The sequence below is a fragment of the Agrobacterium sp. D14 genome, from assembly GCF_001526505.1.
GTDB lineage: Bacteria > Pseudomonadota > Alphaproteobacteria > Rhizobiales > Rhizobiaceae > Agrobacterium > Agrobacterium leguminum.
The window spans coordinates 230,253-287,923 of record NZ_ASXX01000068.1 but is presented as its reverse complement, the minus strand read 5'-3'; the positions used below and the strand labels follow the sequence as shown (position 1 = coordinate 287,923).

The 57,671-nt window shown below is 59.7% G+C and carries 51 protein-coding genes and 1 pseudogene (2 of these 52 cut by a window edge); 27 read left to right on the top strand and 25 right to left on the bottom strand.

Features of this window, described 5'->3' with window-relative positions; translation table 11 throughout:
* The 10 genes from L901_RS25740 to L901_RS25695 form a co-directional block, all read right to left on the bottom strand.
* Nucleotides 1–1,090, bottom strand: partial view of an ABC transporter ATP-binding protein gene (locus L901_RS25740; protein ID WP_059761224.1) — the 5' portion only. 629 nt of this gene lie to the left of the window's left edge; 1,090 of the gene's 1,719 nt are visible here — the first part of the coding sequence; its start codon is at nt 1,088–1,090; the stop codon falls past the left edge of the window.
* The gene (locus L901_RS25735) at nt 1,069–1,914 is read right to left on the bottom strand and encodes an ABC transporter permease (protein ID WP_059761222.1); all 846 of its coding nucleotides are present in this window, start codon (nt 1,912–1,914) and stop codon (nt 1,069–1,071) included. The genes L901_RS25740 and L901_RS25735 overlap by 22 nt, the downstream gene beginning before the upstream one ends.
* Entirely contained in the window at nt 1,911–2,921 is a 1,011-nt protein-coding gene (locus L901_RS25730; RefSeq protein ID WP_059761220.1) for an ABC transporter permease, read from the bottom strand. Before L901_RS25730 ends, L901_RS25735 begins: the two co-directional genes overlap by 4 nt.
* 38 nt (nt 2,922–2,959) lie before the next feature.
* A complete protein-coding gene (locus L901_RS25725) occupies nt 2,960–4,615 on the bottom strand; it encodes an ABC transporter substrate-binding protein (RefSeq protein WP_059761218.1) in 1,656 nt (551 codons plus the stop codon).
* A 336-nt stretch (nt 4,616–4,951) separates the two neighbouring features.
* A complete protein-coding gene (locus L901_RS25720; protein WP_059761216.1) occupies nt 4,952–7,357 on the bottom strand; it encodes a molybdopterin guanine dinucleotide-containing S/N-oxide reductase in 2,406 nt (801 codons plus the stop codon).
* Between the two features lie 38 nt (nt 7,358–7,395).
* Nucleotides 7,396–8,772 carry an FAD-binding oxidoreductase gene (locus L901_RS25715; protein ID WP_035262724.1) on the bottom strand — a complete coding sequence of 459 codons (1,377 nt, stop codon included), beginning with the start codon at nt 8,770–8,772 and terminating at the stop codon, nt 7,396–7,398.
* A gap of 114 nt (nt 8,773–8,886) precedes the next feature.
* The gene (locus L901_RS25710) at nt 8,887–9,489 is read right to left on the bottom strand and encodes a 2-hydroxychromene-2-carboxylate isomerase (RefSeq protein WP_020812386.1); all 603 of its coding nucleotides are present in this window, start codon (nt 9,487–9,489) and stop codon (nt 8,887–8,889) included.
* A gap of 12 nt (nt 9,490–9,501) precedes the next feature.
* A complete protein-coding gene (locus L901_RS25705) occupies nt 9,502–10,071 on the bottom strand; it encodes a TetR/AcrR family transcriptional regulator (RefSeq protein ID WP_020812385.1) in 570 nt (189 codons plus the stop codon).
* Nucleotides 10,072–10,120: 49 nt separating this feature from the next.
* A complete protein-coding gene (locus L901_RS25700) occupies nt 10,121–11,149 on the bottom strand; it encodes a ketopantoate reductase family protein (protein WP_020812384.1) in 1,029 nt (342 codons plus the stop codon).
* Between the two features lie 308 nt (nt 11,150–11,457).
* Nucleotides 11,458–12,300: an NADPH-dependent oxidoreductase gene (locus L901_RS25695; RefSeq protein ID WP_059761214.1), complete on the bottom strand. Its 843-nt coding sequence runs from the start codon at nt 12,298–12,300 to the stop codon at nt 11,458–11,460.
* A gap of 397 nt (nt 12,301–12,697) precedes the next feature.
* On the opposite strand from L901_RS25695, the gene L901_RS25690 reads away from it, so the two are divergent.
* Nucleotides 12,698–14,305: an ABC transporter substrate-binding protein gene (locus tag L901_RS25690; protein WP_059761212.1), complete on the top strand. Its 1,608-nt coding sequence runs from the start codon at nt 12,698–12,700 to the stop codon at nt 14,303–14,305.
* A 41-nt stretch (nt 14,306–14,346) separates the two neighbouring features.
* Nucleotides 14,347–15,438: a rhodanese-like domain-containing protein gene (locus L901_RS25685; protein ID WP_059761211.1), complete on the top strand. Its 1,092-nt coding sequence runs from the start codon at nt 14,347–14,349 to the stop codon at nt 15,436–15,438.
* 59 nt (nt 15,439–15,497) lie between these two features.
* Here the strand turns inward: L901_RS25685 and L901_RS25680 are convergent, their stop codons facing one another.
* The gene (locus L901_RS25680) at nt 15,498–16,748 is read right to left on the bottom strand and encodes an MFS transporter (protein ID WP_059761209.1); all 1,251 of its coding nucleotides are present in this window, start codon (nt 16,746–16,748) and stop codon (nt 15,498–15,500) included.
* Nucleotides 16,749–16,839: 91 nt separating this feature from the next.
* On the opposite strand from L901_RS25680, the gene L901_RS25675 reads away from it, so the two are divergent.
* The 8 genes from L901_RS25675 to L901_RS25640 all read left to right on the top strand — a co-directional run bounded on the left by L901_RS25675 (nt 16,840) and on the right by L901_RS25640 (nt 25,108).
* Nucleotides 16,840–17,697: a LysR family transcriptional regulator gene (locus L901_RS25675; RefSeq protein ID WP_059761206.1), complete on the top strand. Its 858-nt coding sequence runs from the start codon at nt 16,840–16,842 to the stop codon at nt 17,695–17,697.
* A gap of 92 nt (nt 17,698–17,789) precedes the next feature.
* Nucleotides 17,790–18,497 carry a GntR family transcriptional regulator gene (locus L901_RS25670; protein ID WP_020812378.1) on the top strand — a complete coding sequence of 236 codons (708 nt, stop codon included), beginning with the start codon at nt 17,790–17,792 and terminating at the stop codon, nt 18,495–18,497.
* A 309-nt stretch (nt 18,498–18,806) separates the two neighbouring features.
* On the top strand, nt 18,807–20,129 hold the full coding sequence (locus tag L901_RS25665; protein ID WP_245289701.1) for an ABC transporter substrate-binding protein: 1,323 nt from the start codon (nt 18,807–18,809) through the stop codon (nt 20,127–20,129).
* 195 nt (nt 20,130–20,324) lie between these two features.
* Nucleotides 20,325–21,218 carry a carbohydrate ABC transporter permease gene (locus tag L901_RS25660; RefSeq protein WP_082710833.1) on the top strand — a complete coding sequence of 298 codons (894 nt, stop codon included), beginning with the start codon at nt 20,325–20,327 and terminating at the stop codon, nt 21,216–21,218.
* A 17-nt stretch (nt 21,219–21,235) separates the two neighbouring features.
* The gene (locus tag L901_RS25655; RefSeq protein WP_059761202.1) at nt 21,236–22,069 is read left to right on the top strand and encodes a carbohydrate ABC transporter permease; all 834 of its coding nucleotides are present in this window, start codon (nt 21,236–21,238) and stop codon (nt 22,067–22,069) included.
* A 4-nt stretch (nt 22,070–22,073) separates the two neighbouring features.
* The gene (locus L901_RS25650; RefSeq protein ID WP_059761200.1) at nt 22,074–23,141 is read left to right on the top strand and encodes an ABC transporter ATP-binding protein; all 1,068 of its coding nucleotides are present in this window, start codon (nt 22,074–22,076) and stop codon (nt 23,139–23,141) included.
* 25 nt (nt 23,142–23,166) lie between these two features.
* Nucleotides 23,167–24,120 carry a phosphoglycerate dehydrogenase gene (locus L901_RS25645; RefSeq protein WP_020812372.1) on the top strand — a complete coding sequence of 318 codons (954 nt, stop codon included), beginning with the start codon at nt 23,167–23,169 and terminating at the stop codon, nt 24,118–24,120.
* 64 nt (nt 24,121–24,184) lie between these two features.
* Nucleotides 24,185–25,108, top strand: coding sequence for a dihydrodipicolinate synthase family protein (locus L901_RS25640; protein ID WP_059761198.1), 924 nt, complete (start codon nt 24,185–24,187; stop codon nt 25,106–25,108).
* A gap of 67 nt (nt 25,109–25,175) precedes the next feature.
* Here L901_RS25640 and L901_RS27960 read toward each other — a convergent pair.
* Nucleotides 25,176–26,308 (bottom strand): annotated as a pseudogene (locus tag L901_RS27960) (ROK family protein).
* A gap of 292 nt (nt 26,309–26,600) precedes the next feature.
* Between L901_RS27960 and L901_RS25630 the strand changes: the two are divergent.
* From L901_RS25630 to L901_RS25615, 4 genes are all read left to right on the top strand, one after another.
* Nucleotides 26,601–27,593: an ABC transporter substrate-binding protein gene (locus L901_RS25630; RefSeq protein WP_059761196.1), complete on the top strand. Its 993-nt coding sequence runs from the start codon at nt 26,601–26,603 to the stop codon at nt 27,591–27,593.
* A gap of 102 nt (nt 27,594–27,695) precedes the next feature.
* On the top strand, nt 27,696–28,793 hold the full coding sequence (locus L901_RS25625; RefSeq protein ID WP_245289700.1) for an ABC transporter ATP-binding protein: 1,098 nt from the start codon (nt 27,696–27,698) through the stop codon (nt 28,791–28,793).
* On the top strand, nt 28,790–30,475 hold the full coding sequence (locus L901_RS25620; RefSeq protein WP_020812367.1) for an iron ABC transporter permease: 1,686 nt from the start codon (nt 28,790–28,792) through the stop codon (nt 30,473–30,475). Before L901_RS25625 ends, L901_RS25620 begins: the two co-directional genes overlap by 4 nt.
* An 81-nt stretch (nt 30,476–30,556) precedes the next feature.
* Nucleotides 30,557–31,519 (top strand): hypothetical protein, encoded by a 963-nt coding sequence (locus L901_RS25615; protein ID WP_059761283.1) that lies wholly within the window; start codon nt 30,557–30,559, stop codon nt 31,517–31,519.
* Between the two features lie 53 nt (nt 31,520–31,572).
* On the opposite strand, the gene L901_RS25610 is transcribed toward L901_RS25615, so the two are convergent.
* The 11 genes from L901_RS25610 to L901_RS25560 all read right to left on the bottom strand — a co-directional run bounded on the left by L901_RS25610 (nt 31,573) and on the right by L901_RS25560 (nt 45,424).
* On the bottom strand, nt 31,573–34,317 hold the full coding sequence (locus tag L901_RS25610; protein WP_245289699.1) for a LuxR C-terminal-related transcriptional regulator: 2,745 nt from the start codon (nt 34,315–34,317) through the stop codon (nt 31,573–31,575).
* 90 nt (nt 34,318–34,407) lie between these two features.
* A complete protein-coding gene (locus L901_RS25605) occupies nt 34,408–35,496 on the bottom strand; it encodes a DUF917 domain-containing protein (RefSeq protein WP_059761192.1) in 1,089 nt (362 codons plus the stop codon).
* 1 nt (nt 35,497) lies between these two features.
* On the bottom strand, nt 35,498–36,586 hold the full coding sequence (locus tag L901_RS25600) for a DUF917 domain-containing protein (RefSeq protein WP_082710841.1): 1,089 nt from the start codon (nt 36,584–36,586) through the stop codon (nt 35,498–35,500).
* Nucleotides 36,587–36,596: 10 nt separating this feature from the next.
* Nucleotides 36,597–38,138: a hydantoinase/oxoprolinase N-terminal domain-containing protein gene (locus tag L901_RS25595; protein ID WP_059761188.1), complete on the bottom strand. Its 1,542-nt coding sequence runs from the start codon at nt 38,136–38,138 to the stop codon at nt 36,597–36,599.
* A 96-nt stretch (nt 38,139–38,234) separates the two neighbouring features.
* On the bottom strand, nt 38,235–39,293 hold the full coding sequence (locus L901_RS25590; RefSeq protein ID WP_059761186.1) for an ABC transporter ATP-binding protein: 1,059 nt from the start codon (nt 39,291–39,293) through the stop codon (nt 38,235–38,237).
* Nucleotides 39,294–39,364: 71 nt separating this feature from the next.
* Nucleotides 39,365–40,468 carry an ABC transporter substrate-binding protein gene (locus tag L901_RS25585; protein WP_245289698.1) on the bottom strand — a complete coding sequence of 368 codons (1,104 nt, stop codon included), beginning with the start codon at nt 40,466–40,468 and terminating at the stop codon, nt 39,365–39,367.
* A gap of 64 nt (nt 40,469–40,532) precedes the next feature.
* A complete protein-coding gene (locus tag L901_RS25580) occupies nt 40,533–41,336 on the bottom strand; it encodes an ABC transporter permease (protein WP_003521960.1) in 804 nt (267 codons plus the stop codon).
* The gene (locus L901_RS25575; RefSeq protein WP_059761182.1) at nt 41,336–42,274 is read right to left on the bottom strand and encodes an ABC transporter permease; all 939 of its coding nucleotides are present in this window, start codon (nt 42,272–42,274) and stop codon (nt 41,336–41,338) included. Before L901_RS25575 ends, L901_RS25580 begins: the two co-directional genes overlap by 1 nt.
* 16 nt (nt 42,275–42,290) lie before the next feature.
* The gene (locus tag L901_RS25570) at nt 42,291–43,058 is read right to left on the bottom strand and encodes an aspartate/glutamate racemase family protein (protein WP_059761180.1); all 768 of its coding nucleotides are present in this window, start codon (nt 43,056–43,058) and stop codon (nt 42,291–42,293) included.
* A 341-nt stretch (nt 43,059–43,399) separates the two neighbouring features.
* Entirely contained in the window at nt 43,400–44,017 is a 618-nt protein-coding gene (locus L901_RS25565) for a nucleotidyltransferase domain-containing protein (protein ID WP_059761281.1), read from the bottom strand.
* A gap of 54 nt (nt 44,018–44,071) precedes the next feature.
* Nucleotides 44,072–45,424, bottom strand: coding sequence for a PLP-dependent aminotransferase family protein (locus tag L901_RS25560; protein WP_059761178.1), 1,353 nt, complete (start codon nt 45,422–45,424; stop codon nt 44,072–44,074).
* A gap of 130 nt (nt 45,425–45,554) precedes the next feature.
* On the opposite strand from L901_RS25560, the gene L901_RS25555 reads away from it, so the two are divergent.
* The 5 genes from L901_RS25555 (at nt 45,555) to L901_RS25535 (ending at nt 48,784) form a co-directional block, all read left to right on the top strand.
* Complete coding sequence (locus L901_RS25555; protein WP_059761176.1) at nt 45,555–45,959, top strand: VOC family protein; 405 nt, start codon at nt 45,555–45,557, stop codon at nt 45,957–45,959.
* A 33-nt stretch (nt 45,960–45,992) separates the two neighbouring features.
* Nucleotides 45,993–46,622: a LysE family translocator gene (locus tag L901_RS25550; protein WP_059761174.1), complete on the top strand. Its 630-nt coding sequence runs from the start codon at nt 45,993–45,995 to the stop codon at nt 46,620–46,622.
* A 50-nt stretch (nt 46,623–46,672) separates the two neighbouring features.
* Nucleotides 46,673–47,518: a PhzF family phenazine biosynthesis protein gene (locus tag L901_RS25545; RefSeq protein WP_059761172.1), complete on the top strand. Its 846-nt coding sequence runs from the start codon at nt 46,673–46,675 to the stop codon at nt 47,516–47,518.
* Nucleotides 47,519–47,546: 28 nt separating this feature from the next.
* Nucleotides 47,547–48,143 carry an NUDIX domain-containing protein gene (locus L901_RS25540; protein WP_059761279.1) on the top strand — a complete coding sequence of 199 codons (597 nt, stop codon included), beginning with the start codon at nt 47,547–47,549 and terminating at the stop codon, nt 48,141–48,143.
* A gap of 89 nt (nt 48,144–48,232) precedes the next feature.
* Nucleotides 48,233–48,784 (top strand): DinB family protein, encoded by a 552-nt coding sequence (locus L901_RS25535; RefSeq protein ID WP_059761170.1) that lies wholly within the window; start codon nt 48,233–48,235, stop codon nt 48,782–48,784.
* Nucleotides 48,785–48,803: 19 nt separating this feature from the next.
* Here the strand turns inward: L901_RS25535 and L901_RS25530 are convergent, their stop codons facing one another.
* Nucleotides 48,804–49,691, bottom strand: coding sequence for a LysR family transcriptional regulator (locus tag L901_RS25530; RefSeq protein WP_059761168.1), 888 nt, complete (start codon nt 49,689–49,691; stop codon nt 48,804–48,806).
* A 126-nt stretch (nt 49,692–49,817) separates the two neighbouring features.
* Here L901_RS25530 and L901_RS25525 point away from each other — a divergent pair, with 126 nt between their 5' ends.
* Nucleotides 49,818–50,171 (top strand): antibiotic biosynthesis monooxygenase, encoded by a 354-nt coding sequence (locus L901_RS25525; protein WP_059761166.1) that lies wholly within the window; start codon nt 49,818–49,820, stop codon nt 50,169–50,171.
* A 35-nt stretch (nt 50,172–50,206) separates the two neighbouring features.
* On the opposite strand, the gene L901_RS25520 is transcribed toward L901_RS25525, so the two are convergent.
* Nucleotides 50,207–51,127, bottom strand: a complete 921-nt coding sequence (locus L901_RS25520; protein WP_059761164.1) for a LysR family transcriptional regulator — start codon at nt 51,125–51,127, stop codon at nt 50,207–50,209.
* Nucleotides 51,128–51,277: 150 nt separating this feature from the next.
* On the opposite strand from L901_RS25520, the gene L901_RS25515 reads away from it, so the two are divergent.
* From L901_RS25515 to L901_RS25485, 7 genes are all read left to right on the top strand, one after another.
* Nucleotides 51,278–51,937 (top strand): hydrolase, encoded by a 660-nt coding sequence (locus L901_RS25515; protein WP_059761163.1) that lies wholly within the window; start codon nt 51,278–51,280, stop codon nt 51,935–51,937.
* Nucleotides 51,938–52,175: 238 nt separating this feature from the next.
* Entirely contained in the window at nt 52,176–53,084 is a 909-nt protein-coding gene (locus L901_RS25510; RefSeq protein ID WP_020812348.1) for a LysR family transcriptional regulator, read from the top strand.
* A gap of 147 nt (nt 53,085–53,231) precedes the next feature.
* A complete protein-coding gene (locus tag L901_RS25505; protein ID WP_059761162.1) occupies nt 53,232–54,014 on the top strand; it encodes a carbon-nitrogen hydrolase family protein in 783 nt (260 codons plus the stop codon).
* 15 nt (nt 54,015–54,029) lie between these two features.
* Nucleotides 54,030–54,695 (top strand): RraA family protein, encoded by a 666-nt coding sequence (locus L901_RS25500; RefSeq protein WP_003521976.1) that lies wholly within the window; start codon nt 54,030–54,032, stop codon nt 54,693–54,695.
* A gap of 62 nt (nt 54,696–54,757) precedes the next feature.
* Nucleotides 54,758–55,798: an ABC transporter substrate-binding protein gene (locus L901_RS25495; protein ID WP_035261025.1), complete on the top strand. Its 1,041-nt coding sequence runs from the start codon at nt 54,758–54,760 to the stop codon at nt 55,796–55,798.
* A gap of 276 nt (nt 55,799–56,074) precedes the next feature.
* A complete protein-coding gene (locus tag L901_RS25490; RefSeq protein ID WP_059761160.1) occupies nt 56,075–57,148 on the top strand; it encodes an ABC transporter ATP-binding protein in 1,074 nt (357 codons plus the stop codon).
* On the top strand, nt 57,145–57,671 hold the 5' portion of the coding sequence (locus L901_RS25485) for an ABC transporter permease (protein ID WP_003521979.1). Its footprint extends 352 nt past the window's final position; the window shows 527 of its 879 coding nt (coding positions 1–527); it begins with the start codon at nt 57,145–57,147; the stop codon falls past the right edge of the window. The genes L901_RS25490 and L901_RS25485 overlap by 4 nt, the downstream gene beginning before the upstream one ends.

Below are 57,671 nucleotides of genomic sequence, written 5' to 3'. Positions count from 1 at the left end.
TGATCGTGCCGCTTTCAGGCTCTTCGAGCCCCAGCAGCAGGCGGATCGTCGTCGTCTTGCCGGAGCCGGATTCGCCGACGAGGGCATGGGTCGTGCCCGCCGGAACCGTAAACGAAATATCGTCCACCGCCGTCAGGGTTTTGCCATCGACGGTGAAGCGCTTGGTGACGCCGCTGACGGCAATCTTTGGCGATTTGTCGCTCTCGAGAAGGCTGAACCCCGGATCGCGGAATTTGGCATAACGCTCCGGGTTGAGCGCGGGCACGTCGCCATGGAGTTTTTTGGCATAGGGTGAGGAAGGGGAGGAAAAAACGGCCGACGTCCTACCTGCTTCCTGTACGACGCCGTTCTTCAGCACGACGAGATTGTCTGCCCTCTCCGCCGCTATTGCGAGGTCGTGGGTAATGAGAAGCAGGCTGATATTCAGCTCATCCCGAAGGCGGGAGAGGAGATCGAGGATGCGCTTCTGGATCGTTACGTCCAGCGCCGAGGTCGGCTCGTCCGCCACCAGCAGTGCAGGGCGCGGCAATATTGCGAGCGCGATCAGCACGCGCTGCAACATCCCGCCGGACAATTGATGTGGATAGGAATCGTAGACCCGTTGCGGATTGTCGAGACCCACCTTGGCGAATGTTTCGAGAATAAGTGTCTTGCGGATCGAAGGGTTGACCTCTTCCGTCAGCGCTGCGGCCTCCAGCGCCTGCGAGCCGATTGTTCTCACCGGATTGAGAGAGTTGCCCGGATCCTGCGGCACGAAGCCGATTTCACGGCCGCGAAACGGCCTGAAACGCCGTTCCGGCAATGCCAGAATGTTCTGCCTGTCGAAAACGACCTGACCCGTGGCGTTCGCACCGTTGGGAAGAAGCCGCAGCACGGCTTTTGCGATTGTCGATTTTCCAGAACCGGATTCCCCGATGAGGGCAAGGCTTTCGCCGCGCCCGATTTCGAAACCGACATTATGGACGACCTCCTGCCGCCCGTAGGCAACGGCAAGATTTTCGACCGCGAGGAGGGGCGTCGCGTGTTGTGGAGACGCTGCCACGAACTCGGCAAGGATTGGCGCTGTTTTCAGTGCGATTTGCGAAGCCATCGGCTGATCCTGTTGACAGAGAGGACGGTCACGATCGTAACGAACGCGGGCGCATAAACGAGCCAGGGCCATTTGAGGTAGTCCTTGCCGATTGAAATCAGCAGGCCCCAGTCGGAAGACGGCGGAGGGTCGCCGTAGCCGAGGAAGGCGAGGCTGGCGATCACCAGAATGGACTCGCCGAATTGCAGCACGGCCAGCGGCAGCATCGAGCGGGATGCGTTTGGAAGGACGTGTCTCAAAACGATGTAGCGGCGCGAGCCTCCCAGCAGAAAGGACGCCTCCACGAAGGTCGCCTGACGGGTCTTGATGACCTCGGAGCGAGCCACGCGGGCGAAAAAGGCAATGGCCGATATGCCCGTCGCAATCGCCGCATTGATCGTTTCGAAGCCTATGGCCGTGACGATGATGACCGCGAGCAGGAACTTCGGGATGGACAGCAGCACGTCGACAAAACGCGCAAAGACGATATCCACCCAGCCGCCGAAAAATCCGGCGAGCAAACCGATCAACCCGCCGATGAAAACGCCGATGACGACAGCGACCAGGGCGCTCGATACGGATGATGCTGTGCCATAAACGACCCGTGTATAGAGATCGCGCCCCAGATGATCGGTGCCGAACCAGTGCGCAAAACTTGGCGCAAGAAGCTTGTCGGCCGGAACGCCGTTGATCGGGCTCTGGCTGGTGAACAGTTGCGGCGCAATCGACCAGGCGACGACGATGGCGATGACGAGGAGGGAAAGGGCGACGGTTGCGGTGATGTTGAGAGCTTTCAGCTTCTCGAACGGATTGCTGCCGGAGACCGGGCTGGAGATAAGGCTCATGGTTTGGCCCCCGTTTCAAGGCCAAGCGGCGTGTCGTCGGCGGTTGCCAGGCGACGTTTTCGGCCAACGATAATTTTCACCCGCGGATCGAGCAGCGGATAGAGAAGATCGGCAATGAGGTTGACGACGACGAAGACCACGGCTCCCAGCGAGACGATGGCCTGCAGGACGGGCAGGTCCTGCGTGCTGACGGAGCGCTGTACGAGACTGCCGATGCCGGTGCGGCCGAACACGGTTTCCGTGATCAGCGAATTGCCCAGAAGCTCGCCCACGGTCAGGGCGATAACCGTCACCACCGGCAACGAAGCGGGCTTGAGCAGATGTGTCGTGAAAAGCCTTCTCGGCCCGATGCCGCGGCTGCGGGCAACCGCCGCGTAATCCTGCTCCGCTTCATGATCGAGATTGGCGATCAGGACTTCCGCGATCTGCGCGGAAAACGGTATGCCGATGGTGATCGCTGCAAACAGCGTCGCCCAGAAGCTGTCGGGCTCGATGACCCGGAACAGCCTCAGCTGAAAACCGAAGAGATGGATCAGAAACAGGCCGATGACGAAATTGGGTGTCGACAGGAACAGCGAGGGGAAGGCCCGCAGCAATCCCTGCCCATATCGTTTCGGCACGACCTGCGTGCCATAGGCAACGGCGAAGGCGAGGATCAAGGCGACCGCGAGCCCGGCGGAGGCCAAAACCAGCGTCGATGGCAGCACCTCGGCAATCAGGGTCACGACGGGTCGATTGGAGCGCATGGAAATGCCGAGGTCGCCCGTCAGGAATGCCGACAGGGAGTGCCAGAGCTGCACGACGATCGGCCTGTCCAGCCCCTGTGCAGCAATGATTTCGGCGATCTCCTGTTCCGTAAAGCCGTTCTGCGGGTTGCGCAGAACGCTGGTGATCGGGTCGCCAGGCAGAACGCTGACGACCACGAAGGTGAAGACATAGGCCAGAAGGATGACGACGATCGCCTGGCCGAGCCGCTTTGCGGCGTAGGTTAGATAGGCATTGCTCATGCCGTCACCTCCTTGACGTTACTCGGTGGGTGCTGGCCTCATTCGGCAATGAACGCTGTGTAATAGCTGGCGTAAGCGACACCATTGTAGACTTCGCCCTTCAGCTTCGGCGACTGCACGTAAATGCGCTGAACGATCTGCGTGCGCGGTATGAAGTAGCCCTGTTCCAGCAGATATTTCTGCAGGCTGTCCAGAAGCGGCTTTCGGTCTTCGACGGAACCTGCGCCGGCGATTTTGTCGCGCAGATCGTTGAGCGTCGCATCGCGCTCATCGAGCGCAAACCAGTTCTCGCCATTGTTGGCGTTGGTCAGGATGCTGGCGACGGTGCCGGCGTCGATGAAGCTGCGCGTGACTTCATATGCGGGAACTGCGGCGCCGCCGAATTTGACCTTCTCGCCGTAGGTCACGACATCATAAGCCCTGATGTTGACCTTCCATCCGAGCCGGCCGAGCTGCTGGGCAATCAGCTCATCGACGGATTTCGAGGTTGCCAGATAAGGATTGGAATGGATCGTCAATTCCAGCGGCTTGCCGTCTTTTACCCGAACGCCGTCAGCGCCCTTGACCCATCCGGCTTCGTCCAGAAGCTTCTCCGCCTTGTCCGGATTATAGGCGAGGAGATCGCTGTGATCCGTAGCGCCGGGGACGTTGCTCTGGATGAACGACGTCGCAAGCTTCCAGTCCTGCGTATAGACGGTGTCGATGATTTCCTGACGGTTGATGCCTGCCTGGAGCGCCTGACGCACCTTCACGTCATCATAGGGTTGAAGCTTGGTGTTGACCGCCCAGCCGTTGACGAAGCCGAGATAACGCGGGGTCGCGACGGTGAAACCTTCCTCCTTGAGCGATTTCAGCTCCTGGGGCGAGGCATTGTAGGCGACGTCCGCCTGACCGGACTGAACGGAAGCGACGCGGAGGGATGGTTCCGAAACCAGCTTGTAGGTGATGGTATCGAGATAGGCGGGTCCGGTGTGGCCGACTGCGGCCGGACCCCAATTATAGTCCTTGCGCTTGACCAGAGTGACATGGTCGCCCTCTTTCCAGGACTCCACTACGTAAGGTCCGCTGCCGGCGGTCTTGCTGAGGTCGGCCTGCTGGCCGGCAGGCTGGGCGATGCTCTTGGGAGAGATCAGGATGGAGCCGTGATAGCCAAGGGTTGGAATGAAACCGAGCGTGGGCTTCTTGAAGAATACCTTGACCGTCGTGGCATCGACCGCTTCGGCGTGATCGTAGGTCTTGGGGAAGAGGCCGATCGGATTGATCCCCTCGCTCTTGCGGCCGGCATACCAGATGTCGAGATTGGCGACGACGGCCTTCGCGTCCAGCGGTTCGCCATCCGAGAAAGTCACCCCGCTCTTCAAGTGAAGGGTGAATTCCGTTGCGGTGTCGTTCTGCTCCCAGCGTTCGGCGATCCATGAGCTGACTTTACCTTCCGCATCGACGTAAAGCAGCTTGTCCGTCACATGCCCCCAGATGTGGCCCTGGAAACTGGAGATGGCGCTGTTGTTTGGGATCCAGGTGTCGCCCAGTGAATCGATCAGAAATGTGATGTCACCGCCATCGCGCGGCGTATCCGCCGCCAATGCGCTCAGAGGTGCCGCTGTCGATAAAAACAGCGAGGCGGAGACTGCCAGAGAGGCCGTGAAAAGCAGCCGGCGACGCGACAGGGAGAATGAGAAAGAACGTCTTGTCATGATATGATCCTGAAAAATTCAAAGTTTTTTCGTTGCAATTTCGGCATCTCCTGCGGACGCACATGCGGCCGCCGTCATTGGCAACAGGCATGTCAAACCGGTGCCGCGTCGGCCTTTCAGCCGAGCGGGAGAATGCTTGAATTCATTGGGCAGTCGGGTTGGGCGTCGCGAGGGTTAGCGAGCGGCTCGTGGGAGTTCGCTTGGCTGAGGAGCGCGCCCGCTTCTACATATTCCAGTCATGACGCGGTCCCTCGTTGCGTGTTTATCTTGCCCATAAACTAGCAGCCGGGCGTGAGGGAGAAAGACTGGTTATTCTTTTTCTATCGATTTAGTGAATTATTTTATCGCCATTTTGCCGACTGTTTGGATTGGCGTTTCAGACGCCCTTGAATTGCCGTCTCGTTCCGGCGTTCGATGATGGCCTGGCGACGAAGACGCTTTGTTACGCGGCGTAAATGTCATGGCTTCGAAAACCCTGACGGGCGGCAAGTCGCCGGTGAAAAGCTCGATCTCCACCTTGGCGATCTGGCCGGTCGAACCCTGCGACAGTTTCGAAGTGCCGATGTCGCGGGTCAGGATATTGGGATTGCCATGGATGCAGATGGAATTGTCCACCGCGGCATCCTGTGGCTCGAACCATGCGCCGGTGGCAAGCTGCATCACGCCCGGCATGACGTCTTCACTGATGACGGCGCCAGCGAGACAGCTGCCGCGCGCATTAAAAAGCCTGACGACATCGCCGTCAGCTATTCCGCGGGCCGAAGCGTCGGCCGGATGGATACGGACGGGCTCCCGATCCCTGATCTTGGTCGAACGGCTGAAATCGCCATAGTCCAGCTGGCTGTGCAGACGTTGATACGGCTGATTGCAGACAAGATGCAGGGGATGGAGGCGGGCATCATCGGGCGTCTCCATTCTTGGCGGATACCAGCGCGGATGACCTTTGCAGTCATCATATCCGAAGCTCTCGACAGTCTCGGAAAAGATTTCGATTTTTCCTGACGGTGTCGCCAGCGGCTTCGTCCCGGAGTCGTGAAGGAAAGCGCGCGCCGGGCCACCGTCGTCTGGCTTGACTGGAAGGAGCAGTTCTCCCCGCTTCCAGAAGGTCTCAAAGTCCGGTGCGTCGTGGCCGCCCGCCGCAAGCGCTTGACGGGTCGTTTCGTACAGGAAGGCGAGCCATTCTCCGCTGCTGCGGTTTTCGGTAAAGGCATCGAACCTGCCAAGTTCCCGCGCAATCCCGGCGAATATCTCATAATCGTCGCGTGCCTCGCCGACGGGGTCGATCAGCCGCTTCATGGCGATCATCAGGGGATCGCGATCGGCAGCGCCGATGTCGTCACGCTCAAGCGTGGTCGTGGCGGGCAGCACGATATCGGCATGTCGAGCGGTGGAGGTCCAGGCGGATTCGTGGACGATGATCGTTTCGGGACGTCTGAAAGCCGCCCGCAGCCGGTTGATATCCTGATGATGGTGAAATGGATTGCCGCCCGCCCAATAGACAAGCCGGATATCGGGATAACGAAGCACGTGCCCGTTGTAATGGAACTCGGCACCGGGATTGAGCAGCATATCGGCGATGCGTGCACAGGGAATATAGTCCGGCACGGGGTTTTTGAATTGCTGGAGCGTTGGCAAGGGAACGGCGAGCAGGTTCTTGCCGATATTGCCCAACGCGCCGAGGGAATAGGAAAATCCGCCGCCGTCCAATCCGATCTGGCCGAGCATGGCGGCAAGGACGATGCCCATCCACACCGGCTGTTCGCCATAATCGGCCCGCTGAAGCGAGTGACTGACCGTGATCAGGGTTCTCGAACCGGCCATCCTGCGCGCCAGCTTGCGGATCGTTTCCGGGGCGATGTTGCAGATCGCGGCCGCCCATTCGGGGCTTTTGTGCTGGCCGTCCTCCCTGCCAAGAAGATAGTTTTCGAACCGGTCATATCCAACCGTATAACGCTCCAGAAACCTCCGGTCGTGCAGTCCTTCCGTGACGAGGACGTGCGCAAGCCCGAGCATCATCGCCACGTCCGTACCGGGAGTAATAGGAAGCCACTCGGCACCCGCATCAGCGGGAAAATCGTCCGCCAGGGGGCTGACGAATGTGAAATGCGCACCGCGAGCGCTCGCGCCGGCCAGTTTCTGCCGAACGGTGTGCGTGCTGATCCCTCCGCCGTGGACATCGGCATTCTTGATCGCCATCCCACCGAAGGCAAGCACCAGCTCGCTGCTGCGTTCGATCGCATCCCAGGTCACGCTCTTGCGGTCGAAGCTGTCATACGGTCCAAGCACATGGGGAATTATGACCATGGCGGCGCCGGAACTATAGGTGTTGACGGACCGGACATATCCGCCAAGGACATTCAAGAAGCGGTGAATCTGGCTCTGTGCATGATGAAACCGGCCGGCGCTCGACCAGCCATAAGAGCCGCCGAATACCGCGCTCGGACCATGACGGTCATAGACCCGTCTCAGCTCATCGGCGACCAGCTTCGTCGCTTCGGTCCAGCTGACCTCGACGTAATCGTCAGCGCCGCGTCGCTGCGCGTGGCCGGTCTCGCGTTCAAGCCAGCCACGCCGGACGGCAGGCCGTCTGATGCGAACGGGGCTGTCGGCAATCGCCGGAAGATTGCCCAGCAGCGGTGATGGATGCGGGTCGCCGGGATGGGGCTCGATCTCCAGTCGCCCATTTGCAAGCCGTCCGGAGAATGCCCCCCAGTGGGAACTGTGAGTTTTGAAGGAATTCATCGCATGGCCTCACGATCATCGACTGCAAAGTGGCAATTCTAGTTCGGCAGGATTTTCCCGGGATTCATAATGCCGGCAGGATCGACCGCATGTTTGATGAGCGCCATCAGATCGACCGCCTCGCCATGTTCCTCGCGCAGATAAGCGATCTTCCCAGTGCCGACGCCGTGTTCTCCGGTCGAGGTGCCGCCGACAGACAGCGCATATCGCACCATCTTCTTGTTGATCGCCGCCACTTCGCCGAGCTCTTCCGCATTGCCGGGATCGACCGCGAAGACGACATGATAATTGCCGTCGCCGACATGGCCGAGGATAGCCGCCGGTACGCTGCAATCCTTTAGAAGTTCGCGGGTCTTCAATATGCAGTTGCTGAGCTGCGAGACCGGAACACAGACATCCGATGACCAGCCTTTGGCGTTTGGCCTCTGCGATACGACGGCATAAAACGCATTATGCCTCGCTTTCCAGAGACGATTGCGCTCTTCAGGCGCATTGGCCCACTCGAAATCCTTGCCGCCATGTTCTTCCACGATGGCGGATACCATGTCGACCTGCTCCTGAACGCCGGCGGGCGAGCCATGAAACTCGAAAGCCAACGTATCCTCGATCTTCAGGTCCAACCCGGAATAGGCGTTGACCGCCCTGATCAGGCCACGGTCCATAAGCTCCATGCGGGCGACCGGGATGCCAAGCTGCACGACCTGAATGGCAGCCGCCACAGCCTGCTCGACGCTCTCGAAAGAGCAGAGCGCGGCCGAGATGGTTTCCGGAATTCCGTAGAGACGCAGCGTTACTTCGGTGATGATCCCCAGCGTTCCTTCCGAGCCCACGAACAGCCGCGTCAGGTCATATCCGGCGGAAGATTTTCTGGCGCGGCCGCCGGTTCTGATAATCTGACCGGTCGGCAGCACCACGGTCAGCCCGAGCACGTTTTCCCGCATCGTTCCGTAGCGGACGGCATTGGTGCCCGAAGCGCGGGTTGCGGCCATGCCGCCAATCGAGGCGTTCGCGCCGGGATCGATGGGAAAGAACAATCCCATGTCGCGCAGATATGTGTTCAACTGCTCCCGCGTGACACCGGCCTCAACCGTGCAATCCAGATCGTCAATGCTGATACGGGCTATCTTCGACATGCGCGAAAGGTCGATCGAGACCCCGCCATTGAGAGCCGTCAAATGCCCCTCAAGCGAAGTGCCGGCGCCGAAAGCGATGACGGGCACCCCCTCCGCCGCACATAGCCGCACGATCTCGGATACCTCAGACGTGGTTTCGGCGAAAGCGACCGCATCGGGAAACACGGCTGCATGATGCGCTTCGCCGCGCCCATGCTGCTCGCGCAGTGTCAGTGACGTTGAAAGACGCTCCCCGAGGAGGTTCCGCAGCGATTGGATAAGAGGAGGTGAGAGGTCAGGCATGAGAAGATTCCATGGGAACCTGGCAGCAGAATGCTGCGACAGACTTCAAACATTGAAAGCGAAGCGCCCCGCCCGGTAAAACGCCGGGATTGTCTCCGCCTTCTTGCGGCGATATCAGGCGGCGAGCTTTTCGCCCCTGAGATGACGCTCGAGAAACGGAAGGCTGTCCTGTCCCCAGTAGAGTTCATCCTGATAGCGATAGGTCGGCACCCCGAACACACCGGCTGTCCTCGCCGCTTCGAAGCTGGCCTTTTGCAATGCTGCAACCGCATCGCTTTGGCCGTGCTCATCGAGGGCTGCAGCATCAAAGCCTGCGGCTGTCGCAATTGCCCGGCGGACGTCCGCCTTGCCGATGTCTTCACCGCGAACCCAGAAGGCTTCCTGAAGCGCAACTGCCAGCTTCAGCCAGTCCTCGCCGGTTTCGACGGCCGCGGCAACCATCAGGCCTGCCGGTGCGGGATCCGAGAGCGCGGCGCGATTGTCGAAATTCAGCACTTTTCCGCGCAATGCCGCCCAGCGCTTCAGATCCCTGATCCAGTAGGCGCGTCTGGCCTCCGGCCGGTTTCGCGAATAAATGCCGCCATTTTCCTCGATCAGCGGAATGACATGAGGGCGGATCGTGGCGCCCTGTTCTTTCGCCAGCGCAGCAAACGGTTCAAGACCGATGAAGGCCCAAGGAGAGCCGATGCTGAAAAAATAATCGATCGTCTTTGTCATTGTCTGCTGCTTTCAGTTGGGTTGATCGTTGGAGGCGGCCGTGTCGAAGACGGAGAGCGCACAGTCACGCGCAATCAGCACTGCTTTGGGATCGCGCCCGACGGCGACGGTCGCTAAGGCCCCTTCGTAGAGAAGCGAAAGATGGGCGGCGGCAATCTCCACGGTGCTGCCGGCTCTTGCCAGAACAGCGGCAAACACGTCCCTGACCTTCGCCTTATGGGCGCGCGCGACGACCACGACGCGCTCGGATTCGCCATGTTCCGCAACCGCAAGAGCGAAGGCGCAGCCGCGAAAATCCGGGCTGTCGGCCTTTTCGTGGAGCTGCTCGAAGATCAACCGGATCTGCTCTTTCGGAGCCATGTCCGCATCCAGCACTTTCTGAAGCGAATAAATCACGCGCTCATGACGCGCTTCCAGATAGGCCGCAACGAGGTGATCCTTCGACGGGAAATGCCGGTAGAGCGTCGCCTTCGCAACATTCGCTTCTTCGATGATCCGATCTATGCCGACAGCCCGGATGCCCTCGCGATAGAAGAGCGTGCCGGCGGCGGCGAGGATATGGTCTGATATGGCTTCTCGCATTATCGTTTCACACTGTCGTTTCAAAAGTCGCACTGCTACAGGCCGCCGGTCATGAAGAAGCGACGGGATTGGCATGCGCCGTCCGGTCCGGGGCGGCGATGAGAGACGTGATTGCATCGAGTGGCAGCGGCTTTGAAAACCCGCCCTGATGCGCCAGTTTTCCGGCAAGCGTTTGAACGGCTTCGTTATAGGGCGTCGGAACATTGTGAAGCCGGCCCAGCAGAACGATTTCGCCGTTGAGGAAATCCACTTCGCTCGAGGCTCCGCGCCTGAAACTCTGCCAGGTCGATTGCTGGCCCGGATGAATTCCGCTGTTCGGCGCAACCCGCCAGTTCGAAATGTCGACGGTTCGCTCGGAGGGCGAGGCAAGGGTGTAGCCTGCCGCTTCCAGCACATGGCGGGCCTCATCCACCAGAGCGGCGCTGATCCTGTCGTTCAGATCGGCCGAACCGTCGAAAAGTTCGAGGACGTTGCGAACGTTGTGAAGGAGCTTCGCTGCTTTCCAGCGGCGGATATCGTCGCTTGCCTCGGCAAGATATCCTGCCCTGTTCAGGTCCGCCGTGACCTGCGCGGTCACGGCATCCTGTCCAAGCGGAAAGCGCCCGACTGTCACGATGCCCAATTGCGGCTCGCCGCCCACCACCACCTTGCCGGTTTCGGTGAACCGCGCCGGTGTCAGAATGCTTGCACCATAGACCCGGGCAAATGTTCTCAGGGCATTCGCTTCTGTCGCCAGTCCGTTTTGAAAAGTGACGATAGGCAGATTTGCCGCTGCCGGTGTCGTCGCGTTCGAGACGCTTTGCCAGGACCAGAAGGCGAGCGCGCTTACGGCATCCTGAGCTTTCACCGTGAGCAGGAGGATATCGTCCGGCGTCAATTCCGGAAGATCCGTCAGGTCGAAAACCTTCAGATCGATCTGCCGCGTCTCCGCCGGGCGCTGGAAGGTGAGGCCGTGCTGCCTGATATGGCTTATTTGGGCGCCCCGCCCGAAAAGCGCATAATCAATGCCGGAAAGTGCGAACTGCGCTGCAAGGCTCGCGCCCACCGCGCCGGCGCCAATGATAACGTAACGTGGCATCTGTCGTTTCTCGTCCTGTCTTTTACACTCCGGATTTTCCGGAGGATTTCGGTTATTGATTGGTTCGGCGGTCTGTGCGGGCGGCGATTGAGGACGGTGGCGGGATGCGGTTCAGAAGCAGTCTGGAACGGATCGTAAGGCCTTCGAGAGGCATAAAGGAAGACCGGTCATTCTATATCTACTAATTTTATAGAAAATCAGTTCCCGAAATCGGCGATTTCGGGAGAGATTGCGCTGCCCCTGGCCGGCGCGTCGCATTGCCGAGCCGGAGGCGCCTCTGCGTTCAATACCGTCAGCCGCAACGGAGTTTATTTGATGCCGAAACCGAGGCGACGCAATGTCTGGCTCAGTTCCGCGCGACCCTTCAGCGCGGCGGCGTTCTCCACACGCTGGGCGATGGGCGCCGTCCAGCCGTTTTGCGGCAGGCCCTGTTTTTCCTGAAACACCTTCAGGACCTCATCGTAAGAATTGAGATCGTCGCGCGCCGGTTCCGAATAGGTTTCATGAAACAGAATGGATGATTGCGACAGGCGCGGTTTGACATCGGTTTTCACCGCCGGGTCGGGATAGCCGACCGTCAGGCCAAAGACGGCAACCGTCTCGGGGGGAAGGTTCAGTTCGCGGGACACGTCCTCCGGTCTGTTGCGGATACCGCCCACATAGCAGGAGCCAAGACCGAGTGAATCAATTGCGGCAACAGCATTCTGCGCTGCCAGCGCCGCATCGATGGCGCCGATCAGGAAACTTTCCAGATAATCCAGCCCTTCGCCTTTGTTTCCCTGGTTTGAAGCGACCGTGCGCAGCCGCTTCAGGTCGATAAGCCAGATGAGGAAAACAGGTGCATCCTTTATATGGGCGTTGCCGCCAGTGAAGCCCGCCAGACGTGCCTTGCGCTCCTTGTCCTGAACCGCCACCACGCTCCACGCCTGAAGATTGGACGATGTCGGTGCAGATTGCGCGGCTGCGACCAGAAGTTCCAGGCTGCCCTGTGGCAGAGCTTTCGGCAGATAGGCGCGGGCGGTGCGGTGGTTCAGCAAGGCGTCGATGGTGTCGTTCCAGAAAGGCGGAGAAAAATCGGTCTGCGTTCCATAGCGGGCTTCAACACGCTGCTGCGGTATTTCCAGTTTGGTAATCGGACTGGTCAGGTTCATCGCTAAGAAACTCCGTAATGCTGGTGATGGACCGCAGGGCCCATGGCGGGGATTGGAAAGCCTGTGAGATGTATCATTTGATATGCTTCACCGACCCATCTGCCGAGCAATGTCCTACTCAATCCCGATTTTTCAGTGAAACAACATTTCCACGGGAATTCAAAACGAAACGCCAGTGCGATTTCCTCTCATTCGCCATCGGCCGCAGGGAAGCAACGAGGATTTGGGCAAAATGGATAATTCGGCACAAATTTTGGCGCGTGTTTGCATGCGTTCTGAAATAAAATTCTGCAAGAAATGTTTTCTTTGGCGGCAAAGAAGAATTTTCTTCTTATGGAAACCCTGATTTGCCCTGATCCTTTCGTCATCGAAACGACGTTTTCAAACGGGGATTTTCATGACGATTGGACGCCGCCAGTTCAACAGGATGCTTCTTCTGGCAACGGCAGGAACGACCCTGCCGGGGTCGCTATTCGCAGCGAATGGCGACGCGGGCCGGCCCGTCTCCGGCGGCACGCTCAGGCTGCTCTATCGTGTCGATCCCGGCAACGCGCTTTTTGCCATCAACACCTCATCGGGGACCGGACAGGCAATCGGCCCGAAGATCGTTGAAGGTCTTCTGACATTCGATTTCGACCTGAAGCCGCAACCGCTGCTGGCAACGGAATGGTCCGTTTCGGATGACCATCTTCGTTATACGTTCAAACTTCGCCCAAATGTGAAATGGCACGATGGTCGGGACTTCACCTCGGAAGACGTCGCGTTTTCGATTTTCCGTCTGAAGGAAGCCCATCCGCGCGGCCGCATCACCTATCAGAACGTCGAGGCGGTGGAGACGCCGGATCCCCTGACCGCCATTATCGTGCTGTCCAAACCGGCGCCATTTCTGATTGCCGCGCAATCGAGTTCGGAATCGCCGATCGTGCCCAAGCATATTTTCGAAAAGCTGAAACCAGCCGATGGCCAGACATTGCAGACCGCGATTGGCACCGGCCCTTTCAGGCTGACGGAGTGGACGCCGGGCAGCCATCTGATCTTCGAACGAAATCCCGACTATTGGGATGCCGGCAAACCTTATCTCGATCGCATCATCCTGCGCATCATCACCGACCCGGCCGCGCGGGCGGTGGCGCTGGAAACGGGAGAAGTGGATATTGGCGACAACCCGGTGCCGCTGGCGGATCTAGAGCGATTGAAGCAGAATCCAGATCTCGTTCTGGATACGAACACCTATGCTTATGCGGGCCCGCAGCAGCAGCTGTTTTTCAATTACGATAACGAAGTCTTCCGCAAGAAAGACGTCCGTCTGGCCATTGCGAAGGCGATCAATCTCGATGAAATCGTCAATGTGGCGCTCTTCGGTTATGCGCAGATTTCGCCGAGCCCGGTCAGCACCGCCCTGCCGAACTGGTATGATGCGTCCGTCAAGGCCCATGCCTATGATCCCCGGGAAGCGGAAAAATTGCTCGATGCGGCGGGATATCCCCGCAAGGACGACGGCAAGCGTTTTCCGGTGCGGTTGACATATAATTCCTATCTGACGCCCGGCTTTGCCGATGTCCTTCGCAGCCAGCTTGAAAAGATCGGCATCGCTGTCGAAATCCGCAAATACGACCTGCCGACCTATCTGAAGACGGTCTACACGGACCGCGCCTTTGATCTGGTGGTGGAATCCCTTTCCAACACCTTCGATCCGTCGCTTGGCATCCAGCGCGCTTACTGGAGCAAGAATTTCAAGATCGGGCTGCCCTTTTCCAACGCGGCCAACTACGCCAATCCGGAGGCGGATGAGCTTCTCGAGGCGGCGGCGATCGAGCCCGATCCGAAAAAGCGCTGGGTGACCTGGAGCAGGTTCCAGCATCTCATCCATGACGACGTCGCCTCGGTCGATCTTGTGGCGGCGGGAAGCCAGATCGTGGCGCACAGGCGCGTCCGGAACTACGTCACCGGCGCGCAGGGGCTGAACTGGAGTTTCGGCGATCTATGGCTCGATCCGACCGCTTGAAACCCGATGTGAAAAACCAGAATTTGTCAGGAGGATATGCAATGTCCGTAAATGCCGTAACCAAAGACCGTCTCATCGAGTGGCTGACAGATGGCAAGGAACTTGCCGTTCTCGACATTCGCCCCGCAGACGAGGTGGGGTACGCTTCTCCATTGTTTGCGACCAACCTTCCGGCCGAAAGGCTGGATGCGGAGATCGACCGCTTCATTCCGCGTCCTGTCGTGCGTACCGTTCTGGTGGACGATGGCAAGGGAAGCGCGGAGCAGGCGGCGGAACGGCTGGCCGCCAGAGGCTGGAGCGATATTCATTTTCTGCGGGGTGGAATTCCGGCATGGATCGACGGCGGCGTCGACGCCCTGCCGACATTCGATATTCCCGGCGTTCCTTTCGTCCAGAAGGTCCGGGGTGAAAAGAACACGCCCGTGGTTTTCGCCCGTGAACTGAAGGCGTGGCAGGAAGCCGGCGAAGATGTTGTCGTCATCGACACCCGCACCATAGCGGAATATGAAAAGGCGCATGTGCCGGGCGCCATCGGCGTACCCGGGGCCGAGCTTCTGCTGCGGTTTTCCGACCTCGTGCCATCGCCCAAAACACGGGTTGTCGTCTCCTGCGCGGGCCTTCCCCGTGCTATCCTCGGCGCGCAGACCTTGATCGACGCCGGTGTTGAAAACGATGTCAGCTATTTGCACGATGGCACGCGCGGCTGGACGGATGACGGGTTTGAGCTGGAAACGGGGCGCTCGCAGATATATCCGTCCGCCAGCGACGACGCGAAAAATATCGCTAAGGCGCGTCTGGAGGCGTTTTCCCGCGATGACGGGCTGCAGTTCATCGATCGCGCCACGGCCGAGACATGGCTGCGGGACACGGCGCGAACGACCTATTTTCTCGACGTCAGAACACCGGAAGAATTCGCGGCCTCCCACCTTAAAGGTTCGATTTCTTCGGAAGGCGGCCAGCTTCTCGGTGTCGCCTATCGCACCATTGCCGTGCGCGGCGCCCGGGTCATTCTGGTGGATGACCTGCTGGGCGCCCGCGCGAGGGTCGTTGCCCATTGGCTGAAACGCCGGGGCTTTGAAATCGCTCTTCACGTTCACGACTTCGAGCAGGGTGCCGAGGCGGCAGCCGCATAGGTTTTCCTGAAGGCTACCGGCACTTTTACGTCTGCGATTGCCGCCGCGCCTATCCCGTTTCATGAAGAGCCGATCTGAGCTTTCGGCAGGCGCGGCGATGAGATTGTGAGGGGCAGGGCTGTTACGACCACCGGCACGATCAGTGCGAACCATGCTGCTCCGTAGCCAAGATGATCGACCAGAAGGCCGAATATATAGGGGCCGATTGCCATGACACCCAGGCAGATCGTGGAAGCGAAGGCAATCGTCGACGCTATCGACCCTTTCGGTGCGCTTTCGGCGATCTGAAGAAGATATAGTGGAAACCACCCGATCCCGAATATTCCCAGCACGACAAGCACAATGGGGATAATCGGCGTCGGGGTGCCGATGGGCAGAGCCGCGAGGATTGCGGCAGCGCCTGCGGCAATGACGGATACCAGGCCGAAGGATTGCGTGCGAAGGCCGGGCCGGAAGCGGTCGCTGAGCCATGGCAGCAAAATCCGGCCAGGAATGCCCGCAAGCTGCGTTGCGGCAAACATGGACGATGCGGCAAAAAGGCCAAGCCCCAATCCATCCGCCATGAAGCCGATGACGTGTGCGGTGAGGGTGAATTGAAATGCCGACATGGCGATACCAAGCCGTAATACGGGCCAGAAGCTCGGATTCTGCCCGACCTCGCGGGCGAGTCTTGCCAGGGGAAGCGGGCGCTCGGTTTTTGCGGCCACATCGCCTCCCTCGCGATAGAGACCCCAGAAGAGTGCGGCGCCCATGACGGAAACACCGGCGCAGAGCCATGCTGCCGCATGCCATCCGTAACGAACCGCCAGGAACGGGAGGAGGGCGGCCGCGATCATCGTTCCGAAAGGAACCGCGGCCTGCCGAAACCCTGTCGCTATGCCGCGTTTGGCAGGCGGGAACCAGCGCATGATCGCCCGCGTGCCGCCCGGTTGGACAGCGGCATAGGTGCCGCCCAGAAACGCGATGCACAAAAGCAGCGCCGGCAGGCTGTTTGCGAATGCCGCCGCGCAGGCCATCGCAAGCGCCATGCCAAGCATGGCAATGCCGACAATGCGGCGCTCGCCGTGAATATCGATGGCGCGGCCGAGCGTGAACATCGTCACGATCTGCACACCGTTCATGACGGTCACGGCCAGTGATGCGGATGCGAGGGAGATGCCGAATGCTTCCCGCCAGAAGGGCACGAGGATGTAAATCCCCTGCGATACGAACGAGCCGGCGGTTTGCGTTGCGACGGCGACGGCAAGGACTGCCCAGATCCGGCGGTTGGCGGCTGGCGTGGGCGAGGTCGAGGAAATCTGTGAAGACACGAAAAGCTCCTATCGAGAGTTTTCGTGCAATAGCGCTCGCGAGGACCCGATAGAATTAGGGGCTTGCGCATTTCAGCGATAACAGCTTGTTATGCAAAACATGCGCTCATTGGATCCCGAGGCCGTCGAGGCTTTTCTTCTCGTTGCCGAATTGCAGTCGTTCACACGGGTTGCAGGCGTGATGAACACGTCACAGGCGGCGATATCGCTGCGCCTGCGCAGGCTTGAGGACATGCTGGGGCATCGTCTCGTCGAACGGACGCCGCGCCGCGTGCGTTTGACGGCGTCCGGCGAACGTTTTCTGGAGCCCGCGCGGGCTTATGTCGCGGCCGGCCGTCGTGCGCTCGATGTCTTTGGGCAGGAGCCGACCCGTCTCGCGATTGGTTTCACGCATCATTTGATCGGGGCCGACCTGCCCCGGATACTCCGGGTGATCAGCGAGCGTGAGACGAGCGTTACACTTCATCTGCGCACGGCCGGCACCAGGACCCTGCTTGAACTCTACGATGCCGGCGCGCTCGATGCGATCGTCGTGTTGCGGCATGACGATATCCGCCGCGATGGCGAGTTGCTGTTTCAGGAAAGCTTCGGCTGGTACTGCAGCGCGGATTTCGATCTGCCTTCGAACCTGCCGGTACCGCTGGTGCTTCAACCGGAGCCCTGCAATTTGCGAGCCATGGCCCTTCGGGCGCTGGAGGCGGCGGACATTGCCTGGCGTGAGGTGTTCGTCGGAACCGGGGCAACGGCGGTGGGAGCGGCTGCCGAAGCCGGGATCGGCGTCGCACTGCTGGCGCGAAGTGTAGCGCCTGCCGGTCTGCGGGAGGTGAGGGACGGCCTGCTTCCACAGCTTTCAAAACTGGACGTGGTGATGATTTCCGCGGTCACCGGCGATCACGCGAACGCCGTGCTGCGACGGATCACGCGGGCATTTCAGTCCCCTCGAGCCTGAATGGCCTATTTTCGAATTTCATCTTCGACCGTGATTGAATCTCATTGGCAACCTTACTAACATGTTAGATACATGCATTGGAGGTTCGCTCATTGGTAGAGAAAAAGAAAAAGGATGGCCGTAGCCTGAGAAATGCGGAGGGGCACGTCAATCAGAGAGACCGCGCCTATTCCAGTTTCACGGAGCACCTTCTTTCCCGCCAGCTTCGCCCCGGACAATTTGTTTCGCAACGGCAATTGGTCGAGCTTACCCAGTTGCCGCTTGCGGCGATCCGTGAGCTGATCCCGCGTCTTGAGGCCGAAGGGCTGCTGGTGACGGTTCCGCAGCGTGGCATGCAGATCGCCCAGGTCGATCTCAATCTGGTGCAGGATGCATTTCAGGTCAGGCTGTTTCTGGAAAAGGAGGCGGTTCAGATATTTGCGAGGCTGGTTAGCGATGAGACGCTGGAGGCCATCCGACAGGAACATCTGGATATCATCGATGCCTGCAATGCCGAGCCGGACGCCAATCACGTCTCCAGAGCCCTTGTGGACAGGGCGCAGGAGCTGGATTCCCGATTTCACCACGGGATGATCGATTCCCTGCAGAATTCGATCCTCACCAATATCTACCGTGTGAACGCCATAAAAATCCGGCTGATCCGCCAGGCACATACGCAGCTCAATCCTCCGCTCGTCCTGCCCACGATGTACGATCACCTGAACCTTCTCGATGCGATTGCCTCACGCGATCCGGCCGCTGCAGCCGCCGCGATGGAGCAGCATATTCACAATGCCAAAAACCGCGCGATCGCACGGTAGCGGCTCTTCTGGCGGGCCTTTCGGGCCGTTTCCCTACGCTTGGGGCAGCCACGCCAGAGCGTGACGTCCAATGAAACCGCTGCCGAATGCATAAGGGCGCCGCAGGTGAATGTCACTATCAATCATAGTAACATGTTAGCTATTGCGGCAGTGAAATTTTCCTGCTAGCTTCCGTCTGTCTTGAGGGAGGAGATGCGGTCGCGCAGCAAATCCGCGCCGACCGGGAGGGAGAGGTATGCGCCCGCATTCTCATCCGGGGGCGATACGTCATTGAGGAAAATAACCGAGATTTGGGAGGATATGATTGACATGAAATTTTTCAGAAACAGTCTGGCGGCGGCGTCAAAAATGGCAGCCCTTGCATCATGCGTCGTTTTTACCGGTTCGATTGCGGGAGCCGCCGATTTCAACTGGCGTTCACAGGAAGGCCAGACAATAAATGTTCTGTTCACGAACCATCCCTGGCCGAATGCCATCAAGGATATGACCAGTGAATTCACGGAAAAGACCGGCATCAAGGTTCGCGTCGAGATTCTCAACGAAGACCCGATCCGCGCACGTCTGTCGACGCTCATGCAGGCGAGGTCATCCGATGTCGATGCCTTCATTTCGCTGAAAATCCGTGAGGGCGCGGTCTACAACAAGGCTGGCTGGTATGCCGATCTCAACCCGTTGCTGAAGGATGCAAGCCTGACCTCGCCGGATTTCAATTTCGAGGATTTCGGCGAGGGGCTGCGCAAGAACGAGATTTTTGATGGCAAGCTGACCGGCGTGCCGATCAATGTCGAAGGTCCGCTGTTCTACTGGCGCAAGGATATTTTCGCCAAGTGCAATGTTCCGGAACCGCAATATCTCGAAGACATTCCCGCCGCTGCAAAAACAATCTCGGAATGCGACAAGTCGGTCAACGCCTGGACGGCGCGCGGCGTGCGCAATGCGATACCCTATCCGATGGCGTCTTTCGTCTTCAATCTTGGCGGCGACTTCAAGTCTGCGGACAAGACCAAGCCGGGTCTGTGCCAGGAAAAGACCATAGCCGGCCTGCAGATGTATGGCGATCTTCTGAAAACCTATGGCGCCGTCGGCGCTTCCAACCATTCCTTCCCGCAGGTCGTCGAGCTTCTCGGCCAGGGGAAGGTCGCCATGACGCATGAGTCCTCCAACGAATTCTCCAATATCGTCAAATTCCCCGGCCGTGCTGAAGATCTTGCTATCAAGGTGCTGCCGCCCGGCAAGGAAACCGGCATTTTCAAGCCCGTCGCCTTCGGCTGGGGTCTGTCGATGTCGAATTTCTCCAAACGCAAGGAGGCCACCTGGCTGTTCATGCAATGGGCGACGTCGCCGGAAATCGAGGCCCGTCTCATTCAGGCCGGTGTCGCGCCGCCACGCAGCTCGGTCTTTGACGGTGCGGATATGAAAAAATTCACCGACGAATTGCCGATCCGCAAGAGCTGGGCCGACGCCATCAGGCAGATTAGCAAGACCGGCACCGGCGACTACGCATCGCCGACCGACAAGGTGCCGCAGACCCGCGAGATCATCGGCAAGGTGGTTCAGGATTATCTGCTCGGCAACAATACGATCAAGGATGGCGCCTGCGAGGCGGACAAGGCCCTGTTCGCCCTGCAATAATTCGCCGGCTCCAGGAATTCCTCCCGGGAAATCCGGTTCCGTACTGCAAAGTCCGGAGCCGGATCCCCGGCGGGAAATATTGCTCTCCCCAATCGTTGCACAAGCCGCCGGTCAGTTTCACGGCGTGCGACCTGGCGCGGCTTGGGGCAAGCAATTGCAGACACAAATATCATTTTCATGAGGGATCCCCGTGTGATGACCGCTCCGATGCCTTCCCGCATCTCCGGCCCCGGCCAGACCGTTCTTTCCTTTCGCTGGATGATGGCGCCCGCCGTGGCATTCGTCGGCTTGATGATCGTTTTCCCCATTCTTTATGCGATCTGGATTTCGCTGCGCGAAAACTCGCTCGGCATGGATGATCGTTTCGTCGGTCTTGCGAATTATCTTGAGCTGCTTTCCGACGGGGAATTTCACAACGCCTTCATTCTGACATGGGTGCTTTATGGACTCGCGCTCGCCATGCAGATGGTGATCGGCACCTGGCTTGGTTTCACCCTCAACCGGGTGCGTAGCGCGCGCAATCTCGTTCGCACGGTGGCTGTCATGCCCTTCATGATGCCGCCGGTGGTCGTGGGCATGATGGCGATCGTCATTCTCGATCCGGCCGTCGGCGTCGCGAACTGGCTGCTCGGGGAGGTGGGGATTGGCCCGAGCCTCTGGCTCGCCGATCCCAAGTGGGTCCTTCTGACGGTTGCCGCCGTCGACACATGGCAATGGTCGCCGCTGATCGGACTTCTGGTTCTGGGCGGCCTTCAGTCCCTGCCGACGAAGGTGTTCGAGGCGGCGGAGATCGATGGCGTGATCGGCTGGAAGAGGCTCGTTCACATCACCCTGCCGTTGCTTGCGCCGACGCTCCTGTCCGCCGCGATCCTGCGGTCGGTCGATCTGCTGCGTTTCTTCGACGTGATCTACATCACAACGCGCGGCGGGCCGGGCAATGCGTCGACCACGCTCAATATCTATGCCTACCAGCAGGGCTTCGAGTTTTCCCGTTTCGGCTACGCCTCGGCCGGCATGATCACGCTCGCGGCCGTCGTCATGGTCACCGTCGTCGCCTTTTCCCGGCTGCGACAGGCCGTCACCTGGTAAATCGAGGAGGAATTTTCATGCACGAACACGAGGCATACCAGCCTTCCCTTGCCGAAAGACTGCGCGGCGGTCTGAGCACCGCCATTCTGGTCATCGCCGCGATCACCCCGATCCTCTGGATGATCCTGTCGTCCTTCAAGGATCGTTACGAGGTGACGAAGCTGCCGCCGAGCCTCTTTTTCACGCCCACCCTGGACAATTACCGGCAGCTTTTCGAGCGCACGGAATTTCTGTCCAATACGCTGAATTCGCTCATCGTTTCGACCGGCGCGACGTTGCTCGGCCTCCTGCTCGCATTTCCGGCGGCCTTTGCGGTCTCCTGGCATCGCACCACATGGCCCGCGACACTGGCGCTGTTTTCACGCATGGCGCCGGGCACGCTGTTCCTGCTGCCCTGGTTCATCATCTTTTCCGAACTCGGGCTTGTCGGTTCCTACACGGTGTTGATCCTCACCCATGCCGTCATCGCCATGCCGGTCGCCCTGTGGACGATGCTGCCCTATTTCGACGCCATGCCGCGCGAACTGGTGGAAGCCGCCCAGATGGACGGTTGCCGTCCGCTGTCGGTGCTCTGGCGCATCGTTCTTCCGGTGGTCATGCCCGGCGTGGTGGTGTCATCCATTCTCTGCTTCATCTTCACCTGGAACTATTTCTTGTTCGCTCTGGCGCTCTCCGGCTTCGACACCAAGACCGCCATCGTCGCGTCGTTCAATTTCATCGGCGAGGGCGTCACCAACTGGGGTGCGCTGATGGCCGCCGCAACCATGATCGCTCTTCCGCCGCTCATTCTTACCCTGCTCGTCCAGCGCCGCCTTGTCGCGGGCCTGTCCGCAGGGGCAGTCAAAGGATAATTCCATGGCCACTCTTTCCATTCAGAACGTCGTCAAGGCTTACGGCGCGCACCTTGTCATCCATGGCCTCTCCTTCGATATTGTCGATGGCGAGTTCATTGTCTTCGTCGGTCCTTCCGGCTGCGGAAAATCGACGCTGCTGCGCATGATTGCCGGCCTGGAGAATTTTCAGGAGGGTTCGATCTCCATTGACGGAGCGGTCGTCAACAGGCTTCGTCCCTGGGAGCGGGATGTGGCGATGGTGTTTCAGGAATATGCGCTTTATCCGCATATGACCGTGGAAAAGAACATTGGCTTTGCCCTGCGGATGAACGGTGTGCCGGAGGCGCAGGTGAAGCAGCGCGTCGAAGACGTGTCGCGCACCCTGCAGCTTACCCATCTGCTGAAGCGACGCCCGCGCGAGCTTTCCGGTGGCCAGCGCCAGCGTGTGGCGATGGGGCGCGCCATGGTGCGCGGACCGAAGGTTTTTCTCTTCGATGAGCCGCTCTCCAATCTCGACGCCCAGCTGCGTGTCGATCTGCGTGCGGAAATCAAGCAGCTTCACCAGCGGCTCGGCAGCACCATGATCTATGTCACCCACGATCAGGTGGAAGCCATGACCATGGCCGACCGTATCGTCGTGCTGAAGGACGGTCACATCCAGCAGATCGGTGCGCCGCAGGAGCTTTACCGCAACCCGAGAACCCGTTTCGTCGCCGGTTTTATCGGTGCGCCGGCCATGAATTTCCTGCCCGTGCAGCTTTCGAAGGGGGTCGCAACCCTGCCGGATGGCACGCGCATCCCCGTTTCGGTCGAACGCCGGGATTATGAAGGTGCTGCGGAACTCGGCGTGCGGCCAGAACATCTTTCGCTGGATTCGGCCCATCGGGCTTCGTCTTCCGCCACGATTTCCGGTCCCGTTCAACTGATCGAACCATTGGGGGCCGACACGCTCGCCTTGCTGGATATTGCCGGCAACCGGCTGAATTGCCGCCTGCCGGGCGATATGGCGCCTGCACCGGGCGAAATCCTGACCATGAGCTTCGATCCCGATCGCTGCGTTCTGTTCGATCAGGCCGGTGCACGTATTTAATTCCGATTTTCCGAGAGACACTGCAATGAGCAAGACCGTACTGGTAACGGCAACGAATTATTCCCGCTATTGCGCGGACGCCAAGGCGATGCTGGAGGCGGAAGGTATCGATGTCGTTGAAAACGGCTTCGGGCGGCCGATGACATTTGACGAATTATCGGCAAGACTTGGCGATGTCGATGCCGTTATCGCCGGTGTCGATACCTGGAACGACCGTGTTTTCGACCTTGCCCCGCGACTGAAGGCGATTGCGCGTTTTGGCGTCGGTGTCGATAATATCGATATCGATGCGGCCCACCGGCATGGCATCGCGGTGACGAATGCGCCGGGCGGCAATGCCAATGCGGTGGCCGAGCTGACGCTCGGGCTGATCCTTTCGGCAATGCGCCGGATACCCTATCTGCACGATGCCTTGCGCGGTGGCGCGTGGGACCGTTTCGTCGGGCAGGAACTGATCGGCCGCCGTGTCGGTCTCCTCGGTTTCGGTAACATCGCCCGCAAGATCGCGCGCAAGCTCTCCGGTTTCGATGTGGAGGTGATCGCTTACGACAAGTTTCCCGACCAGGCTGCCGCAACGAAGCTTGGCGTGCGGATGTGCGAGATGGATGAGGTGCTTTCGTCTTCCGACATTCTCGTGATGATGATGCCGAGCCTGCCGGAGACGCGCCGTCTCATGGATGCGGGCCGTTTTGCCCGGATGAAACCCGGCTCGATTTTCATAAACACGGCACGCGGCGCCCTTGTGGATGAGAAGGCGCTTTACGACGCCATCGTCAGCGGCCATCTTCAGGCAGCGGCGATCGATGTCTATGAGATGGAGCCTGCCTTGCCCGATAATCCGCTCTTCACCCTGCCGCAGATCGTCACCACGCCGCATACGGCCGCGGAAACCTATGAAACCTACACGTCTATCGGCCGGATTACCGCCGAGGCCGTGATCGATGTGCTCGCGAACCGCCAGCCACGCAACCAGCTCTGATCCACGCCGGCAAGGCTTCCGCATCGGAATGCCGGAACCACATATGTTTGACAGGACGAAAACAATGACCAAGCGTATCGAAGGCATCATTCCCGTGATGATTACCCCCTTCAGGGGCGACAAGATAGATTTCGAGGGCGTCGCCAATCTCGTGGAATGGTACATCGCCAATGGATCGGACGCGCTGTTTGCCGTTTGCCAGTCTTCTGAAATGATGTTCCTCACCCTTGAGGAGCGCGTGGAACTGGCTGCTTTTGTTAAGAAGGCCGCAGCCGGCCGCATTCCCGTCATTGCCTCGGGCCATATCAGCGAGACGCTTGAGGATCAGCAGAAAGAGCTCAATGCCATCGCGCAGACGGGTGTTGACGGCATGGTGCTTGTCACCAACCGGCTGGATGCCCGGCAGGAGGGCGGTTCGAAGTTTCTCGACGATCTCGGCTGGCTCCTGGAGCGTCTGCCTTCCGACCTGCCGCTTGGTCTCTACGAATGCCCGGCGCCCTATCGCCGTCTCATGACCGATGCCGAAATTTCCTTCTGCGCCAATAGCGGTCGCTTCGTTATCCTCAAGGATGTCTCCTGTGATCTTGAAACGGTCAAGCGGCGTGTAGCGCTCGCCGCGAATACGCCGCTCGCCATCGTCAACGCCAATGCGGCGATTGCATTCGACGCCATGAAAGCGGGATCGCGCGGTTTCACCGGGGTCTTCACCAATTTCCATCCCGATCTCTACAAATGGCTGCTGACGGAAGCCGGCCGGCAACCGGAACTGGCTGACGAGCTGTCGGTCTATCTGGCGCTCGCCGCCATGGCGGAGCCTATGGGCTATCCCAAACTGGCGAAGCTCTATCACCAGCGCCTCGGCACCATAAGCGACATCGAAAGCCGTGCGGTGACGTTCGATATTCAGGAGCGTTTCTGGGCGATAGAGGCTCTTCTGGACAAGATCATGCAGGGCACGGAGGAATTCCGGCGGCGCATATCCAGATAGCGGGTTCCCCTGTCATCAACAGGCAGACAAATGCGGAAAACAGTTCTGCCGGCCATGTCATGTCATGTCAGGCCCAGCCCTTCAGCGCCCGCCCGGAATAATAGCTGGGCGTGGTGGCGCGGTAGATCGGTATGCTGGCGGCGCCGAGATGAGGCAAGTCGCTCATGATCGATTTGCGTATTTCCGGCGGCTCGACGAAAAAATCCTCGCCGAGTATTTCCAGAGAACCGATACGCCGTACGATATGTTCGAGAATCCAGTCCGGCAGCGATCCACCGAAAATGATGGCTGCCGGATCCATCGTGCGGGCGACCGTCAGTGAAAGCAGACGAAGCTGATCGGTTGCCCGCTCCAGCCACGACACCACGGCGGGATGGTCGGCATAACTTTCATCAATGTCCTTCAGGCGTCGAATGCCGATGCCTTGAGCAGCCAGAGTGTCGCACAGGTCCTGTCCCGAGGGGCGGGGATGGGACTTCGGAAACAGCCCGCCGAACTCGCCGGCATTGCCATTTGTGCCGCGATAGAGATGGCGCTGCACCACCAGGGCGCCACCGATGCCATATGTCAGCCAGATCATTGCGAAATTGCGGATATTGCGGCCTGCACCGTAATAGAGTTCGGAAAGAATGACGGTATTGCCGTCATTTTCGTGAAAGACCGGGAAATCGAAATAGGGCTGGAAGTCCTTGTCGACGTCGATGTCGCGCCAGCTTTCGAACTGCTTGATGCGAAAGACATGGCGCGATCACGCTTGAAATGGCCGGGAAAGCTGATGCCGCAGCCCAGCACATCTTTCTTTCTTATCTTTGCTTTTTCAAGCACTTGTCGGGCGGCGGCCTCGGCCATCTCCATAATATGCTCGAAACTGTGCCCTTCCAGTTCCGATCTGATTTCCTGCCTTATCGTGCCGTTGAGATCGGCCACGCAGACACGCAGATCGTCTGGATTGAAGTAGACCCCCAGCGTGAAAAGCCCGTTCGGGTTGATTTCGATGGCGGTGGAGGGTTTCCCCCGTTTACCGTCATTGCGGGCCTCCTCCGCTTCGACGATGAGGCCGGATTCCAGGAGATTGGCCGTCAGGCGGGTAAGGGTCGGTGCGGAAACATCCATCTCCCGCGCCAGCTCGATACGCGACATGCCTCCCTTGCCGCGCAAAATCTCAAGCAGACGCCGCTCATTGTAGCCGAGATCGATCAAACAAGTCTCCCCGCGAGAAGTTACGCCGGATGATTAGCGCAAATCGTGCGATTGTACACCTCGTTTTGCCGGAAAACCTGCCGTTGAGATTGAAGGCGTGTAAGTGAAAATCATAAAAAATTATTTCTTTTCAATTGGATATTTTATTTTCGCATTCAAAATAAATTCCGGCTTGACTAATTAATTTACGTAAAGAAAATAAATAATAGACAGCGGGTGGCGACAGGCAAAATCAAAAAGAAATCATGTCGCAGGGCCGGTCTGTCAGGGAACAAAAAAACGGAGCCCCCTTATGCGTAAATCATGCACTATTTTCGCGCGCCTTTTTGCCGGCGCCACTTTTCTTGCCAGCGCGGCTTTCGCTCATGCCGAAGGTACCGTCGTGGTCTATTCCGCTGCCCCGCAGCAGCTTATGGACGAATTGCTGCCCATGTTCGAAAAGAAAACCGGCACCAAGGTCGAGCTTGTCAAAGCCGGGTCCGGCGAGCTGATGAACCGCATCAAGGCGGAAAGCGGCAAGGCGGCGGGCGATGTGATCTGGAGCGTTGACGGAACGGTCATCGATTTCTCCGCCGACCTTTTCGAGGCATACAAGCCGGTTGAGGCTGCGTCGATCAACCCTGCCTTCTCACCGAGCGCGAACTGGGTGCCTTTCACGGCTGTCGTCACGGCCTTTATCGTCAATAAGGAGGCCCTGAAAGGCGCTCCCGTTCCGACGTCCTGGGCCGATCTCGCAAAGCCGGAATATAAGGGCCTGATTTCGTCGGCCCGCGCCGACCAGTCCGGCTCGGCCTATATTCAGATGGCGACGGTATTGCAGGACTTCGACAGCGAGGAAAAAGGCTGGGAAATTTATACCGGCATTCTCGGCAACTCGGTTCTTTCCACCTCTTCAGGCGCGGTGCCGCGTTTCGTCAACGATGGCGAACAGGCCGTTGGCATTACGCTGGAAGATGCCGCGCTGCGCTACAAGCTCGGCAGCGCGCCGGTCGAAATCGTTTATCCGAAAGAGGGTACGGCAATCGCGCCTGACGGCATGGCGCTCGTGAAGGGAGCGCCGAATGCCGGCAATGGCAAGGCCTTCATCGATTTCATCGTCTCCAAGGAAGCGCAGGAAATCGTGGTGAAGGCGGGTCGTCGCTCGGTTCGAACCGATGTTCCCGCCAATCCGGCACTCGTTCCGCTGTCCGATGTTCCAGACGCGAAATACGATTTCAAATGGGCTGCGGACAACCGCGCGCGCCTGATGGAAAAGTGGAACGAGACATTGCTCGACGTTCAGTAAGATAATTGCCGGGGACGGCGCAGAAGCGGCCGTCCCCCTTTATCCCATTCACAATTCGCTTTTCGTTTGTCCAGCGTGGTCACCGGCCGTGCAGGATCTGTCATGGAGCAGCACATGGCCGCCGTGGAAATTACCAGCATCAAGAAGAGTTACCGGGATGTCATCGCCCTCTCCGACATCAATATCTCCATCCCCTCGGGATCGTTTTTTACGCTTCTCGGTCCGAGCGGATGCGGCAAGACGACCCTCCTGCGCACGATCGCCGGGTTTCACCAGCAGGATAGCGGCAGTATCAGTATCGAAAGACAGGCGATCGAACATGTGCCTGCGCATAAGCGCGATGTCGGCATGGTCTTTCAGGATTATGCGGTTTTCCCGCATATTTCCGTATTCGACAACATCGCCTTCGGTTTGAAGCAGCGCAAGGCGTCTTCCACCGAGATTCGCGAACGCGTCGGCAAGATTCTCGACATCGTGCAGCTCGCTCCCTACGCCAAGCGCATGCCGCATGAATTATCCGGCGGTCAGCAGCAGCGTGTCGGCCTGGCGCGTGCGCTCGTCATCAATCCGAAAGTGCTGTTGATGGACGAGCCCCTATCCAACCTCGATGCGAAACTGCGCGTGGATCTGCGGCGCGAGCTGCGCGAAATCCAGCAGGCCATGAACATTACCACGGTCTATGTGACCCACGATCAGGAAGAGGCGCTTGCCATGTCCGATCTGGTCTGCGTGATGTATGGCGGCGTCATCCAGCAGGCCGCAGCGCCCTGGGAAGTCTATAACAACCCCGCCAACCGTTTCGTCGCCTCATTCGTGGGGGCAAACAACTTCCTGACGCTGGATCGTTCGGGTGGGCAGATATCCATTTCCGGGCACAGTGTGGGGCTGCCGCAGGTCGACGCCATTGCGCCGCAACGAACGGTCGTTGCCGCCATCCGTCCCGAAGCGATTACCGTCGGCTCGCCCGCGACCGAAGATGAACGCCGCATCGAACTGCCTGTCACCATAAGGCAGGTCAGCTTCACCGGCCGCGAGATGAATGTTGCCGCGGTGCTGTCGTCGGGAGAGGAAATCGAGGCGATCACCAAGCCGTCGCCCGATATCATCGCCCTTCAGCCTGGCCAGAAAACGGTTTTCTCCTGGGCTGCGGGCGATACCAAGCTCTTCGGTGAGGGCGTTACCGGGGAGCGCCTGTCATGACGGATATGACCGCGACCGCAACCACGGGCGGCTTCCGCCTGAGACTGCCGGGCTTCTGGACCAGCGTGACGGCATTTGCCGTTGTCATACTGGCGATCTTTTTGATCCTGCCCATTTTCAGCGTGTTCTTCATCAGCTTCTTCGACGCCAAGACGGGTGACTTCGGTTTCGGCAACTATGTTCAGGTGCTGACGCGGCGGTTTTATACCGTGGCATTGTGGAATACGCTTGTCATCGGCGTGCTTGGCATGTTGGGGGCCTGCCTGCTTGGTATTCCGCTTGCCTTCTGCACCTCGCGTTACCGCATCAAGGGCCGCACCTTCATTGCCACCTTCGCGGTGCTGGTTCTGTGCGCGCCGCCCTTCATCGGCGCCTATGCCTGGATCATGCTGTTCGGCGCCAACGGTGCGGTCACCAATCTCCTGTCTTTCGCCGGCATTTCACTGCCGACCATCTACGGGATACCGGGCATCGTGATGGTCTTCAGCCTGAAGTTCTTTCCCTATATCTTCCTGATGACGGAAAATGCGCTGAATACCATCAACAAATCCTATGAGGATGCGGCGGAAAACCTCGGCTGCACCGCGTTCGAACGCTTCCGCAAGATCACCTTGCCGCTGGTCTTTCCGGCAGTCAGCACCGGCGCGATCATCTGCTTCGTATTGTCCATCGCAGACTTCGGAACTCCGGCAATCCTCGGCAAGGGCATCAGGACGCTCTCGACCATCGCCTATGCGCAATACACCTCCGAAATGGCCGGCACGCCGACCATGGCAGTCACGATTTCCATGGTGATGATCGCTATTTCCATGGCCGCGCTTCTGTTGCAGCGGCACATTCTCGCCAAGCGCCGTTATGCCAGCTCATTGACCAACCGGCCGGTAAAGCGCTCCATGCGCCCGCTGAAATCGTTTATCGTGCACGGTTTCTGCTATCTGGTCGTCTTTGTCGCCATGCTGCCGTCCCTTACGGTCATCTACACATCGTTCCTCGCAACGAACGGCCCCGTCTTTACAGGCGGTTTCGGGCTGGACAGCTATGCCCGCATTCTTCGCGATTCACCGCAGGCGATTGCCAACAGCTTCACCTTTGCGATTGCCGCCGTGGTGTTGATCGCCATCGTTTCCGGCCTGCTCTCTTTCATCGTGGTCAGGCGGGACAATGCAGTATCGGGCTCGCTCGATCTTCTGCTGATGGTGCCCTATCTGATACCCGGCGTCGTCATGGCAATCGGCTACGTCACGACGTTCCGTTATCCGCCCTTTGACATTACCGGCACGGCACTCATCATCATCCTGCTGGTGTTTATCCGCCGCTTGCCTTACGGCGTCCGCTCCACGACCTCGATCCTGCGGCAGATCAAGCCTTCCATCGAGGAGGCCGCGGTCAATCTCGGCGCTTCGCCGGCAAAGACGTTCATATCGGTGACGGTGCCGCTGATGTTGCCGGGTCTCATCATCGGTTCATTGATGAGCTTCATCACCGCCATCAACGAATTGTCCTCGACGCTGATCCTCTACACGGCGCGGACAATTACGATGCCCGTGCTGATCTATATTCAGGTGATTGACGGCGAGTTCGGCACGGCCGCGGCTCTTTCCACCTTACTTCTCGTCAGCACCGGACTTTGCGTCTTCGTCGTCTTCCGGCTTTCGGAAGACAAGGAAGCCTCTTTCGTCTGAAACCATCAAATATCATTCAAAACTGCAGCAGCGGCGACCCATGTGTCGCCGCCAGCCTCCCTCTGCAAGGACACCAAAAAGATGAATATCGCGAGCTTTTCGCAATCGAAATACAAGAACGCCGCAAAGCCGGGGGACGATGTGGCGCTTCTCATTCCCGGACGGGTTCTGGCCGTTTTCGACGGTGCGACCGACCCGACCGGAGCAAGTTACGGTGGGCTGAGTTCCGGTCGCATCGCGGCCCTTGCCGCCGCCAATGCCGTGGCTGAGATGAGCCTTGACGGCAGGCTGGAAACGCTCGCCGCGCCCGCGCTTTTTCAGAATATCAGCGATATCCTGAAAAAGGAGGCGCAGCGCATCAATGCCGGCCATCCGCCATCGACCACCCTGGCGATCGTGGCGGATATGGGCGACAGCTTCCGCCTGCTGCTTGCCGGCGATTCAGGCGTCAGGATCAACGGCACCCGCCTGTTTCAGCACACAAAGCTGATCGATACGGTAAGCACTTCGGCGCGTATATTCGTGTTCAAACAGCTTCTCGCCGCCATCGGCGATGGCGATGCGGCTGAAGCTCGCACGCGCGCGACGATCTTCTCAGGCCTGCGTTCGGCTGTCGCAAACGGCATCATGACGGCGCGGGATGCGGAAAATGTCGTTATTGCCGCGGCCGGGATGAGTGGCCTTGAGAACGACATTGAAACGGTCGAGGAATTCCTGATGGGTGGAATCCGTGTCCAGCCGCAATTCGCAAACCGGCATGGGCATGTACTGGGTTACGCCTCGGTGAATGGCGGAACCGTCATGCAGGAGGGGACGGTTGACGTCCGTATCGCCAAAGACGGGCTATCGAGCGTTGAAATATTCTCTGACGGCTATTTGTCCCTGCCTGCGGGGACGGATGTTGCGGCCTGGGAAGCGGAATTCGCGCGTGTCGAGGCGGCGGATTTTCACAAGCTGCGTGAGTATCCGTCCGTCAAAGGTTCGACAACGGCGGAATTCAGCGATGACAGGACCGTCATTTGCCTCAACCTGGTTCAAGGGTAGTCCAGTTTAAGAACCTCATGTGAGCCGGCCGACATCGCATATCGATGTCGGCGTCATTCGCGGTCGGTTAGCTTGAGATGTTTGCTGACGGAGACGGCCATGCCGCGCCGGCTGACGCCAAGCTTCGCGTAGATGTTCTTCAGGTGGAATTTCACGGTCGCTTCCGAAAGGCCGAGATCGCGGGCCATTTCCTTGTTGCTGCGGCCTTCGGAGAGAAGTTTCAAAACGGTGGTTTCCCGCCCGCTCAGCAGTCCGGCGGCATGTGTTGCGCCGTCGTCATTGCCGCCCAGCGGCATCACCATGCGTGGCTGGCGGCCAAGGCCGTGTCCGACGATGCGGCTCATGAATTCCACCGCGTTCGGGCTGAATACCTTCAGCCCGAAACGGCGCACGATGGCGCGCAATGTGGTGGCAAGATCGTGCCCCTCATCGGTAAAGAGCTGCGTCGCCTCGTGAGCGCGGGCAAGGGCGATGGCCGATTGCAGATAGGCGAAGGCCTGTTGTTGCCGGCCCGCTTTCCACGATGCCTGTACCGCCATGATTTCGGCCAGCATGCGGTGATAGGCGCGGCCGGACGCCTTGGCGGAAAGGATCAGGGCTTCGAGCCTTAGCAATGCCTGCGGCGCCTGCCCCTGCGCAAGCGCGAACCGGGCGCTTGCGATGTCGAAATCATAGGCCTCGCGCCAGGTCCAGTTGCCGGGACCGCCCGCCTGTTTCAGGGTTTCCACCCGTTCCATCGCCTGCGTCGCCGACTCGATCATGCCGGCCCTGACGAGCAGATCGACACGCATGATCGCAGCCGCGGTCTTCAGGCGGGGCAGGTTGCGCTCCACCGCCACTTCCTCCGCCTTGTCGATTGCGGCAGCGGCGGCGTCGAAGCCGCTGACCTGAAGACGGCTGCGGGCCAGCAGCCAGAACAGGCGCATGAAAAGGTCGACCCAGCTTTCGCCGCGTATCAGCGGCTCCACGCACTCCGTCAGGGTCTGCTCGACGTGAAGCACCTCACCCTGCTGATAAAGCACATCGGCTGTTGCAAGACGGACGATGGCAAGCAGGTTCCTGTCCGTCCAGTGCACGCGTTCCACCAGTTCTTCGGCCTCCCGGCAAAACTGCAGGGCGGCGGAAAATTCACCGGTCAGCGTGCTGACGAGGCCGAGGTGGATGAGCATGAAGACCTGGGCATAGGGCGTTTTCTCCTCGCGGTAATATCCGAGCGCCTTCAGCGCCGCCCGCCGCGCCTCCTCAAGCTCGCCGGTCCGGGTGTAAATGATGCAGAGGTGGTTGAAGAGCCAGGCGAGTTCCCACGTGGCATGCGGCGGCAGGGCGGCGGCGGCCCGTTCCAGCCGTTGCGCCTCGGCAGGGCTCATGCGGCGGTCTTCATAAACATCGATCAGGCTGTCGATATGGTCGAGGACGCTACGGTCGACGGCGGCAAGTGCGGCAGCGGACCATTCGCCGTTTTCTTTCAGAATATCGAGCCGTTCGCGCCCGGCCGCCGCATTGCCGCGCTTGGAGAGCACCACGGCATAACAGACCATCAGGCCGGGCGATGCATGCAGGATTTCCGGCGGAAAATTATCGATCAGGTGCTCCAGCACCTGATGCCCGGCCCGCAGGAAAATATCGACGCCGCCGGCCTTGCCGATGATTTCTTCCGCCATATGGAAATCGCCACTCTGGGCGGCGTGGGAAACGGCGCGTTCCAGATGGGCGCGGGTTGCAAACCAGAGGGCGGCCTGGCGATGCAACGCCTTCTTTTCCGTTTCCGAAACGAAGGCGGTGTCCCGTTCGAGGCAGGTGCGAAGCACGGGGTGCAGGGAGAGCCAGCCATTCGGCCCGTTTTCGATAATGGGATGCATGGCCTCCAGCATGGCCAGATCCTCTTCCGTCAAGCCGGGCAAACCGAGGTCGGAGGCGAGATCAAGACGAAATTCCGAGAAAGGCGACAATCGGCGCAGGGTGGACAGGAGTGCGGGAGAAAGCCGGTTGATGACGGTTTCGCGCGTGTAGTCCATCAGATCGGCATGGGTCCCCGCGAGCAACAGGCGCCGCTCTTCTTCCGTCGGGCCTCCGGTCACGATACCGGTGGCGAGTTGCGCCAGCGCGGGCCAGCCGCGGGTGATTTCCATCAGGGGATCGACAAGCGCCGCCATCGCGCCGCGGGCCAGAAGCCGCCGCAGGTCGGATCGCCCGAATTCGAGTTCTCGCGCCGTCACCTCCGTCAATACCCCGCGTGCCTTCAGCCGGGCAAGCGGCAATTGCGCGGGAGAACAGGACGAGCAGGCGATACGGAGCGTATCGGGCGCGGAAAGAATGAGCTGCTCCAGAAGCCGGTATCGGCTGCCGGTATCGATTTCGTCGACATTGTCGATGAAAAGAATGGTCAGACCCTCACGCCGCGCCACCGCTTCCATGGCGTCCGTCATCGCATCCTGCGTGTCCGCCATTGTGGCAAGGCCAAGCGACTGACGCAATTCACCGACGAAACGCTCAGGGGACGCAATTCCGGACGCGTTGAGCCAGGAACAATGGGAAACCGCCGTATCGCGCATGCCCGGCAAAGTGAGGGTGCCGTCCACCAGACGCTCATAGGCCGCTTTCATCAGGGCGGTCTTGCCGAAACCGGGCGGGGCGCGAAGAACGACGATCTGTCTGGAAAGCCCTGCGGCCAGCTTGGAGAGCAGATAGGGTCTTTCGATGCCTGAAAAAAGCATGCGCGGCGGGCTGAAGCGCAACCCGGCGCCGGTAAAGGTTCTGACGGCATGCAACGGCTTTTCACGCAAGACACGGCTCGGCATCGGTCCTCTTTCGTCACTGAACGACCGGCCCCAGCCGAAATGATGTCCGGAAAGGGCAGGGCATTATCAGCGCCTGATGCCGGGCGTTCGTCAAGAGCCGAGTGGCCGGTAGGCTTGCGGCAGGCCGAAGGCGGCGGGACCGAAGACGGCCAGCGCTTCCGGCGTGCGCATGATGGGCGGCACACGCACGGCAAGCACGTTTACGCGCTGTCCATAACGCAGCCTCTCTGTGGTGATGGCTTCGGCCGTGTCGATGTCGAGCACGGTGATGAGATCGGGAACGATCGCGAGCACGCGTCCGCCTTCTTCCTCGGCGACGAGATTTTCGTTCTGGATGCGGATTTTGACCTTCGGTTTCGAGGCATCAAAGGGCTCGATGGTGGCGATCCCCACCGACCAGCCGTTTTCTTCCTTGCGGGCGACATCGCAGACCTTGCCGGAGGTGATGATTTCGGCATGGCCGTAATGCGTGCCCGCAAAAAAATCGACAAGCGCCCGGACCGGGTCGAGATGCCCTGCGGCCGCCTCGCGCAGGGTCCGGCCAATGCCGATGGCAAGCGACATGGTTGCCGGCACCGAAACGCGTTTTGCCGTCTCGCCATCCATGCCGTAATTGACGATGTAAGCCTGTCCGCCCATGCGGATGGTCACGCCCCGGGCCAGCCACTCGGCCTTGGCGGCGTCTTCGGTCTCGATCAGCACGCGGTTGCCGCGTTCGTCCGCCACCGCCACCGGGCTTGCCGGCACGCCGTAGACGTTGAAGGTTTCCATTTCAAGCTGCGGGAAGGCGCGGCCCATGCCGTCCGCATCAATGACGGGCACGCGCTTTTTGGCCGCCAGCACAATGGGTATCATGGAATTGATGCCACCCGCCTCGAAGGGAATGATGGCGCCGACATCGATGCCGGTGTGGTCCTCATAGGTCTCAAGCGCAAGGTCGCCCTCTTCGCCGGAGGGGATTTTTTCGATGAGGATGGTGGGCGCTCCCATCGCGCCGCAGGCGACGACGGCTGCGCCATCGGGCACCGCGTCGAGTGCGATCAGATCGACCGGTCCGTATTTTTCGATGGCGGCCTTGGCCAGAAGTTTGCCGATATAGGGATCGCCGCCGCCGCCGGTGCCGAGAACGGCCGCGCCGACGGCCAGATCGTCTATGTCCTGCTCCGTGATGATTGCCATGTCAGTCGATCTCCTCGATGGAGGTAAAGGGTTCCTTCAGGCCGAAGCAGGCCGGGCCGAACACGTTGAGCGCTTCCGGGGTGCGCATGATCTCGGGCACGGAGACGGCAACCACGGTGACGCGCTGGCCGTAACGCAGGTTTTCGCTGGTGATTGGCTCGGCGGTTTCCGTGTTCATGATCGAGATCAGGTCCGGCACGATGGCTCTTACCTTGCCATCCTGTCTGGCGATCAGGTTCTCGTTCTGGATTTCGATTTCCATCTGCGAGGTGAATGGCGCGACGGCTTCGATGCGGGCGCGGCCAATGGTGAAACCGGCTTTGGTTTCGCGCATCACATCGACGATCTTTCCCTGAAAGATGACGCGACCATAACGGTAAAGCGTGGATGGCAGGAAACCGAGAAGCGCCTCGATGGGATTGATGTGGTCCTCCTGCGCCTTGCGCAACACCTTGCCGATGTGGATCGCCAGTGTCAGCGTATTGGGAATTGCCGTGCGCTTCACCTCCGCGCCGCTCATGGCATATTCCGCAATATAGGCGCAGCCGCCCATGCGAATGGCGACGGCGCGGGAGAGCCATTCCATCTGCCTGTTATCGACGGCTTCGATCAGCGCGCAATCGCCCCACTCGTTGCTCACCGCCATGGGAGAGCCGGATATGCCGTAAACGCCGAATGTCTCCATTTCGAGAAACGGGAAGGCGCGCCCCATGCCATCGGCATCGACGATGGGCAGACCGAGCCGGGCGCCGACGACCAGCGGAATGGTGGAATTGATGCCGCCTATCTCAATTGGCATGGTGTAGCCGGCTTTTTTGCCGAGCCGTTTCTCAAGGCGACGGAGCGAGAAGATGGCCTCTTCGCCGGAGGGGATTTTCTCCACCAGCACGGTCGGCGCACCCATCATGGCTGTCGGGATGACGAGGCTGTCGTCCGGCAATTCACTGGGATCGATCAACTCGACCTCGCAGCCTTCGTCCAGGCATTGCTGCACCATCATGCGCCCGACATAGGGGTCGCCGCCGCCGCCGGTTCCGAGAAAAGCCGCGCCGACGGCAAGATCGGCAAGATGTTCGCGTGTGAGTTTCATCGCCATGCCCTCAACCGATCACCAGGTCGCCGACCGCCTTGACGCGGATGCGGGTGGCGCTGCCGGGCAGATAGGCAAGCGGCACTTCCTCGATATCCATGATCTTGACGGAGGCTGCAGTCGCCCCCGCCTTTACCGCCCGTTCAGAAGCCTCGGCCTTGGCGCTTGCCAGAACGGCGTCACGCGAGGTGCCTTCCAGCGAGAAGATGCGGTCAACCTCGCCGCCTACCTGTGCGATCGCCGCGCCGATGGCATTGGCGACGGAGGCGTTTTGTGGCCTCAGGACCTTCGATGCCGAAGGCAGATCGCGTGAGACCAGAATGGAGCCGCCGCCCACCAGAATGACGGGGAGCGGATCGGCGCTGGTCTTCATGCGATCCACGGCCTCATCGACCATGCGATGCATGGTGTCGAGCGCGTTTTCGATGGTTTTTGCAGGAATATGCGCAACGCGGGATCGGTCGCCAATATCCTCCAGCCCGGCCGCCACCACGATATCCGTGGTTGTCAGCGTATCGCCGCCGAAAACCAGCGCCTTGCTGGTGATCTCGTAACCGACGGAATCGGGGCCGATGCGCTTACCCTCGTCACGCACCAGCGAGCCGCCGCCAAGCCCGATGGCGAGCACGTCCGGCATGCGGAAATTGGTGCGCACACCGCCAATATCGACGGCAACCGCCGATTCTCGCGGAAAACCATGCACGAGCATGCCGACATCCGATGTCGTGCCGCCAATATCCACCACCATGGCTTCCTTGACACCGGCCAGCATCGCAGCGCCGCGCATGGAATTGGTGGGGCCGGAGGCGAAGGTAAGGACGGGATAACGCTCCACATAGTCGGGAGACATCAATGTTCCGTCGTTCTGGCTGATGAAAAAGGGCGCCTTGATGTCGAGTTCCTTCAGCGCGCTGCGGAAGGAGGAGACGACCTTGCGGGAAAGCTCGGCCAGCGAGGCATTCATGATCGAGGCGTTTTCACGCTCGAGGAAACCCACCCTGCCGATTTCATGGCTGAGCGAGATGGCGATGTCAGGAACCGCATCGCGCAGGATTTCGGCGGCGCGAAGCTCCATTTCCGGCGTGACCGGCGAAAAAACCGAGGTAATGGCCGCCGTCTTCAGGCCGCGTTCGCGCACGGTGGCGGCAACCTCCATCAATCCCTTTTCGTCGAGAGGCGCGATGGTGCGCCCGTCGAATTCATGTCCGCCGCGCAGCATGAAGGTGTGGCGGCCAAGCGTGTCGGCAAGGTCCTTCGGCCAGTCGGTCAGCGGCGGCAGGCCCTTGGTGGCCGGCAGGCCGAGGCGGATGGCGGCGACTTCCAGCAGGCGCTTGCGCTCGACCACGGCATTGGTGAAATGGGTCGTGCCGATCATCACCGCCTGAATTTGCGAGACGGATACGCCCGTCATGCCCAGAAGCTTGTTCAGCACCGCCACGATGCCCGAGCCGACATCGGCCGTTGTCGGGCTTTTGCAGGCGCCGATGACCGCTGCCCCATCCATAAGGGCGGCGTCGGTATTCGTGCCACCCACATCAATGCCAATACGCATGTCTTTCTCCTGTCGATTGACAAGGGAAGGGCGCCTGCGCGGCTGGTCACCGCACATTGCATCCTTTCCCGATTTTCTGGTTCCGGTGGCCGGGTCTCAGGCCACCAAGACTTCGGATCGTTCCGGGTCCCACGTCACGCCGATCGCCTGTCCGGGCGACAGCCTGGCGAGATGGGACTGGTTCTGCCGTTCGGCGACGATATCCTGCCCGCCGACCGAAAGATGGTAGCGGACAAGGGCGCCCTGATAGGTTTCAGAGACGACGGTTGCCGGAACGCCGGTGCCGGCCTCGCCGATGATGATGTTTTCCGGCCTGACGATGAGCTTGACGGCTTTGCCATCGGCGAAGTCTTCGGCGGGAACACGTGTCAGCGCCACGGTGTCGCCGAAGCTGACCACCAGGCTTTCGCCTTGGCGGCCCCTCACCGTGGCGTCGATGACATTCGACTGGCCGATGAAGGTGGTGACGAAAAGTGTCTTCGGCCTCTCGTAGATTTCCTGCGGCGTGCCCACCTGCTCGACTCTGGCTTTCTGCATCACGCCGATGCGGTCGGACATGGTAAGCGCCTCATCCTGATCGTGGGTCACGTAAACGGTAGTGATGCCGAGCTTCTTCTGCAGGTCCTTGATCCAGTATTTCATCTCCTCCCTCAACGATTTGTCGAGCGCCGAAAGCGGTTCGTCGAGAAGCAGGATGCGCGGTTCGGTAACCAGCACGCGGGCAAGGGCCACACGCTGCTGCTCGCCACCGGAAAGCTGGCGCTGATAGCGGTTTTCATATCCCATCAGCCCGACCTGGCGTAATGCGAAGGCGACGGAGCTGTCGATTTCCTCCCTGGATTTCTTTCGCAGCTTAAGGCCAAAGGCGATGTTTTCCGCCACGCTCATATGCGGAAAAATCGCATAATTCTGAAAGACGATACCGATGTCGCGCTTTTCGGGCGGCAGATGGGTGACGTCATCCGATCCGATCAGGATCTGCCCCGATGATGGGCGGATGAAGCCGGCGATCATGCGCAATGTCGTGGACTTGCCGCAGCCGGAAGGTCCCAGCAGCGAGAAGAATTCGCCCTGCTCTATATGCAGATCGATGCCTGCGACCGCGACATTGTCGCCATAGGATTTGACGAGGCTTTTCAGTTGAATATCCGACATCGTCTTTCGTTGTCCTTTCCCTCTGGGGCGTGGCCGGCGGAACCGGCCACGACGTTCTGCGGGTGCGAGGGTCAGCCCGCGAAGATTTCGTTCACGGTCTCGACGATATCGTCTTCGTTTTCGAGATAAGCCTTCCAGTCCGGCAGCCAGAAATCCTTGGTGGCGTCGGCGCTGTTGACGATGCCGGCCTTGACGAGATTGTCCGGCAGGACGGCATTGGAGACGGTGGGGCGCAGGTAGAATTCCTTGCCCATATTGGTCATGAAGGACGGCTCCAGCGCCCGGTTGAGAAGCGCATAGGCAAGCTTCTTCTGGGTCGGCTCGGAATAGCGGCTGACCGTATAGGTCTGGGTCAGGATCGGTTGCAGTTCCTTCCAGTACATGACGGCGAAAGGCGCGCCCTTGTCGCGGGCCTGCATGGGTTCGGCGTCGCTCTGCACCGCCATGACCACTTCACCGCGATCCATCAGCGTCTGCATGTTGCCGGTGAAATCCGAAATCTTGGCAGGCATCAATTCCTTCATCGCCTTGTAACCGGCATCGAGATCATACTGATCCTTGCCGAAGAGCGAGCAGGCGACGAGGAAGAAGTCCATCTGCAGCGTGTTGGAGGTGATGTAGGTGCCGCGCTTGCCGGCGAATTCCGGCTTCCACATGTCCTTGAAGCTGGTCGGCGGCGGTGTGACGAGATCGGTGCGGTAGGCATGCACATACTGGTTGAAGGCCCAGGTGACGCCGACGCCGTTCGAGGTGGCGAAGGGCCAGAGATTTTTGCCGTTCGGCAGGTTGGGAAGGATTTCGTCGATCGTGTGGAAGAAATCGCCTGCCGCCGCCGTCTTGAACATTTCCGGCAGGTTCCAGTTGGTAATGTCGAGCGGCGGTTTCTTCGGCCCGTTGGCGACGAATTTGGGAAACCACGGCCAGGTGGAATCATATTCGATCTTGCAGTTGAAATCTTTCGCGAAGTCGGTCAGCAGATATTTATTGACCAGCTCGCCCCACGGGCCGCCCCATTCGCCTATCCGCAACACCGCCCCGCCAGCATCGAAGACGGAACCGTCATAGGTCACGTCCTGCGAGAAGGCGTGATTGATGTTGAAGAGCGGCAGGGTTGCTGCTGCGGCGCCGATCTTGAGAAGCTTGCGGCGGCCGGGATCGAATGTCATTCCTGTCATGTCCATGTTCCCCTTGTTTTTGAATCTATGGATACGGGTAGTTCATTGAATGTCCGGCGGAGCCCTAGCCGCCGAAAATGCGCTTCAGATTGATGAGCCTGGAGGTCGCCACCATCGAGACGACAACGAGGAGGATGGCGAAGATGCCTGCCGCAGCCGCGGTGGGTTCGAAGGCGTAGCGCAGCGCCACATACATCGCCATCGGCAGCGTCTGCAGGTTTGGCGTCGAGAGAAACAGCGTCACCTCGAACTGGCCGAAGGAAATGATGAAGGCGAAGATGGTGCCCGCCGAAATGGCCGGTGAAATGATCTTCAGCGTCACGAGGCGGAAGGCGGTGAAGGGAGAAGCCCCCAGCGACCGTGCCGCCTCTTCCAGGCTGCGGTCGAAGCCGACGAGGGCGGCGGTGACCGTGGCGATGACGAAGGGGCAGGTGACGATGACATGGCCGACGATCAGGCCCGCCATGCTCCGCGCCAGCCCGATGCCGGTGGTGACGTAGAACACATAGAGCGCAAGGCCAAGCACCACCCCCGGCAGGACGATGGGCATCATGAAGAAGGCGCGCAAAGGTGCGACAAGCCGGCTGGACGACCGTGTCAGGAAAAGGGCCGCCATGGTGCCTAGTACCGTCGAAATCGCTGTCGAGATGCCGGCGACGAGGAAGGAAACGCCATAGGCCGAAAGGAAGGTCGGCGAGGTCAGGAAGGCATAGACCCAGCGCAGGGAAAAACCCTGCGGCGGAAAGGTCAGGTAATCGCCGGCATTCAGCCCGGACAGGATGACGATGATGACCGGCACCAGCAGGACGGTCAGTGTCAGGACCGACAGAAGCCTGAAAACAAGCGGAATGGATGATTCCTCACGCATCAGCTGCGCCCTCCCGTGGTGCGCATGGCTGCGCGGTGATAGACGGCGATCGCCATCAGGCTGGTGACGAAGAGGACCACGGCGATTGCCGCACCGAATTGCCAGCGCCCGGTTTCCGCCACCTGCTGGTAGATGTGGATCGGCATGACCATGACCTTCCAGCCGCCCATCAGCGCCGGCACGACATAGGATGAAATGGCGAGTGCGAAGACCAGTAATGTGCCCGCCAGAATTCCCGGCATGGAAAGCGGCAGCACGATGGAGAAGAAGGCTCTCGTGCGGGAGGCGCCGAGCGATCTGGCTGCCTCTTCCAGCGCCGGATGGATGGATTTGATGATGCCGATCAGGGAGAGGATCATGAAAGGCAGCGTGATCTGCACCAGCCCGACCACGACGCCGAAAATATTGTACATCAGCGGCAGCGGCTGCGAAATGACACCCATGCGGATGAGCGCGCCGTTGATGAGACCGTTATCGCCCAGAAGTACCATCAGCCCATAGAGCCGGATGACCATGTCGAGCTGCATGGACGATAATACGAGGATCATCAGCAGGGTGTTACGGCCGGGATTGACCGTCTTGGCGATGACATAGGCAAGCGGATATCCGAGCACCAAGCAGACGAGCGCCACCACGGCGGCAATGCCGACGGAACGCAGGATGGCCTCGTAATAGATGGCGCGGGTGAATATGCGCACGAAGTTGTCGAAGGTGATCGCGCTCGACAATGTGATGACGCCGGCCACTGATTTGTTGAAGGCGAGGGCGAAAAGCGAGGCGGTGGGCACGACGAAAAAGGCGATGAAAAAAATCAGGGCGGGCAGCAGGAGCAGCCAGAAGCCGAAACCATCACTGGAGCGTTTTCGCGCCGGCGAAACCTGAGCGAGGGGCAGGCCGTCCATCTGCTTGTCCGTTGTCGTCATTGCGGATACCGCCATGTTGCGTGATCTCCCGTCATTCGGCCGCTTGCGGCAACATGGCCCTGTGCAGTGCGTCGTAGCCGATCAGTTCCTTTTCAGGCGGTGCCGGATAGGTCGTCTTGCTCTGGGAAAGGCCGGCGCGGACGAGGCCGGCGGCAATGGAAACGGCTGTCGGGATGGGATCGACGACGGGAACGTCGATGCCCTCGGCAAGCAGCCCTTCACGCAGGCCGGCGGCGCATCCCATCAGGCCGGTGCAGCCGAAAATCAGGGCTTCCGCGCCATCTTCCTCCACCGCCTTCCTGCCTTCCTCGACCAGGCGGCGGGCGGTGGCGGCAAGGTCCGCCTCGAGATCCAGCACGGGAATATCGACACTGCGCACCGAGGCCAGCTTGCTGGAGAGGCCACTAAGGGCGGCGGTGTTTTCAAAAGACGGGATCAGGCGGCGCATGACGGTGATGACGGAGAATTTGTGCCCCAGCATGGAAGCAACATGCATGCCGGTTTGGCATGGCCCGAGAACGACCATGCCGGAAATCTCCCGGGCCGGGCGCAGGCCGGGATCGCCCATGCAGTCGATGATGACGGTATCGACGCCTTCACGTTCGGCGCGGGCTATTTCAAGCAGGGTGCCCGGAACGGACATCGCCGCCTCGAACTCGCTTTCAATCGAGCCCGGCCCGGTGGCTATTTCGGCGTGGGAAAGGCTGATGCCGGGATATTCCAGCGCCTTGAGATCCGCCAGCTTGCGAAAGCCGCGCGTTACGATGGGGGATACGACACGAACATGGACGTCACGCATTCTCGATATCTCCTTCAGCACCGCAACGACTTGCATATGCGGGCAAAACCAGGCCTGAAGTTGCGTATCCGACGCTTGCCGAGCCTCCGGTGACTGCGCCGCTTGTTCCGATGCCTTACGGTGCATCGGCTTGCCGCCGGACGAAAGAGCTTAGGCGAATAGGGGCTTCACTCTTTTGGGTGGGTAGTATGGCTGGTTTGAAAGCGCAGTACCTATTCGTTTAGATAGGTACTGCTGCATAAAACAGATGCGCCTGCGATGTTTGACTAAACATTGGGCGATCAAAGTCGTAAAATGAGGCGTTTCTGGCGTTTTGCGAACGGTTTAACCGCAAGTGGGCCTTACGGGAGGCGCAGCGCCCGCACCCAGTCGTGACCCGGGTGCAGGCGGTCGAGGCAGTCTCGCAGCCAAAGGCGTTCCGAAAGGGGTAATTTGGGCTGGGCTCTTGCGAAATCGTCCTCGTCCTTGGGGCGCCTGTGCTTTGCCTTGAACAGAAGCACGGCGGAGGGATTGAGATAAGGGATGCCGTCTGCGGTCAGCGACACCATTTCGATCCGCGGCCGCGTCATTTCCGGATTTCTCTTGTAAACCCAGGTGTCATTCGTCCCCGGCTCGATCATCATATCGGCGCGCCAGCACTCGGCAGGGCGATCGAAGCACCATATTTGAAAAATCTCGGGAGCCGGGTGCTGGTCCGCTGGCAGCGGTTCGATAACGCCATCGTTGACGGTATAGAACTCCATGTCACCCAGTTTCCGGCGAAAGATACCCAGATATTCGCGCAGGACCGTGAATTCGAGATCGTCATGTTCGCGTGTCTTGCTCCCGTGCCACAGATCGAGAGCCCAGCCGCCGACAACGCACCATGGCTGCGATACGCCGTCCAGTCGCTGGGACAGTTCGGCAGGGCTCCAAGGGTTCCACGCATTCTGGTCCGGCACAAGCGGGTGATCACTCATCATATACGGTCGCTTCCATGCAATTTTCGTATTGCCGTTTATTTGCCGATGGCCTCAAGGCCAACGCTTCAGCAGCCCCGCCAGAAGCGTCAGCGCCTCCGTGAGATCGTCGAATGACGGGCCGCCGAGACAGAGTCGAATACCGCTCGCCGGATCGTCGGGATTCACCAGCATGGATTCCGGAGGGGTCAACTTGATACGCATCGCCGCAGCGGCGAATGCGAAACGATTGGCGGCGTCGCGTTCCATCGGCAGCCAGACGTTGTATGCATCGGGATGCGAGCCAAGCTGGTTCGTGCCGAGCAGTGAAACAGCCAGACTGGAGCGCCGTCGGGCCTCGTGACGTAAATCCCGCTGGATTGACGAGATGATGCCGGAGGTCAGCCAATCCTCAACCACCGCGCAGGACAGTGCGGATGGGGCCATCGGCATGTCCTGCAGAAGGTCTTCGGCGGTGTCGTGCAGTCCGGCCGGTAATGCAAGCACGCCGATCTGCAGGCCGGGACCAAGGGACTTGGAGAGCCCGTTCACATGAAACGAGATTTCAGGGGCCAATGAGGCGAGCGGCGGCAAGGCCTCGGCCGATGCCGCATAAACACCGTCCTCGATGATCCATACGCCGGCCCGGCGGCAAATATCCGCAATGACCTGCCGCCGCGCTGCGCCCATTGTGACGGTTGTCGGATTATGCAGCGTCGGTGTCAGATAGACTGCTGTGCCGTCACGCGACGCCGTGCCGGCGAGCGCTGCGGCAAGCGCTTCCGGCACCATGCCTTCGGCATCGATTTCAACACCCTGCATCCGGTATCCTTTTCTCCGGGCCAGTGCGATCGCGCCGGGATAGGTGATCCGTTCGGTCAGGAGCAGGCCCTTCGGGCCGCAGGCGAGATCGAAGGCCAGGGCCAGCGCCTGGCGGGCGCCGCTCGTCAGTACCAGATGTGACGGATCGACAGTCAGACCCAGCGTTTCTAGCCAGTGGGCCAGAATGCGGCGGTGTTCCAGATGTCCGGCGGGCGGGGCGTAAAGATTGATGTGATCCGTATCGATCCTGCGGGCGATCCCCGTTAGTGTCCTGGCCAGAATGCGGGCGTTGAGCGTGGCCGGCGGCGCATTGGAGGAGAGGTCGAACTGCCGATCCTTGTGCGCCTCCTGGAGCGCGACGAATGTTCCCCGCCCCTTGACGCTGCGTGTCAGTCCGCGCCGTTCGAGAACTGAATAGGCTTTTGTCACCGTGCCAAGCCCCACCCCCAGTTTCCATGCAAGATCGCGATGGGCGGGTAGACGGTCACCGCCCGTCAGTCGCCCCTCGATGATGTCATCGGCAAGAGCGAGCACCAGCCGTTCTGCGGCATTCGCCTCAATATCTGCAAGACGGGGAGTCCAGGGGGATTGCAGCAGCACGATCATACCTTCGATAAAAGTGTCACGTTACACTATTTCAATAAACAGCAAGTGTAACATAGGCTATGACGACGCTGATTGAAATCCACACTTTACGGCGGGCAATCGGCCATGATGCCGGCGCTTGGAGGATCGAATGTTCAGCCATGTAACCGTCGGAACGCGTGATCTTGAGCGGGCGGAACGCTTCTACGATGCCGTGCTTGTCCCGCTCGGCTTGACGCGGCGGGTCGTTACCCCGGATGGCGGGCCTGCGGCGCTTTGCTGGGTGGCAGCACACTCCCCGTTGCCCCGCTTTTATGTCTATCGTCCTTTCAACGACGAGCCGGCCACGGTTGGCAACGGCGGCATGGTCGCCTTTCTGGCGCCGTCGAAAGAGGCGGTGGAGACGGCCTATGCAGGCGGCCTTGCGCATGGCGGCACGGATGAAGGAGGTCCGGGGCCACGCCCGCATTACGGAGACGGATATTTCGGCGCCTATCTGCGTGACCCTGACGGCAACAAGGTCCACATCGTTCATCGCGGAGACCTCCAGCAATAGTGCTGGGGAAGTCCTGATTCTGGAGAAATCGGAATGATCGCCAGCCAGATCGCCCTCGTCTACGGCACCTATATCGTCGCCACCGCCAGCCCGGGGCCAAGCAACATGGCGATCATGGGTACGGCGATGCGCGATGGTCGTCTGCCCGCCCTCGCTTTGGCTGCCGGTGTCATCACCGGCTCGCTCTTCTGGGCGATCCTTGCTGCGACGGGCATGTCCGCCGTGCTGGCCGCCTATGCCCAGGCGCTTTTCATCCTCAAGATATTTGGCGGCATCTACCTGCTGTATCTGGCCTTTAGAGCGGGCAGGTCGGCCCTGAAGCCGGTCTCCGATCTTGTGGGGATGAACACCGGGCGTGCGACGCCGCCCTATCGGGTGCTCTACCGGCAGGGTCTCCTCATGCATATTGGAAATCCGAAGGCGATCATGGCGTGGATAGCGATCATGTCGCTGGGGTTTCGCGAAGACGCGCCTGCGGGCATGTTGCCGGCGATCGTTGGCGGCTGCGCCCTTCTCGGTGTCATCGTATTCGGCAGCTATGCGCTTCTCTTTTCCACCGCCTCGATGATTGCGCTCTACACCAGATTGCGGCGCTGGATCGAATCCATGCTTTCTGCGGTATTTGCCGTTGCAGGACTGAAATTGCTTCTCTCGCAGAGCTGACAGCCCCGCCATCCGCGTTGCCGATCAATCCCAACTGAAAGAGCCGTGTCATGAGTTTTGCTATCCATATGATCGACGTGTTCGGCTCCGGGCCGCTTTCCGGCAATCCGCTGGCGGTCGTCATCGGTGCCGATGCTTTGTCGACGGATGAAATGCAGGGATTGACGCGCTGGTTCAACCTTTCCGAAACCACCTTCCTGCTGCAACCCACCCATCCGCAGGCTGATTACCGGGTCAGGATATTCTCGCTGGATAGGGAGTTGCCCTTTGCCGGGCATCCCACACTTGGCAGCTGCCATGCCTGGCTCTCCGCCAACGGCATGGCAAAAAATCAAACCGCCATTGTTCAGGAATGCGGTGCGGGACTGGTCACGATCCGGCGCTCGCATGGACGACTTTGTTTTGCCGCGCCGCCGCTTATCCGTTCCGGCGCACCGACGCCGGCCGAACTGGAAGAGGCGCGGCAGCTGTTGAGGATCGAGGCTTGCGATATCATCGATGCCGCCTGGATCGATAATGGTCCCGGCTGGCTGGGAATCAGGCTGGCATCGGCCGAAAAGGTGCTTGGCCTCGACCCGGCCCGCAATTGGCCAGGCCGTATCGATGTCGGTGTGGTTGGCCCTCATGCGCAAGGCGGCGAGACCGCCTTTGAGGTTCGCGCCTTTTTCAGCGATCATCTGGGCGTCATCGTCGAAGACCCCGTTACCGGAAGCCTCAACGCCTCGCTGGCGCAATGGCTGTTTGCGACGGGCGTGGTTGGTAAAGACTATGTCGCGGCGCAGGGAACGCGCCTTGGCCGCCACGGCCGCATCTATCTGACCCGCGACGATGCCGGCCAGATATGGGTTGGCGGCGAAACGCGCACGCATGTCGAAGGCCGGTTGCAAGGCCTTTGAAAAGACAGACGAAAACGAGGTGAATTTGATGAGTAGCAGTGTTTACCGCCCCATTTCCGAACGCGTATTGGCGGATGATTGGGGACGGCTGACCAAGTATGAGTATGAACTTCAGCTGAGGGATGGAAGCTGGCAACGGCAGACCCGGGAAGCCTATGATCGCGGCAACGGCGCGACATGCCTGTTATATAATCCGGCAAGCGATAATGTCCTGCTGACCCGCCAGTTCCGGTTGCCCGTGCTTTTGAATGGCGGTCTGGAATCGCTGATCGAGACACCGGCAGGGCTGCTGGAAGGCGCTGACCCGGCGACGCGAATGCGTGCGGAACTGATCGAGGAAACCGGTTATGAGGTTTCCGAACTTACGCATCTGTTCGATATCTATATGAGCCCCGGATCGGTCACGGAATATCTCGCCTTTTTCTACGGTGAATATGCCGAGAAACATAAGGTCGGGGCAGGCGGCGGTTCAGCCGACGAGGGCGAAGACATCGACGTGTTGGAAATCGCCTTGCCCGAGGCGATGCGGATGATCGGCCGCGGCGATATTCGCGATGCCAAGACGATCATTCTGATCCAGCATCTCGCCATCCGGCTCTTGCAGGAAAAGATCGCGGCACGCTGATCCTCATCCAATGCCTCCGGTCCGGGGCGTCAGCGCCGGATCAATCCGATCATCGTTTTTGAAATTCAAAAATACGAAGGAGTTTCAGCATGGGTATTGCGCCGCTCAGCCCCGTTCACGCATCCGCCGCCTCGGCAACGGACACCCTGAAAATGCTGGTACGTTACAAGGCCTGGGCGAACGGGTTGACGTTCAGAAGCGTGATGGAGCTGCCGGAAGGTGAAGCCCTTCGGCAAAGGCCGACGCGGTTCGGAAACATGGTGCATACGCTGAACCATGTTTATGTGGTGGACGATATTTTCAGGCATCATCTACAAGGAAAGAAACACGGCTACACCGCCCGCAACACCGACAATACGCCCGCAATTGGCGAATTATGGGAAGCCGTTCAGGAAATGGACCGCTGGTATGTCGATATGGTCGACATCTGGGCGGACGTAGATCTCGCGAAAGCCGTTTATTTCGAATTTGTCGGAGGAGGGGAAGGCGTCATGACCCGCGAGCAGATCGTGCTGCATATCGTCAATCATGGCACCTATCACCGCGGCTTTGTCGGCGACATGATGTATCAGGTGCCTTTTACGCCGCCGTCAAACGATCTTCCCGTCTTTATCAGGGATCATTATCGCGGCGCTTACTGAGCGCTTGCCGTCTGTTCGATCACCGGGCGAAAAGATTGGCGGCCATATAGTCTACAAATGCTCTGACTTTTGGAGAGAGATATCGATTGGTCGGCCAGAGGACGCGGAAAGTCCCTGTGTCGGCCATATAATCATCCAGCAGCGATACCAGTTTTCCCTGAGCGATTTCGGATGTCACCGCGAATGAGGGCAGACATGTTATCCCGAATGATCGTTCCGCAAGGTAGATCAGGGGCTCCAGCGTGCTCGCAACGGTGGCGACCGGAATATCGATCCTGATTTCGCGTCCTTCGCGAACCAGCGGCCACGGCTCAAGCTTTCCGGAATTGGCGAAGCGATGGTGGAGACAGCGGTGCCGGGCAAGATCTTCCGGAACCTCCGGGCGTCCATGCGTCTTGAGGTAGTCAGGCGCCGCCACGACGCTGTGCCTGAAAATGCCGAGCTTGCGGCTCATCAGCCGTGTGTCCCTGATCTCGCCCGTTCGGATAACGGCGTCGAATCCCTCTTCGATGACGTCAACCAGACGATCGGTAAAATCGAGGTCGAGGCTGATTTCGGGGTATGCCTGCATGAAGGCGGATATCGTCGGCATCAGAAGCATGCCCGCAAGCGGAAGGCTCACACGAAGTTGCCCGCGCGGAACGGCCTGCGATCTCGACAGTTGCGCCTGCACGGTCTCATATTCGGACTGGATGCGCCGGCAGGTATCGAGGAAGAAACTTCCATCCTCCGTCAGGGCCATGCTGCGCGTCGAGCGATTGAACAGTCTTACGCCCAGCTCCTCCTCCAGACGCGCAATGGCTTTTCCGACGGCTGATCCTGAGATGCCGAGGCGATGCCCGGCGGCCACGAAGCTTCCCGCTTCCGCCACCTGAATGAATATGCCGAGTGTTCCGAGCTTGTCCATGACGCCGCAATTAAGGAATTTTTGTCCGGTATGTTAAGAATAGCAGCTTGTTTATCCGCTATTTTGCTTCCGATATCCAGATGTCGCCGCGGCCGAAATGGCCCGAGCTTCAAATGGAGATAACTCATGGAAACGAAACCTACCGCAGCTTTTGCGGGCTCTCCCTCTCCCACAACTTTCGTTGTCAACGTCATTCATGCGCATCCGGGAAAGCAGGACGAAGCCTTCGCCATTATTCAGGATGTCGTTCACTATGTTGCCGAACGAAAAGAAGGGTTTCTCTGGAGCAGCCTTGCGAAAAGCACCGACGGAGAGACCGTTGTTAATGTCGAGGCCATTCAGGGAACCGGCAATGTCGACGAGTTCTTTTCCGATCCGCAATTCGTCGAAAAATTCCGGAAACTGGACACCGTCTCCAGGAGCGAGTTCCACACATACACCGTCGGTGACCTGGTTCTCCCGAAGCCCACGGCTGGGTGACGGATAGAGCGCGCTCGGTTTTGAAAACGTGCCGGTCAGGTGGCGGCCGGGGGGCTTCCCCCGGCATTGGAGCGGAATGCCGTCGTCGGGCCGTGGTCAAAGCACTCGATCAGCATCTCGGTCAGCACCCGGATTTTTCTTGCCGGATGCTGGCCGGGCGGTCTGACGACAAATATTCCCGCCGGCGGCGGCGGATAGCGTTTCATGACGCGGACCAGCTCGCCCGAGTCCAGATGATCCTTGATGAGATCGTCGGGCAACACGGCGATCCCCAAACCGGCAACTGCGGCGACGGCGAGGGCGGCCCCGTTGTCGGCCTTGAAACGTCCCTGTGGGCGAATGCTTGTCACCCTGTCTCCATCCATCGCCTGCCAGGTTTCCGTTCCCTGCATGAGAGCCTGATGGGTTAGGAGTTCTTCCGGTGTCTCCGGAGAGCCATGGATCCTGATATAGTCCGGGCTGGCGACGAAACTTCCGTAGAGGGGGCCGACGCGTCTGGCGACAAGGTTGGAATCCTGAAGGTGGCCGATCCGGATCGCACAATCATACCCTTCTGCGATCAGATCCACGAAACGATCCGTGTAACAGGTCTGAATCTGGAGTTGAGGATAGCGGTGCGCCATTTGCGCAATCACCCGTGCGAAATGCGTCGGGCCGAAAGAAAGCGGCGCAGCAATCCGCAGACGCCCGCGGAGCTCGCCAGCCGGAAGAATTGTCTCCCTCGCCACATCGATTTCGGCTGAAATCCTTGCCGCATAGTCCCTGAAGGTTGCGCCCGCTTCTGTCAGGGAAGCGCCGCGTGTGGATCGGGCCAGAAGCTGGACACCAAGCTCGGCTTCAAGCCGCAAGAGCCGCCGGCTGACCATCGACTTGGAGATGCCGAGCCGCAGTGCGGCTGAAGTGACGCCTCCCGCATCTGCAACTTCGACGAATGTCCGAAGATCTTCGATATCCACTCAGCGTTCCTCATTCTGCGACACAGCTCAGCGCTGACAAGGACTACCGCATCATAAACAGGAATGACAAGTTTCGTCCCGCGGCAACGCCCGAAGGGGCGCATGTCTTTGCGCAAGCGCTTCAATAAACCGCCAACATAGGATGAACCCATGACCTTTCGTAACGGCCTCGATTCACTTCTCCGCCCTGAAGATTCCGTCCTCGTTCTGATCGATCATCAGCCCTATCAGCTCGCGAACCTGAACAGCCACGATCCGCAGGCTGTGGTCAACCTCACGACCGCACTGGCGAAGCTGGCAAAAGCCTTCAATGTTCCGACGGTTCTCACCAGCGTGATTGCGGCGCGCGGCGGACTTCTCTTCAAACAGATCACCGATGTGTTCCCCGGCCAGGAAGTCATCGATCGCACCTGGGTGAATACCTGGCAGGACGAGAATGTGGTGAACGTCGTCAAGGCGACCGGCCGCAAGCAACTGATCATCGCCGGCCTGTGGACCGAGGTTTGCGTCGCAATGCCCGTCATCCAGGCCGCCGGCGAAGGTTGGGACGTGACCGTGATCACCGATGCGTCGGGCGGGATTTCGAAGGAGTCTCACGAAGTTGCCATCCAGCGCATGATCGCGGCCGGTGCGAACCCGATGACCGTGATGGCGCTCGCCGGCGAATGGCAGCGCGATTGGGCGCGCACCGACCATGTCGAGGAACTGACCGAAATCCTCATCCAGCATTTCGGCGGCAGCGGCATCGCCTATCTCTGGGAGCAGCAGCTTCTCAACACGCCGGTGCCGGCCACAAAGGGCGGTCACTAAAGCCGGGCAGGGATGGCGGGCGTCTGTTGGCTCCCGCCATCCCGTCGCCTCAAGGCTATTCTCCCACCCTGCAAACGAGGCCGGCGCGATCCCCATGAGAAAGGGAGGCGTCGGCTTTGATCGCTTGCCTATGGGCGCGCGCATCGGACATACTACCCCTTGAACCACAAAGGCCAAGGGCAAGACGAAGCCAGAGACTTGGAACTGGATCGCGGAGCCATGCGAGAAGATTGAGCCCATGAATACGCGATTCCTCGAAACTTTTCTCTGGGCTGCCCGATTGAGCAGCTTTTCGGCAGCCGCGGAACGTTTGCACACAACGCAAGCATCGGTGTCCAACCGGATTGCCGCCTTGGAGCGGGAGCTTGGTGTCGTGCTGTTCACGCGCGATGTGCGCTGCGTCAACCTGACGCCCGCCGGTCGTCTGGCGCTGCAACATGCCGAAAAGATCGTCAACCTCACCGGCGAGTTCCGGCAGATCGTCAGTAACCGGGAGGCGCTGAGGGGTACGGTGCGGATCGGTGCCGCCGATACGATCGTCTATGCCTGGCTGCCGCTGCTTATCCGCCGCGTGAACGAGCAATATCCCGGCGTCAGCCTCGATCTGACCATCGATACCAGCCTGAAACTCTCGCAGCGCATTCAGAACGGTGAGGTGGATGTCGGTTTCATCATGGGGCCGATCATGGCTGCGGATATTTATAATTCACCGCTCTGCACCTTCGAATCCTGTTGGGTCGGCGCCGTCGAATTGCCGCTGCCGGAAACCGGTGTCACGCTTGAAGATATCGCGCATTTTCCGCTGCTTACCTTCTCGACCGGCTCACAACCGCATCAGGCGTTGCGGGCGCTTCTCGATTCCCATGGCCTGTCCGATAGCCGCATCTACAATTCCAATTCGCTGTCGATCATGACGCGCCTTGTGGCCACGGCCGTCGGGGTGGGCGCCTTGCCGCGCGTTTTGGTGGACGGCATCATCAAATCGGGCGAAGCGCGTATTCTCGACATCACGCCGCCGGTGCCGCCTCTTACCTTCCACACGGTTTATCAGGAGCGCGGCGACAACGCGCTTGCCCGTGCCATTGCCGACATGGCGACGGAAATCGTCAGTGAAACCACCACGCAATGGATGACGGCCGCAGCTTAAATTTTATGCTGCAACGCAAAATGATTAATCTATAAGCTTACCTTATGGGTTTCGATAGAGTTTTTCCGTTTGTCAGGAAAACAGTTCCCGTTCTTAATTCTCCTCGCAACATGAGAGGAGAGCAACGTGAAAGTCTCACTTGTTCAAATGAATACCCAGAACGACAAGGCAGAAAACCTCAAGGTTGCTGCCGATTTAATTGAGAAGGCAGTCAAGGCGGATAGTCCTGATCTTGTTGTTCTTCCGGAATACTTCGCATTTCTTGGAGATAATCCTCAGGAAATGCATGAGAGCGGGGAAGAATTCCCCGGCGGCGAGATTTACTCGCTGCTTTCGGATCTGGCCAGAAAGCACGCGATCACGCTGCATGCCGGTTCCATCGTCGAGAAGGAAGGCAATCGCTTCTACAATTCGACGCTCGTTTTCGGACCTGACGGCAAACAGATCGCCCGTTACCGCAAAATTCACCTGTTCGACGTCGATACGCCGAACGGCATCAGCTACCGTGAATCCGATTCCGTTGCCCGCGGCGAAGAGGTCGTGACCTACAAGGTTGGCGACAGGACGGTCGGTTGCGGCATCTGCTACGACATCCGCTTCCCGGAACTGTTCCGCGCCCTGCGGGACAAGGGTGCAGATGTCATCGTTCTGCCGGCCGCTTTCACGCTGATGACAGGCAAGGACCATTGGGAAGTGCTGGCCCGCGCCCGCGCCGTCGAAACCCAGACCTATTTCCTCGCCGTCGGCCAGATCGGCACCCATGCGGGCGGCAAGAAGGCTTGCTGGGGTCATTCCATGGTCATCGATCCGTGGGGTCACATCGTCGCGCAATGCTCCGACACCGTCGGAACTGCCGGCGCCGCTCTCGACTTCGACTATTCGGCCAAGGTGCGCGCCAACGTGCCGGTGGCGAACCACCACGTTCTCTGATCGGAGAAAGACCCAATGTTTATCGTCAACCCCATGCCGGAACAGATCGGTGCCGACATCATCGAGCTTCTTGAAAAGGTCGAAGTCGCAACGATCGGCCATGTGCTTCATTCCGGTTTCGTCGATCCTGAAATCCGGGCCGTTCTTCCGGGCAAGCGCGTGGCGGGCACCGCCGTCACGCTGCGCATCCCGAATGCGGATTCGACCATGCTTCACTACCTGACGCAACTCGTGCGTCCGGGCGATATCGTTCTCATCGACCGTTGCGGTGATACCCGCCACGCTTGCTGGGGCGGTGTCATCACCAACACCATGAAGATGGCGGGTGTGAAAGCCGGTGTCGTCGATGGCCCGGCGACCGATTTCTCGGAGTTCACCAAGGTCGACATGCCCATGTGGTGCCGCGGCCCGTCGCCGATCACCACCAAGATCCTTGGTCTGGAAGGCGCGATCAACGTTCCGATCAGCGTCGGTGGCCAGATGATCAATCCGGGCGATGCGATCCTGTGCGATGAAAGCGGCGTTGTCGCCCTTCATCCGAGCCAGGCCCGTGCCATGGCGGAACGCGCCATCGGCATGCAGGAAGCCGAGATCGTGCTTCTGGAACGCCTGCGCAACGGCGAGAAGCTGCCGGATATTTCCGGCGCCAACAAATTCGTCCAGGCCAAGCTGAGCGCCTGACACAATCTTTCGGGTGGCGGATCCGTTCGCCACTCCCAATAACAATAGAGGAGAACAGGACAATGAAGAAATCGATACTTCTGAGTGGGATTCTCATGCTTGGCGCGGCCGCCCTGCCGGCGCACGCCCAGCAGACCGTGACGTTCCTCGGCTATAGCGGCCTTTTCCAGGAACGTTACACCAAGGCCGTCATCGAGCCTTTCATGGCCGCCAACCCGGATATCAAGGTAGACTATTTCCCGCAGCAGGGTTCCGCCGCCATGCTCGGCTCGCTGCGCGCCCAGAAAGCTGCTCCGCAATCCGATATCGCGCTGATGGACGTCTCCGTCGCCAAGACCGGCACGGATGAAGGTCTGTTCGACAAGGTCGATGAAAGCGTTACCAAGAACGTTGCCGACCTCTATCCGAACGCCCGCTTCGAAGGCGTCGCCGGTGTCGGCGTGACTTTCGACAACCTCGTTCTCATCTACAATACCGATGCAATCAAGACCGCACCGGACAGCTGGAATGCCCTGAAAGACAGCGCCTTAAAGGGCAAGATCGCCATGCTGAGCGCTCCTGACATCGTCGGTATCGGTACGACCATCATCATGGACCACATGAATGGCGGCACCGACTTCATCAAGAATATCGACGCCGGCATCAATGCCATGGCGGAAGTCGCGCCGAACGTCCAGACCTGGGAACCGAAGCCGGAAGTCTATCCAACTGTCGTCAACGGCCAGGTGTCGCTGGGCGTGGGCTGGAATGCCCGCAGCCAGGTCAATGCCGACGGTTCCAAGGGCAAGATGAAGGTCGTTCTTCCGAAGGAGGGCACGATCCTGCAGATCAACACGCTCAACCTCGTCAAGGGCGGCCCGTCGTCCGAGGCGGCCCGCAAGTTCATCGATTACGCGCTGAGCCCGGAAGCTCAGGCCGCCTTCACCGCCGCCATGTATTATGCGCCGACCAACGCCAAGGCCACGGTGGCTCCCGATGTCAGCGATCGCACGGTCGTCAAGGCGATGGACAAGGTTATCCCGGTTGACTGGATCGGCCTCTCGAAGGTTCGTGACCAGATCACGCAGGACTGGCGCCGCAAGGTCATCCCGCTCAGCCGCTAAGGCTTTCGCGTCTCTGTCGTGAAAAATGGCAAGACTTCCGCATCCCCTTCGGGCGGATGCGGAAACGGCATGGGCCCCGGCTCATTTCCTCCGTCGGTGTTGGGATCGATGGAGGGGTGGGTGGCCCGAAGGCCTGCATGGGGAAAGCGCCGCGCAGAGCGCAGGTAAATTTCCGCCGCGATTGCATAGATCAAGGGACAGGGCATGTCCGCGACCCGCCGGGATGGGACATGTTCTGGAGAAAGGCAAAAAGCCAGAATGGGAACTTCAGACATCATGCAGCCAGGATTCCTCTCGATTCGTTCATTGACCAAGCGCTACGAAACCATGGTCGCCGTGGATAATCTCAATCTCGAGATTCCCAAGGGCGAACTGGTTGCCTTCCTCGGTCCATCCGGCTGCGGCAAGTCGACATCGCTGCGCATGATTGCCGGCCTTGCTCCCGTGACGTCAGGTTCGATCCTGATCGACGGCAAGGATGTGACGCAGCTTGCGCCCTATAAGCGCGATATCGGCCTCGTTTTTCAGAGCTATGCGCTTTTCCCACATATGACGGTTCTCAAGAACGTCATGTTCGGTCTTGAAATGCGCAAAGTGCCGACTGCCGAAGCGGAACGGCGTGCGCGCGAAGCGATTGCCATGGTGCGTCTGGAAGGGCGCGAGGACCGCCGCCCCGCCCAGCTTTCCGGCGGCCAGCAGCAGCGCGTTGCACTGGCGCGTGCACTGGTCATCCAGCCCTCCATCCTTTTGTTCGATGAACCCCTTTCCAATCTCGACGCCAAGCTGCGCGACGAGATGCGCTCTGAAATCCGCCGCATCCAGAAACAGCTCGGCATCACCTCCATCTTCGTCACGCATGATCAGGTCGAGGCGCTCAGCATGTGCGACAAGGTCGCCGTGCTCAATGGCGGGCGTCTGGAACAGCTCGGCACGCCGCATGATCTTTACGAGCGCCCGGCGACGGCTTTCGTCGCCTCTTTCGTCGGCCGCACCAACAGGCTGGTCGGAAACGCCGTCGGCGATCACATCGCGGTCGGGGATGCGGTATTGCGTGCGCCCGGCTCGCACAGTGGCACCATCGACCTTATGGTACGGCCGCACCGCATGGCCATGACGGTTGCCGGCGACGCCGCACCCGATTTCGACGGAGCGCCGGTCAATCGCATCGCCGGTGAGGTTCGCGATGTCTATTATGCAGGCGATATCCTTCACTACGAGATCGCCGCGGGCGGACAGACATTGTCGGTGGAGCGCGCGACTTCCGGCGGGGAAACACCTGTGGCGGCGGGCAGCGCGGTCAGCCTCGTCTGGCGGGTGGAGGACACGCTGGTCTTCGGAGCAGGCCAATGACAGCGGCGGTCATGATCACGGCTCCCGGCAGCCGCACATCCTCCATGGTGTTTCTCGCAACGCTTCTTCTCGGGCCGATCATTGCGGTCAATGGCCTTGCCTTCGTGATGCCCGTCTTCAACCTGCTCCTGCTTTCTTTCCGTGAAAGCCTTGGCGGCGGCGGTCTCGGGGAAGCCCATACGCTCGACAACTGGTCGTCCACCTTGACTGACGGCTTCTATATCGAACTGATCGGCCAGAGCATCCTGACCAGCCTGCTGATCACGGTTCTCACACTCATCGCCTCCTATCCCATCGCGCTTTATCTTCACCGGGCGCAGGGCCGCTGGAAAACGCTGCTGCTGGTGCTGGTGATTTCGCCGTTGCTCACCTCGGCCGTGGTGCGCACTTATGGCTGGATCGCGATCCTTGCCGATGACGGCCTCATCAACAACATCCTCTTAGCGCTCGGTGCCGAAAGCGGCGTGCGGCTGCTGTTCAACAAGGTCGGCGTCGTCATCGGGCTAACCGAAATCCTGATGCC

Bases quoted from the DNA above. Each gene is read 5' to 3' on its own strand.
- L901_RS25685 (WP_059761211.1), top strand. From the start codon at position 14,347: ATGTCCGTAAATGCCGTAACCAAAGACCGTCTCATCGAGTGGCTGACA.
- L901_RS25535 (WP_059761170.1), top strand. From the start codon at position 48,233: ATGGGTATTGCGCCGCTCAGCCCCGTTCACGCATCCGCCGCCTCGGCA.
- L901_RS25610 (WP_245289699.1), bottom strand. From the start codon at position 34,317: ATGCCGAGCCGTGTCTTGCGTGAAAAGCCGTTGCATGCCGTCAGAACC.
- L901_RS25640 (WP_059761198.1), top strand. From the start codon at position 24,185: ATGACCAAGCGTATCGAAGGCATCATTCCCGTGATGATTACCCCCTTC.
- L901_RS25575 (WP_059761182.1), bottom strand. From the start codon at position 42,274: ATGGCGGTATCCGCAATGACGACAACGGACAAGCAGATGGACGGCCTG.
- L901_RS25490 (WP_059761160.1), top strand. From the start codon at position 56,075: ATGCAGCCAGGATTCCTCTCGATTCGTTCATTGACCAAGCGCTACGAA.
- L901_RS25595 (WP_059761188.1), bottom strand. From the start codon at position 38,138: ATGCGTATTGGCATTGATGTGGGTGGCACGAATACCGACGCCGCCCTT.
- L901_RS25540 (WP_059761279.1), top strand. From the start codon at position 47,547: ATGAGTAGCAGTGTTTACCGCCCCATTTCCGAACGCGTATTGGCGGAT.
- L901_RS25675 (WP_059761206.1), top strand. From the start codon at position 16,840: ATGCAAAACATGCGCTCATTGGATCCCGAGGCCGTCGAGGCTTTTCTT.
- L901_RS25555 (WP_059761176.1), top strand. From the start codon at position 45,555: ATGTTCAGCCATGTAACCGTCGGAACGCGTGATCTTGAGCGGGCGGAA.
- L901_RS25605 (WP_059761192.1), bottom strand. From the start codon at position 35,496: ATGGCAATCATCACGGAGCAGGACATAGACGATCTGGCCGTCGGCGCG.
- L901_RS25695 (WP_059761214.1), bottom strand. From the start codon at position 12,300: ATGAACCTGACCAGTCCGATTACCAAACTGGAAATACCGCAGCAGCGT.
- L901_RS25570 (WP_059761180.1), bottom strand. From the start codon at position 43,058: ATGCGTGACGTCCATGTTCGTGTCGTATCCCCCATCGTAACGCGCGGC.
- L901_RS25660 (WP_082710833.1), top strand. From the start codon at position 20,325: ATGACCGCTCCGATGCCTTCCCGCATCTCCGGCCCCGGCCAGACCGTT.
- L901_RS25500 (WP_003521976.1), top strand. From the start codon at position 54,030: ATGTTTATCGTCAACCCCATGCCGGAACAGATCGGTGCCGACATCATC.
- L901_RS25515 (WP_059761163.1), top strand. From the start codon at position 51,278: ATGACCTTTCGTAACGGCCTCGATTCACTTCTCCGCCCTGAAGATTCC.
- L901_RS25530 (WP_059761168.1), bottom strand. From the start codon at position 49,691: ATGGACAAGCTCGGAACACTCGGCATATTCATTCAGGTGGCGGAAGCG.
- L901_RS25655 (WP_059761202.1), top strand. From the start codon at position 21,236: ATGCACGAACACGAGGCATACCAGCCTTCCCTTGCCGAAAGACTGCGC.
- L901_RS25735 (WP_059761222.1), bottom strand. From the start codon at position 1,914: ATGAGCCTTATCTCCAGCCCGGTCTCCGGCAGCAATCCGTTCGAGAAG.
- L901_RS25580 (WP_003521960.1), bottom strand. From the start codon at position 41,336: ATGCGTGAGGAATCATCCATTCCGCTTGTTTTCAGGCTTCTGTCGGTC.
- L901_RS25505 (WP_059761162.1), top strand. From the start codon at position 53,232: ATGAATACCCAGAACGACAAGGCAGAAAACCTCAAGGTTGCTGCCGAT.
- L901_RS25690 (WP_059761212.1), top strand. From the start codon at position 12,698: ATGACGATTGGACGCCGCCAGTTCAACAGGATGCTTCTTCTGGCAACG.
- L901_RS25710 (WP_020812386.1), bottom strand. From the start codon at position 9,489: ATGACAAAGACGATCGATTATTTTTTCAGCATCGGCTCTCCTTGGGCC.
- L901_RS25665 (WP_245289701.1), top strand. From the start codon at position 18,807: ATGAAATTTTTCAGAAACAGTCTGGCGGCGGCGTCAAAAATGGCAGCC.
- L901_RS25645 (WP_020812372.1), top strand. From the start codon at position 23,167: ATGAGCAAGACCGTACTGGTAACGGCAACGAATTATTCCCGCTATTGC.
- L901_RS25725 (WP_059761218.1), bottom strand. From the start codon at position 4,615: ATGACAAGACGTTCTTTCTCATTCTCCCTGTCGCGTCGCCGGCTGCTT.
- L901_RS25560 (WP_059761178.1), bottom strand. From the start codon at position 45,424: ATGATCGTGCTGCTGCAATCCCCCTGGACTCCCCGTCTTGCAGATATT.
- L901_RS25565 (WP_059761281.1), bottom strand. From the start codon at position 44,017: ATGAGTGATCACCCGCTTGTGCCGGACCAGAATGCGTGGAACCCTTGG.
- L901_RS25600 (WP_082710841.1), bottom strand. From the start codon at position 36,586: ATGAAACTCACACGCGAACATCTTGCCGATCTTGCCGTCGGCGCGGCT.
- L901_RS25585 (WP_245289698.1), bottom strand. From the start codon at position 40,468: ATGACAGGAATGACATTCGATCCCGGCCGCCGCAAGCTTCTCAAGATC.
- L901_RS25550 (WP_059761174.1), top strand. From the start codon at position 45,993: ATGATCGCCAGCCAGATCGCCCTCGTCTACGGCACCTATATCGTCGCC.
- L901_RS25620 (WP_020812367.1), top strand. From the start codon at position 28,790: ATGACGGATATGACCGCGACCGCAACCACGGGCGGCTTCCGCCTGAGA.
- L901_RS25700 (WP_020812384.1), bottom strand. From the start codon at position 11,149: ATGCCACGTTACGTTATCATTGGCGCCGGCGCGGTGGGCGCGAGCCTT.
- L901_RS25705 (WP_020812385.1), bottom strand. From the start codon at position 10,071: ATGCGAGAAGCCATATCAGACCATATCCTCGCCGCCGCCGGCACGCTC.
- L901_RS25630 (WP_059761196.1), top strand. From the start codon at position 26,601: ATGCGTAAATCATGCACTATTTTCGCGCGCCTTTTTGCCGGCGCCACT.
- L901_RS25590 (WP_059761186.1), bottom strand. From the start codon at position 39,293: ATGTCGGATATTCAACTGAAAAGCCTCGTCAAATCCTATGGCGACAAT.
- L901_RS25615 (WP_059761283.1), top strand. From the start codon at position 30,557: ATGAATATCGCGAGCTTTTCGCAATCGAAATACAAGAACGCCGCAAAG.
- L901_RS25715 (WP_035262724.1), bottom strand. From the start codon at position 8,772: ATGCCTGACCTCTCACCTCCTCTTATCCAATCGCTGCGGAACCTCCTC.
- L901_RS25545 (WP_059761172.1), top strand. From the start codon at position 46,673: ATGAGTTTTGCTATCCATATGATCGACGTGTTCGGCTCCGGGCCGCTT.
- L901_RS25495 (WP_035261025.1), top strand. From the start codon at position 54,758: ATGAAGAAATCGATACTTCTGAGTGGGATTCTCATGCTTGGCGCGGCC.
- L901_RS25510 (WP_020812348.1), top strand. From the start codon at position 52,176: ATGAATACGCGATTCCTCGAAACTTTTCTCTGGGCTGCCCGATTGAGC.
- L901_RS25730 (WP_059761220.1), bottom strand. From the start codon at position 2,921: ATGAGCAATGCCTATCTAACCTACGCCGCAAAGCGGCTCGGCCAGGCG.
- L901_RS25720 (WP_059761216.1), bottom strand. From the start codon at position 7,357: ATGAATTCCTTCAAAACTCACAGTTCCCACTGGGGGGCATTCTCCGGA.
- L901_RS25525 (WP_059761166.1), top strand. From the start codon at position 49,818: ATGGAAACGAAACCTACCGCAGCTTTTGCGGGCTCTCCCTCTCCCACA.
- L901_RS25625 (WP_245289700.1), top strand. From the start codon at position 27,696: ATGGAGCAGCACATGGCCGCCGTGGAAATTACCAGCATCAAGAAGAGT.
- L901_RS25650 (WP_059761200.1), top strand. From the start codon at position 22,074: ATGGCCACTCTTTCCATTCAGAACGTCGTCAAGGCTTACGGCGCGCAC.